Source organism: Pedobacter antarcticus, from assembly GCF_900112985.1.
Taxonomy (GTDB): domain Bacteria; phylum Bacteroidota; class Bacteroidia; order Sphingobacteriales; family Sphingobacteriaceae; genus Pedobacter; species Pedobacter antarcticus.
On the sequence record NZ_FONS01000017.1, the window covers coordinates 1 to 49,888 of the forward strand.

Consider the following 49,888-nt stretch of genomic DNA (forward strand, 5'->3'; position numbering starts at 1 on the left):
TCCAATTTCGTATGGTACTCCTTGAGCTGATATTGTATACGATAACGGCTTCCTTTATACTCATCCCCCCATGGATAGCTCGAACAATCGATCGTTTTTCTGCAGTACTGTGAAGCTTGCGTTTATGCAAAATTGAACTGTACTTGTCCAACCACATCCCAAGGGTTTCTCCGGTCATTTTATAAGTCTTTATCAGATCCCTCCGGGGCGTCCCTTCTTCGGCCAGCTTAACAACATGAGCGATCAATCGCTTGTCAAACTTCTGATTTTTACTCGTTCTTTCTGAGTAGAACAACTCTTCTTCTCTTTCCATACACTGTTTTATAGTGTATAGCTTTTTCAGGAATGGACAGTCACCAAATTTGCCCCCGTGAAAGTGGCCACACAGGCTAACCTAACGACCTGAGCAGGACACAGACCGGATTTGAAAAATTTCGAACAAAAAAAAGAGGACATCTTTGCAGATACCCTCTCTTGAAATATATATAGGATCAGAACTAGATAGTTCCTTCTAATTGCATATTTTGTTTGTAAATCGCATGTTTTACTAGTGTACGACGAGCTACAGATTTTTTTTCGTATGCCTGACGACTACGAAGTTCTCTTAATACTCCGGTTTTTTCGAATTTCTTCTTGAAACGTTTCAGCGCTTTATCTAATGATTCGCCGTCTTTAATGTTGATTATGATCATAACGTAAAATACCTCCTCTCGTTGTTTTTGGGATGGCAAAGATAGAATAATTATTACGATTATCCGAACGTTGCGTCTTTTATTTAAATAAAAATCTGTTTTTTAGGTTGTTGACGGACAAAACCTCATACATTCTTTTTAGGATAGACGCGAAAAAGCCGGTACAAATTTGCACCGGCGGATTGATATATTTGGTTAGAATATGGCAATTAATTATTATCCCTTCATAATCTCACGGGCAATGACTATTTTCTGGATTTCGGAAGTTCCCTCCCCTATAGTGCATAATTTACTGTCTCTGTAGAATTTCTCCACCGGGAAGTCTTTAGTGTAACCATAACCACCGAATATCTGCACAGCTTCTGTCGCTGAACGTACCGCAACTTCTGAAGCAAAATATTTGGCCATCGCGGATTCTTTTGTCATTTTGAGACCTTTATTCTTCAGGTCCGCGGCCTGCCGGATTAAGAGCTCCGCAGCCTCAATCTCCGTCGCCATGTCAGCCAGTTTAAAACTAATTGCCTGGAAACTGGAAATTGGCTGTCCGAACTGATGACGTTCCTGTGCATAAGCCAAAGCGGCCTCGTATGCTCCTTTTGCAATTCCAAGTGAAAGCGCCGCGATAGAAATCCGTCCGCCGTCCAGTACTTTCATCGCCTGCTTGAAACCTTCCCCTACTTGTCCCAGCAGATTTTCTGCCGGAACTCTGCAGTTATCAAAGATCATCTCAGTAGTCTCTGAAGCACGCATTCCTAATTTATTCTCTTTCTTTCCAGCGGCAAATCCTGGTGTACCGCGTTCAACAACGATAGCAGATATACCTTTTGAATCTCCTTTTTCTCCAGTTCTTACCATGACCACCGCAACATCTCCGGACTTGCCATGCGTAATCCAATTCTTTGCGCCATTTAAGATGTAATGATCACCATCAAGCGTTGCCGTAGTCATCATGCGAAGTGCATCTGATCCAGTATTGGCCTCAGTAAGCCCCCAGGCACCAATCCATTCTGCTGTGGCTAGTTTAGGCAACCATTTGGATTTTTGCTCTTCTGTTCCGAAGGCAAGAATATGCCCTGTACATAATGAATTGTGTGCAGCCAGCGAAAGGCCTATGGAACCGCAAACTTTAGACACTTCAACAATGACGTCAACATATTCCTGATAACCGAATCCTGATCCTCCGTAAGTTTCAGGAACGAGTACCCCCATCAAGCCAAGTTCACCTAATTTTTTAAACACTTCCAGAGGGAAATGCTGGGCCTCATCCCACTCCATTACATGGGGACGAATATGCTTTTCAGCAAAATCCCTGACCATATTTTTCACCATCTCCTGGTTTTCAGAAGAACTGAAATTGAACCCTGTATCTTGCGTTATTGTATCCTGCATAGTTGTATCTGATTGTGACAAGTATAATTAATAACGTACAGAACAGGCAATCGAATATTTGTTACGGAACAGAACGTTTTGGTATTTAGTTCATTTTAGGCGCGGACTACATTAAGCGGCCCAGATATCTGGAGATAAATATTTTAAATAAAAAATGATATTAATAGGAAGCTAATGAATAAACTGGCGCAGAAAAACCTTTCAGCCTTTCTCTTCCTTTCAAAAAGTCTAATGCTATAATAAAAGAATAACCTGCTATTTCACCGCCAAGTTTCTCAATAAGTTTAGACGCTGCGACAACAGTTCCTCCGGTTGCTAACAGATCGTCATGTATCAATACACGCTGTCCAGCAAAAATAGCATCCTCATGCAACTCAAGTGCGGCGCTTCCATACTCCAGATCATACTCCTGACGGACTGTCTTATAGGGAAGTTTACCCGATTTTCTCATCGGCACAAAAGGTATACCCATTAAATTAGCCAGCGACATCCCAAAAAGAAACCCCCTGCTTTCTATACCGGCAATCAAATCAATCTTCATTTCCTTAACCTGCTCCTGAAGGGCAGCAGTAATTTCACGACAGAGGCCAGCATCCTTAAGAATCGGCGTAATGTCTTTAAAAATAATACCAGGCTTAGGAAAATCTGTAACGTCGCGTACGGTCTGTTTAATTCGTAATTCAATCATATTCAAAAGAAATATATGGAGCGATCTTGTTTAGCGTAACTGCAGATAACACAATTACTTTGCTCAGACTGGCAAAATTAATATAATTTCCATGTTGTTTTCTGTACTCTGCCAAGACCTGTGCTTGTTTATATCCAATATAAGGATGTAACCTTAATTCTATGACAGAAACTTTATTAATAGCTATTTTTCTAATCAAACCTGTATCTATTGCGAGCTGCGGACTTAACTGGTTCAGCCGTAAGCTATCCATCCCAAAGACTTCCAGTAATTGTTCCAGCTGAACAAAACCACCAAGGCGCTCCCTGTACTTTAATATCCTGCCCGCAAATACAGGGCCGATACCTTTTACCTGTAATAACCCCAAACTATCTGCATCATTAAGGGAAATCACATTCAAATTTTCTTTTCTGTAAGGAAGCCCCGGCCGAGCAGGAAACTTAGGAAGCTCTTTTTCAGTTTCCCGGGATACAGCAATTTTAATATAAGGAAACAGGCGCTCATAAAGACCAGGACTAATTGTATACATCTTCTTCAGTTCTTCCTTCTCCCGGAATACGCCCCCCTTACTCCGATAGTTCAGAACGGACATAGCTTGCTTCTTACTTAAACCCAACCTCATCCATCCGGCTTCATCAAGCGTATTCGGATCAAAAACAAACAGACTTTTTTTTTCTGGTGAACCGGTTATTTTTACTTCTACCCGATCTTCCATTGATTTATAATACTCCACAAATAGTTTTTCATTTTCAGGACTCAACGGCGCTTCAGGCATGATCTTTTCATAGATATACGGTACGAACTGCAACAGCATCAGTATCAGTAGTAAAAGTAGGATTCCCTTCTTTTCCCTGGCATTGAAGCCAAAGTAGATTTTTAGCCATTTTCTCATGATTCCAATGTACTTCCGTTATTTAAGAATATAAATCTTATTTTTGGGGTCGATAGAATTGTACTTATAAAATCTGATATGAAGATCATTACGACCAAGGAGTTTGCCAAAGCAACCAAAATTGATAAACTCGGGGTTCCTGGACTGGCTGCTTTGCTGATGGAGGTCATGAAGTTAAACGATATCAACGAAGTCTTTTCACGCAACCAGCACTTCAACGGACTCGAATTTGTAGACAAAATTCTCGAGACAATTGGCGTTTCTATAGACTTTGATGAAGATGATCTGAAGCATATTCCTAAAACCGGGCCTTTTATTGCTATTGCCAACCATCCTTATGGCGGTGTAGAAGGGCTTGCATTAGTTAAGTTACTGTGTACAGTAAGGCCAGAGTCTAAAGTCATGGTGAATTTCATTCTGCAAAAAATCCCGAATCTGAATGAATTCTTTGTGGCAGTAAATCCATTTGAAAATGTACAGCATTCATCCAGTATAAGTGGCCTGAAAGCTACTTTCGATCTTTTGAAAAGTGGTACACCTATCGGTATTTTTCCGGCAGGGGAAGTTTCCACTTTTAACCTGGATAAACAAGAAATTACAGACCGTCTGTGGCATCCTGTTGTGGGTAAACTAATTGCCCGGGCTAAAGTACCCGTTGTACCTATATACTTCCATGGTAATAATGGTGTGCTCTTTAATATTCTCAGTTTTATCCATCCAACATTAAGAACAGCTAAACTTCCTTCTGAATTCCTGAATAAACAAGGACTGAAAATGAAGGTAAGAATTGGAAAGCCAATTCATATCGAGGACATATCTTATAGTAACAATACAAATAAATTGCTGGACTTTCTACGTGCACGCACCTATGCACTAGGTACTGCCATTGAACAGGAAAAGAAACTTTTCAATCCTATCAACCTTTTTAAGATTAAGAAAACTCCAGAGCCCGTAATTGAAGAAACAAGCCGGATAAGTATTACTGAAGAAATTAGTGGACTTGAAGCTTACCGCGTATGGTCAGAAAAAAACTATGAGGTATACATCTCTCCTACAGCCAATATTCCTAATGTATTAAGAGAAATCGGCCGCCTGCGGGAGATCACTTTCCGGGAAGTAGGTGAAGGGACCAATAAAAAAATAGACCTCGACAACTACGATATTTATTATCATCATTTATTCATCTGGGATAAAGATCTGCAGAATATTGTAGGTGCCTACCGTATTGGTAAGGGAGACGACATTCTAAATACAATGGGCAAGAGAGGCTTTTACCTCTCGGAACTGTTCAAAATCAAAGAACCTTTTTATCCAGTGCTACGACAAGGAATTGAACTTGGACGCTCCTGGATCAGAAAAGAATACCAGCAGAAGGCTTTACCGCTTTTCCTGCTCTGGAAAGGTATCTTAAAATACCTGCTTGATAACCCGCAATACCGTTATATGTTCGGCCCTGTTAGTATAAGCAATAACTTTTCGAGCTTCTCAAAATCATTGATCGTTGATTTCATCACGAAAAACCATTTTGATTATGAACTTGGACATTATGTAAAACCACGCAATAAATTCAAGGCAGATTTGTCCGCAATTGATAAAGGTTTGCTTATCGAAAGCAGCGAATCCCTTAAAGATCTCGATGTGTTGATTTCAGACATCGAAAATACGCATATAAAGATCCCTGTACTTTTACGTCAGTATATGAACCTGAACGCGAAAATCATTTGTTTCAATATCGATCCTAAGTTCTCTGATTGTCTTGATGGCTTTCTGGTTGTGGACATGCAGAACATTCCAGCTGAAATGCTGGAGAAGATTGGCAAAAACTTCTAATAACAAAAAAAGGTCTGCAAAAATGCAGACCTTTTTTTGTTATTATTATCCGTTCCGTTTCTATTTTACAACTCCCGGAGTAGTGTAAGGAAGCACCTGTGGATTAAAACTTGCCCATCCAGCTGTCCAGTCAGTAGTACCAAAAGCGCCTTTATAAGCCACCTTTTCAAAGAAATTATCAGTTAATTTAGCATTGCTAAAATCAGCTCCCGCTGCAGCTGCAGATCCAGCAACTACTGTAAAGTTCGGTACGCCTTGTTTACCTGAAGATGAAGAAACTAAATCGGCTGAGTACTTGTAAGGATCTGTGATTACGCTGGCAGCATATGCGTCCGGTGTAAATACATTTCTAGATAACAATGTAGGACTAATCAACGCCAAAGTAGTAGCATTAGATGCTTTAATTTGATTGCCTTTACCATTAGACCCTAATATTAGGTTATTTGCAAATACAGATTTACCACTCAAATAATTTGATGATGAATTCTGTGTTCCGCCAGCAGGTAAAGTATCGTCATAAAAAATACCTTCTGTGTAACCAGCAAAAACAGAGTTCATAATACTGATAGCTGAATTTCTGCGAATCTGTGCAGCATGCTGATAGTTTGCATTGATACTTCCGGCGCCTGCTTTGTCTACAGGACCTATAATAGTTACGTTAGAGAAAACTGAAGAAGTTTGCGGGCTGCTGTTATCGCCTGCACCCATATTATCTGATTCAAATCCGTTTGATCCGGATACATCTGCAGTAGAAGCCAAACGCTGTGCAAGCGCAAACTGAATTTTACCTGAATAGCCATTGTCAGTATCGAAATCGTCATCCCATGTTGCTACAGCTATTAAGTGTTTTGCATTTACTGAACCGCCAAACCATTCAAATGCATCATCTCCTGAACGGTAAACCTGTACGTAGTCTACAGTTGTACCAGAACCCACGCTACCGAAGGTAATACCATTGATTTCATTATCTGGACCTAATGGTATACCCGCAAATTCAACACGTACATATTTTAATGTACCGGAATTATCCGCGTCATCGGTTCCGCCATGCTTACCTTTATCTGTTGCATCTGAAATACCTTCGATAGGCACAGATGTACCCAGGTTATTTTTAGCTTTACCTAACAGGATTAAACCACCCCAGTCACCAGCACTTCTGGCTCCAGCAGCTATACTTGAGGTAAATACAATTGGTTTATCTACTGATCCGGCAGCCTCTATCTTAGCACCTCTGGTGATAATTAAAGCTCCTTTTGTTGATTTATCTCCTTTTATTATTGTACCTGGCTGAATAGTAAGTGTAACATTGTTAGTTACGAAAACATTTCCTTTTAACAAGTAGATTTTATCGGCAGACCAAGTCGTAGCCGATGTAATATCCCCTGTCACTTCCACTACTCCACTTCCTGGATTAACTGGATCTCCGCCTCCATCTGAATTCTCACTTTTGGAGCAGCTTGCGAAAAAGACAAGCAGGCTTAATGCAGATGCTAATAGTTGTTTTTTCATTCGATTATTTTGTTTTTATTGGTTTATGAAAATGGATGTCCCTTTATAGGTTATACAAATCTACCGTTGGAATTTATGTTCATTGTGAACCCTATTTTAAATTTCTATTAACTTTCTTATTGTTACTTAACCTGGATTTAACCTTAAAAGGTATAAGAAAAAGATACAGAAAGGTTTCTGCCGGCACGATAGCTACTCAAGGTGTCATCAGCAGGACCTCCATCATACTTCTTGTTTGCATTCTGATCATAGTATAAGGTATTGCGTTGATTCAGAATGTCGCCCGCATTTAATTTAACCTCTCCTTTGTTTTTCATCACTTTCATGCTTAACTGCAAATCAATGACATCTCTTGGAGCCTCCCATACGGCTGGATAAACAACGCCTGCAGCGATAGCCAGCCTTCTGCCTACCTTGTTGTACAGTGCATTGAAGTTCAATTTATCACCAAGGAAACTATGCTGCAGACCAGCATTAATTACATAAGGCGCTTGGCCTACCATGGGACGGTCTGTGTCTTTGAGATTCAAACCACTCCCACTTGGATTACTTACTTTAGACTTAACCAGGGAGACATTCGCATAAGCAGTAGTCGCTTTCAAAAAGTCATTCTCGGCGATAAAATCAAGAGATTTCCTTAATTCAAATTCGACACCAAATACAGTTGCTTTATCAGAGTTGAAATAAGTGATTGTTCTGGTTGAAGTTGCGTCGCTGTTTAACGTCTCTATTGCATTCTTGAATTTCTTGTAGAAAGCAGAGACTGACACAATCTGTCCTGCAGAAGGATATAATTCGAAACGAATGTCAGCATTGTCAATTGAGGTTCTTTTTAAATCTGGATTACCTTGTTGAAAAGCCAGCAATTCGTAATCATAATAAGAGGAAATGGACAGCTCGCGGAATTCAGGTCTGGCGAGTGTGCGGTAGTAAGAGGCGCGGAGATTTATCTTATCAGTAAGACTATAGGTGAAATTTGCCGAAGGTAATACATCTATGTAATTCTGTTTTACTTTAGAGAGCGATGCCTGCTTCGCCTGAAGATCGAGATTAAACTGCTCAACTCGGGCTCCCCAAACTAGCCTGGCTTTATCTCCTATTTTATTATCAAGCATTAGATAACCTGCATTGGTCAACGAGTTCCCAGTGTAAGAGTCCTGGAAATTAGGAATTTCATCAAGTTTATAAATATTTGCATCCAGTAAGTCTCTACCGAACAACTGATTTAACGGCCTTTCCCGGATATCGGTGTCATCATTTCTTAGCAATAAACCAAGAAACCTTACATCGAAGGTACGATCTCTGTATTGTGAAGTCAGACCAGCTTTAAATGTAGCCTTCTGACTAAACAGCTCAACCGGCAAACTGTAATTAACAGCTGCTGCATAGCTATTCTCATTCAACTTTGAGAATAAGCGCGTATTCTCCTTACCTAAAGTGGAGACGTTCGCCGAATAGCCTACATCAGGGTTATTTGCATCAGCGAATAAACGTGTATAACTTACCTTACGCTGGTCCGGCTGATCATTCAGAATATTACTATAACTTAAAGACCAGTTCAACTTCGCGTTCCGCTCACCAATCTGATGATTACCTTCCAGAGTCGACTTAAATAAAGATTTTTGCAATAAATCAAATGCATAGAATTTCACATCACTTTGTGTATTCTGGTTAGCCCCGGTTCTTGACAGAAACTGATCATCGTAAATCCGGTTGTATATATTTTTGAAAGTAATTTTGCTCTTTCCATAAGTATAAGCAAAGTTAGCGAGCGCACCGATATTCGTAGAGAATTTATAGACATCATCGCGATAGTTATAGTCGTAATAATCACGGATAACATCCTTATTGATAGTCTGGGAATTACGGTAAGTTAAAGAGAGGATCGCACCTAACCGTCCCGAATTTTTCAATTCTTTCACCCGACCCACTGTAAACTGATAGTTTTGGGTCGGCAAAGCAGATCTCGAATAAATATTCCAGTCGGTAGGTAAACTTCTCAAAGCCTTCACATTTTGTTCCGGAGTCAAGACATTAATAATTTGTGAGCTAGTTGGAAAATTAGCCGGCAATTGCTTTTTGCCATTGTCAAATCCGAAATAATCAGAAGCATTTCTTGTACCACTTCTGAAATTCTTAAAAGTTGAAGCACTGTTGTAACCCGCGCCTACGGAGAAGTTGAAAAAGTTTTGCTCCGGAATGTCTTTGGTTTGTATCTGAATTGCCCCCCCCGTGAAATCTGCAGGCAGATCTGGTGTAGCTGTTTTATTAATAATCAGGTTTTCAACTAGACTGGATGGAACAATATCAAATGAGAATGCTTTTCTGTTAGGTTCAGTACTTGGCAAAGTTCCGCCGTCCAGCATTGCTGAATTATAGCGGTCACTCAATCCACGGATCACAACAAATTTATTATCTTGTATAGTTGCGCCGCTCACACGTTTCAGAACATCGGAAGTGTTTTTATCCGGAGACCTTTTAATGAGTTCTGAACTTATACCATCAGAAATTACTGCACTATTTTTTTGTTGGGCATATAATGCGTTAATACTTTCTTTTTTGAAAGAACCTTTGATCACTACCTCACTAAGATTTTGGCTGCTTGCTTCCTCCAGTACGACATTCAGTACCGTGTTTCTGGCGGCATTGACCTCTACCTCCGATATTTCCTTACCGGTATAACCGATATACTGAAACACCAATGTGAGTTTTCCGCTGTTCAGTCCGGTCAACGCATATTTACCGTCAACATCTGTAGCAAGTCCTTTTGCTGTGCCTTTTATTTTAACGGTTACTCCTATTAATGTTTCTCCCGTTTTTTTATCACTTACGGTACCGGTAATCTTTCCATTCCCCTGTGCGAATAATGCTGCGTTAAAAAAAATGCAGAGAAGCGTCAGAATTATTTTTCTGAATTGTAGATGTAGTTTCAATTTTTGCCTGAATTAAAGTTTAGACAAAAGTATTACCACAGTATTACTAGCAGATCAACTGTACGTTACCATTCATTAAAGTATATGTTAATAAATTGTAAACCATCTTAATGACTAATAACTTAGCCCCGTTTTTTTACAGATGAAGTGTAGTAACCAAATCGGTCCTATTAACAAAAACTTTACATCCTGTAAAAATGAAGGTCTCCTACCTTCTATTTTATGGCCTATAAACTGCCCTACCCAGGAGAATAAAAAGATAACTGCACATACCAACCAGACTGCCGGCCCTCCGGCAGCCTCCCATTTTTCCAGTTGAACTATTCCAATGGCTAAAATAAAGACCAACAGAATCATCATATAGGATAACACGGGGGACAGACGATAATAATAGTATCCAGAGAAAGCAATCAGAAAAGATGCCCAGTTCACAAATCCATTATACCTCCCTAAAAATTCGAGGTGAGGAAAAGGGATAGACCAGACCAGACCAATTAGACTAAAGATAATCAGCGGCACACATACCCAATGAATAAGTTTATTAGATGGATGCTGATGACTTACCGCATATTCATCGAAAAGAACATCTACTTGTCTACGCTGTCTTGTGCTGGTTTTAATACGCTGTTCTTTCTTCATCATGCAAAAATAAAAAAAGCGACAGGATAACCTATCGCTTTATAATTTATATATACCTGTAAATACAAGCAGATTCTGTATTCTTATTTCGCAAATGCAACAGATCTGGTCTCCCGGATTACTGTTACTTTAATCTGACCTGGATAAGTCATTTCAGTCTGAATACGGTTTGAAATATCTGCGGCGAGTAATTCTGCCTGCTGATCTGTGACCCGCTCACTTTCAACTACTACACGCAGTTCTCTTCCTGCCTGTATAGCAAAAGTTTTTTCTACACCAGGATAAGAAAGGGCAAGTTCCTCCAATTCTTTTAATCGCTTAATATAACTTTCAACGACTTCCCTTCTCGCGCCGGGACGTGCACCTGAAATAGCGTCACATGCCTGAATAATCGGTGAAATCATAGAGGTCATTTCAATTTCATCATGGTGGGCACCGATTGCATTACAGATTTCAGGATGTTCTTTATATTTCTCAGCAAGCTGCATACCTAAAATTGCGTGAGGCAATTCTGGATTATCATCAGGCACTTTTCCTATATCGTGCAGTAATCCTGCACGTTTCGCCATTTTCGCATTTAGCCCTAACTCAGCAGCCATGGTAGCACAGAAATTGGCCACCTCACGTGAGTGATGCAGCAGATTTTGTCCATAAGATGAACGGTAACGCATACGTCCAACCATCCTGATAAGCTCAGGATGTAATCCGTGGATACCTAAATCAATAACAGTCCGTTCTCCGATTTCAACGATCTCATCTTCTATCTGCTTTTTAGTCTTTGCAACGACTTCCTCAATACGCGCTGGATGTATACGACCATCTGTAACCAGACGATGTAAAGCCAAACGGGCAATCTCTCTTCTTACCGGATCAAATCCCGAAAGGATAATTGCTTCGGGTGTATCATCTACAATAATTTCAATTCCTGTAGCAGCTTCCAGCGCACGGATATTTCTTCCCTCACGCCCAATAACACGCCCCTTAATCTCGTCGCTTTCAATGTGAAATATAGAAACCGTGTTTTCTATAGCCGCTTCAACAGCGGTACGTTGTATAGTTTGGATTACAACCTTCTTAGCTTCTTTAGTCGCAGTTAATTTGGCTTCATCTACGATATCCTTTACCTGAATCATCGCTTGAGTGCGCGCCTCCTGTTTCATGTTCTCCACCAATTGGTTTTTCGCTTCTTCTGCACTTAATCCGGCAATAGTTTCCAGTTGCTTGACGTGTTGATTTTTGAGGATCTCAACCTCTTCCTGCTTTTTAACTGCAAGATCAGTTTGTTTCTCCAGATTCTTTTTGTGATTGTCAAGCTCCTGTTCCTTACGGTTCATGTTTTCCAATCTCTGGTTTACAGACTGTTCTTTCTGTTTAATGGCATTTTCACGTTGATTAACCTGATTATTTTTGGTATTTACTTCCTGCTCATGCTCGGCTTTAAGCTGTAAAAATTTCTCCTTTGCTTCCAGTAATCTATCCTTCTTAAGAATTTCAGCATTACTCTCTGCTTCCTTCAAGATCTTCTTAACTTTCGTTTGTGCTGCAATCTCTTGAGACTTCAACAAATTACGAAGCAGATATCTGCCTATTAAAACACCAACCACCAGACCGGTGAGTACATATCCTATTATTCCTACTATTTCCATTTTAATTTATATATAAAAAACCTGCATGAACATTCAGCATCCTTTGAATATGGTGCTCATGCAAGCGTGGTTATTCTTAATTTTTTATCTCAAAAAAAAACCGGATCCAGTTTTAAGTTTCGTTACAGCCTCTGAATATAAAACACTTTATTTGCTGAATTGAGCTTTAAAGTATAAAATCTTCTTAATCGCGAAAATGAAACTTAAAACTTAACCACGGTTAAATTTAATTGCTATGAATATATGAATGTCTATTTAGTAAAAAAGTCATTCAGTAAACTATCTAATTCCTCGACCTTTTCAGCTACTGCAGAATCCTGGTCCTGAACTTTATTCTCTACCCTAAGTACTGCTGTTGCATAATGTAGAACTGCCATAGAAAGTAAATCCTGCTTATCTCTAACGGCATAATTCTCCTGATAATCTTTTATGCGTTCGTTAATAATTTTGGCTGCTCTCCGGACAATTTCTTCCTCTTCCATATTTACCTTTAGCGGGTAAATGCGGTCAGAAATAGTTATTTTAATCGAGATTTCTCCCATTTTTAGCTTTGTTTCAATTTCGTGTATCCTATTTATTTTTTCAGTAAGACTACACATTTATCGATTTCACGCACAAAATCGTTAATTTTTTGCTTTATATCAAGCGTCTTCTCACTGGTTCCCTCTATACTCTTGGCAAGCTTAAGCACCCTCATTTTCTCATCAAGATCAGAGATTTTAACCTTCGAAGAATTTAATGCAGCCTTAACAGCATCATTCTCTTGCTTCAATAGGTCATTCTCCTCCTGTAAAGCATGGCAAAGCTCTATCAGCTGGGCTGTTTTCTGTAATACGGAATTTAGTTTATCGGCAACCGAAGACATTAGATATAATTAGTGTGAGCTTTAAATTTATGCTAAAAGTAGCAAATATATTTACTTTCTGATCTCTGCTTTTGCTGATTGTTCCAAATTAGCAATAATCTTCTGCATAACTGAATCAATCTGTTTATCAGTTAACGTCTGCTGATCATCCTGCAAAGTGAAGTTCAGTGCGTATGATTTTTTTCCTTCCGGTAATTTATCACCCACGTAGACATCGAATACCTGCACCTGTTTCAACAGTTTCTTTTCCGTTTTAAAGGCTACGGCTTTTAATTGTTCAAATGTGACACTAGCATCTACCAACATAGAAAGATCTCTTCTCACTACCGGGAATTTGGGGATTTCTTTAAAGATCACCTTATTTTTCCTGACGATATCAAGCAAAAGAGACCAATCAAAATCGGCATAATATACTTCCTTGTCTACATCAGCCAGTTTTTTATCAGCAGCCGTCACAGCACCGAAAGTAACAATAGTCTGTTGTCCTCTAAAATATCTCAACCCGAATGCATAATGTGCATCACTGATTTCTTCAATTTGATAATTTGCGATCCCTAACCGGCCGATCACGGCCTCGACGGCGGATTTCAGATGATAGAAGGATAGGCCTTCATTTTTAGTGCTCCAGTTTTCTTCTCCCATTGCACCGGACATCACCAATAAAAGCCTTGGTCTTTCCACATAAGCATCATTGATTAAATGATATGTCTTGCCAAATTCATAGAATTTAACATCCGGGTTCCTCCGGTTCTGGTTATAAGCCACGCTCTCTAATGCGGGCGGTAAAAGGCGCTGGCGCATAACATTCAAATCCGAACTCAGCGGGTTTAGAATTTGTACAGCCTCCTCTTTTGGATCTGCATAAATACCCTTTGTTAGGGAATTACACCAGATTTCAAGGAAACCATTCGCCGTCAGTAAATCTGCAATCACATGCTGAGTTTGTTCCTTATCAGGCTTAGCTGTGAATGCCAGGGAAGCATTAATCTTAGTTGGAATTGCAATATTGTTATAACCATAGATCCTCAGCACTTCTTCAGTTACATCACATTCACGGGTTACATCTACTTTGTATGCAGGAATCTCGAGAGAAAGTCCCTCCTCATTTTCCTCTATAATTTTAATTCCCAGGGCAGAAATAATGGATTTGATTTCTTCGTCCGGTATAGCCGCTCCGATCAGTTTATTGATATTATGATAAGTTACTTCGACTTTGGCAGGATTAATAGGATCAGGATAAATATCAGAAATCTCGGAAGAAATATATCCACCACCCAATTCGCATATCAATAAAGCGGCTCTCTTTAACGCAAACACCGTCATTTCAGGATCAGTACCTCTTTCATATCTGAATGAAGCGTCAGTTTTTAGACCATGTCTTTTAGCAGTCTTACGAACAGATACTGCATTGAAATAAGCACTTTCAAGAAAAATATGAGTTGTTTTTTCAGATACACCAGAATTCTTTCCACCGTATACACCGGCAATAGTCAGGGGCCTCTCTGCGTCGCAGATCATCAGATCTTCCGCACCCAATTTGCGTTCAACACCATCCAATGTGATAAATGATGTTCCTTCAGCACATTTTTTTATACTTACCTGTTTCCCACTGATCTCGTCTGCATCAAATGCATGGAGAGGCTGGCCAAGTTCGTGTAAGATATAGTTTGTTATATCTACAATATTATTAATCGGACGAATGCCAATTACTTTCAGCTTATCCTGTAACCAGTCAGGTGAAGGCTGAACTCTAACGCCGCTAATCGTAACGCTGCTATATCTTGGACATGCAATAGTATCCTCTACATTAACGTTGATTTCCAATGATTTATCTGCAGCTTTAAATGCAGAAACATCTGGCATTTTCAAATTCTGTTTTAAATACGCAGCCAAATCTCTGGCTACACCGTAGTGAGATGCCGCGTCTGCACGGTTAGGTGTTAAACCTATTTCAAACTGAAAATCATCTTCCAATTTGAAAAATTCACTTGCCGGAGTTCCAGGAACTGCATCTTCTTCTAGCACCATAATACCAGCGTGGGAATCACCCAGCCCAATCTCATCTTCTGCGCAGATCATACCCTCCGATACTTCACCCCGGATTTTTGATTTATTAATTTTAAACGGCTCCCCTTCATTCGGATGAACGGTTGTACCTACAGTAGCTACAACAACTTTCTGTCCGGCTGCAACATTAGATGCACCACATACAATCTGAACAGCTTCAGCTGCACCTACATCTACCGTAGTAACACTCAATCTGTCTGCATTCGGGTGTTGTATGCGTGTCAGTACGTGTCCTATCACCAGACCTTCAAGCCCACCCCTTACCGGCTGAACTTTTTCCAGGCTTTCCACTTCAAGTCCTATATTGGTAAGTATCAATGAGAGTTCCTGTGGGGCGAGTTCCGTTGATAAGAATTGTTTAAGCCAATTGTATGATATCTTCATTTTTATATGCTGTCTAAAATGCAAAGATATAAAATAATGCTTTGCTGAAAATGAAATAGCCAGATAAACAAACTAGAACGCTCAGAAACATCCTTCATCTGCCAGACTATAATAATTGCCATTCACCAGAATTAAATGATCCAGCACCAGCAGGTCCAGTAACTTCCCGGCGTCTGCGAGTTTTCTAGTAATGAAAAGATCCTCTTTGCTTGGACGGAGATTTCCAGAGGGATGATTATGAGCAAGTATAATAAAAGTGCCCTGATTATCTATAGCCGTCTTGAAAATAATCTTGGGATCCGCAACAGTGCCTGCCCTCCCACCTTTACTGATCATATGTTTGCTTTTCACATAATTCGCCTGATTTAATAAGAGTATCCAGAACTCTTCATGATCTAAATCGGTGAATATAGGATGGAGATGCCTATAAGCATCATGCGAAGAATCTATTTTCTGCGGGCCGGCGGGAATAATCCCGGTACGTCTTCTACCTATTTCCAGTGCCGCTATGACGTGGAGTGCTTTGACTCTTCCTACTCCAGAGAAAGCAGTCAGATCCTTAACCGAGAGCTGACAAAGCCTGTCAAGATCATTTCCACAGGCAGAAAGAATCCGCTGGCTGAGCGAAACTGCATTTTCATTTCTATTCCCTGTACCGATCAGAATAGCCAGCAGTTCTGCATCAGAAAGATGTCTTCTGCCATAGAGTAACATTTTTTCCCGTGGTCTGTCTTCGGGAGCCCATGATTTAATGGTTATTTTGTCTTCTGCTTTAATCATAGACAAAAAAAAAACGGGACAAGCAATGCTTGTCCCGTTTCCTTATATCTTAAAGATATTACTATTTTAAGCGATTAACAAATTTAGTTAATTTAGATTTGTTGTTAGCTGCTTTGTTTTTATGAATTACATTTTTCTTTGCTAAACGATCTAACATAGAAATTACTTTAGGCAATAACTCCTGACCTGATTGTCTATCTACAGAAGCACGCAATCTTTTAATAAAAGTACGAGTAGTTTTTGCCTGGTACCTGTTGCGTAAGCGTTTAGTCGCGTTAGCTCTTATTCTTTTTAAAGATGATTTATGATTTGCCATTTTTTAGTATAATAATATTTTATATGTAAAGGGTGGTGACTACGCCTGAATCCCCATTATCCTTATTTTATTCTCTTTTTTTCGGACTGCAAATATAGAACTTAACTTTCTAAATGCAAAACGATATTATAAATAATTTTAATATTCAAATTGGAATACTGAATAAAATCGATTATTAAAGTTTCTGTTTTAGAGTCGGATACAAATATAAGGAAATAAATGCAATGGAGACTGGTCGTATACCATATTGCTATATCTGCTCTGGCGAAGCATTCTACACAGACCAGATAATATTTAGGATAAAAATCCCGGGAACAGCACCTAAAATGCTATTTTTGAAAAAATGTATTTACTCAGGCGTTGTTCGAGAAACTTCTCATCACCGTATCGAGACAAATTTATTCAGATGAAAAAACGCATAGCCATATTTGCCTCCGGATCCGGATCCAATGCCCAGAAAATTATGGAACTGTTCAAAAACAATTCTGATGCAGAAATTGCAATTGTGCTGACCAACAATCCAGATGCCTACGTTTTGCAGAGGGCAGACAATTTTGAAATACCTACGCACATTTTTGACAAAAGGGAATTCAGAGAAACCAGTACTATAGTAGACTTACTGCAGAACCTTGATATTGACCTGATCGTTCTGGCGGGATTTCTATGGTTGATACCAAAACAACTTATCGCTGCTTATCCAGGAAGAATAATCAACATACATCCCGCCCTTCTTCCAAAATTCGGCGGAAAAGGTATGTACGGAGATCATGTACACAAAGCAGTAATGGAAGCTGGAGAATCAGAAGGCGGGATCACCATACATTATGTAGATGAAAATTATGACGAAGGAGAGTTTATCTATCAGGCGAAATATAAAATTGACAAAAATGACAATCTGGAAATGATAAAATTTAAAGGTCAACAACTTGAACATCAACATTATCCCCGTATTGTGGAAAGTATTTTAAAAAAGATAAATAAATAACACTTTTTTTATGAATATGATCTGAGGATTATCGCTTAAAAAGCCTATTTTTGCGGCTCAAAATCAACACCCAATGAGTCAACAAATTAAGATCAAAAACGCTTTAATCTCAGTATATTACAAAGATGGTCTGGAACCACTTGTCCGCCTGCTAGCTTCACAGGGAGTACAATTATTTTCAACCGGTGGTACAGAACAGTTCATCAAAGACCTGAATCTGCCAGTTACAGCAGTTGAAGATCTGACCGGTTATCCCTCAATTTTGGGTGGCAGAGTCAAGACCTTACATCCTAAGGTATTTGGTGGCATTTTAAACCGAAGAAATCTGGATGCAGACAAGGCTCAGATCAATGAATTTGAAATCCCGGAAATTGACCTGGTAATTGTAGACCTTTATCCTTTTGAGGAAACACTTAAATCAGGTGGGACAACAGAGGAAATCATAGAAAAAATTGACATTGGTGGTATCTCCCTGATCAGGGCAGCTGCCAAAAACTTTAACGATGTTGTTATTCTGGCGTCGAAAGACGATTATTCAAAACTGCACGAGCAGCTGGAAAACCAAAATGGAGAAACAACTTTAGAGCAGCGCAAAAGTTATGCAAAAAAAGCGTTCCATACTTCCTCTCATTACGACACTGCGATCTTCAACTATTTCAATACTGAAGACCCGCTAACTGTTTTCAAACAAAGTTTAAACACAGCAAAAACTTTACGTTACGGAGAAAACCCACATCAGAAAGGTGTTTTCTATGGCGATCTGGATGCGATGTTTAGCAAACTTAACGGTAAAGAGCTATCCTATAATAACCTGGTAGATGTTGATGCAGCTGTTAGCCTAATTGACGAATTCCAGGAGCCTACTTTTGCGATCTTAAAACATACCAATGCATGCGGTGTAGCATCAAGACAAACTATAGCACAGGCATGGAATGACGCACTGGCATGTGACCCCGTATCTGCATTTGGCGGCGTACTGATTGCAAACCGGGAAATCGACCTGGAAACAGCAACAGAAATTAACAAATTATTTTTCGAAGTACTCATTGCACCATCTTACCAGCCGGAAGCTGTAGAGCTGTTTAAAGCTAAAAAAAACAGAGTAATTCTTCAGCGTAACCCTGTTGAGCTAAGTACGAAGCAATTTAAAACTTTATTGAACGGTGTAATTGAACAAGATAAAGACCTCATTATAGAAAACACAGATCAAATGGTTACTGTAACTGAAAAAACACCAACGCCAGCTGAGCTGTCCGATCTATTTTTCGCTAACAAAATCGTTAAACACACGAAATCAAACACTATTGTATTTGTTAAAGACAACACTTTACTTGCAAGTGGTGTAGGCCAAACTTCAAGAGTTGATGCATTGAAACAAGCTATTGTAAAAGCAGATGCTTTCGGGTTTAGCCTAATTGGTTCAGTTATGGCTTCGGATGCATTTTTCCCTTTCCCAGATTGTGTAGAAATTGCAGCAGGAGCAGGTATAACTGCTGTTTTACAGCCAGGAGGATCAATTAAAGATGCTGACTCTGTAAATATGGCAAATGAAAAACGTATTGCTATGGTAACCACTGGAATTAGACATTTCAAGCATTAATTTTTTCTCCTTGAATACAATAAAAAGATGTAGTTTTACATTATATAGTATACAGAATTTTTAATCTATAACTTATCACCTATAAATGGGTTTATTTAACTGGTTCACACAAGAGGTTGCCATAGATTTAGGCACCGCAAACACCCTGATTATACACAATGATAAAGTGGTTGTTGATGAGCCTTCGATAGTAGCTTTTGACAGACAGACAAATAAGATCATCGCTATCGGCCGTCAGGCTATGCAAATGGAAGGTAAGACACACGATAATATACGTACAGTCAGACCTTTAAAAGACGGTGTAATAGCTGACTTCAACGCTGCTGAAGCCATGATCAAAGGAATGATCCGCATGCTTAACGGCGGTAAAGGCTGGATGTTCCCTTCCCTGAGAATGGTAATATGTATTCCATCCGGTATCACTGAAGTAGAAAAACGTGCAGTTCGTGACTCAGCTGAAATTGCAGGCGCGAAAGAAGTTTACCTGATTCACGAGCCGATGGCTGCTGCTGTAGGGATTGGCATTGACGTAGAAGAACCTATGGGTAACATGATTATAGATATCGGTGGTGGTACTACTGAAATTGCTGTAATCGCACTTTCCGGTATAGTTTGCGATCAGAGTATTCGCGTAGCCGGAGACAACTTTGACTCAGATATCGTCAACTATATTCGTCGTCAGCACAACATTATGATTGGTGATCGTACTGCGGAAAAAATCAAAATAGAAGTTGGTGCCGCTTTACCTGAATTATCAGACCCACCTGCAGATTTCGCTGTACAAGGAAGAGATCTGATGACAGGTGTACCGAAGCAAATTACTGTTTCTTACACTGAAATCGCACATTGTCTGGACAAATCAATTTCTAAAATTGAAGAAGCAATTTTGAAAGCTCTTGAGATTACACCTCCTGAACTTTCCGCTGACATCTATCAGACAGGAATTTATCTGACTGGTGGCGGTGCTTTACTGCGTGGTTTGGATAAACGTGTAGCAGCAAAAACAAAATTACCGGTACATGTCGCGGAAGACCCACTAAGAGCAGTTGTACGCGGTACAGGTATAGCACTTAAAAACATCGGGGGATATAAATTCCTGATGCAATAAATAAAGAATAGCATAAAATGTGAGTATAGCTAGAGGCTGTACTCACATTTTTCATAAGGAAATTAACATGCGTAACCTTTGGATCTTCATAAACAGATATAACGCATTTTTCCTGTTCATAATCTTTTTTACAGCGGGTATCATACTAACTGTAAGAAACAATGCTTATCAGCGCAGCGTAACCTTCAATTCTACCAATGCAGTTGTTGGCCAGGCTTACGAGAAACTGAACGTATTTAAGCGATATATGAACCTGGGTACTGTCAACGACAGCCTCGCCCTGGAAAATGCCAGGCTCAACACCAAAATACTAGCGATCCAAAGCTTGGATACCGCAAAAAACACCCTGGTTAAGGACACAGCAAATCATGTGCAGTATACCTATCTCGCCGCCAGAGTTATTAAAAACTCCATTACTTTAAGAAATAATGTAATCACAATTAATAAGGGATCTGCTGATGGAATTCAGAGTGGCATGGCCGTGATTTCTGCTGGCAGAGGGGTTGTAGGGATCATCAGAGACGTTTCAGATCATCTTGCCACTATTGAATCCCTCTTGAATAAAGATGCCAAGATCAGTGTAAGTATTAAATCTACCAACGCACTGGGTTCGCTTGTTTGGGGAGACCGTAATTCAAATTATCGTAAAGCCTACATTAAGGATATTCCAAATCATTTTAAAGTTAAATTAAAAGATACTGTCGTAACTTCCGGTTTTGGTTCATTTCCAGCTGGAATTGAAGTTGGTACGATTAGTAACAGGGGAATTTCTACCGGAGATAATTTCCTGACTATACAGATTGACCTCTTTAATGATTTCAGTACCTTGCAGTATGTGTATGTGATCAAGGATAAATTAGCACAGGAACAGAAAACACTAGAATCAAAGTTACCAAATGAACAGTAAAATCATACTAATTAATATTTTAAGGTGGTTTATTCTGCTTTCTGTGCAGATCCTGTTACTTCGTAACCTGAGTTTTTATGATCTGGCTACTCCTTTTACATACATTCTTTTCTTACTGCTGCTCCCATTCGGTATTCCCAATCTTGTTTTATATCTAATTGCGTTCGGCACTGGCTTAACATTGGATACATTCTTTGATACACTTGGTGTTCATACAGCAGCATGTGTTGCTCTGGCTTTTGTACGCATTTCGTTTATCTCAATTACGGTAAGCCGTGACAATTTTGACGAGCCGGAACCTACACTTGGGAATATGGGGTTTAAATGGTTTTCTCTTTACGCCCTGCTGTGCACATTCTCACATCATTTAGTTTTGTTTCTTTTAGAAGCATTCCGATTCACAGAACTGTCCTACACCCTAGCGCGGTGTTTATTAAGCGGCACCTTTACATTGTTTACTGTATTCATGATAGAATTTATATTCTATAATAGAAAAATGCGCTAATGGATAATCTGTTCAATAGAAAATATATCGTTCAGGGACTCTTTATAGTGGTTGCATTAATTCTTGTCGGCCAGCTTTTCTATATTCAGGTCGCTAGTGATCGGTATTTCTTATCAGCAAACAGCAACGTCTTAAGAAAAAAATATACGTTTCCGGCTAGAGGCGTGATCTTGGACAGGAATAATAAGGTTATCGTTCAGAATGAACCAGTATATGATCTGATGGTTACCCCAAACCTTGTCAAAGAATTTGATACACTTGCTTTCTGCAATATTATCGGCATAGATATGAAAGGATTTCATAAGCGTTTCGATAAAGCCAGAAATCAGAGCAGGTATCAGCGTACCGTCTTTGAAAAACAGCTCTCCGTACAGACATATGCTGCACTTCAGGAGAGACTTTCCCGTTTCCCCGGATTTGAAACACAAAACAGGACAGTCAGACATTACCCCGATAGTATTGCAGGACAGTTTTTTGGTTATGTAAAAGAAGTATCGGCGAAAGATATAGAAGACAGTGAAGGATACTATCGTCCAGGGGATTATATAGGTAAATCTGGTGTGGAGCGGGAATATAATGACGTTCTCAGGGGTGAAAGAGGTGTAGAGAACACGATATATAACGCCAAAAACGTACCTCAGGGAAGTTATCTGGATGGTAAATTTGATACGCTAGCTGTGTCTGGCGAGACTTTAATCTCATCACTGAATATTGACATTCAGAAGTTGGGTGAGCAGCTTATGCATAATAAAGTTGGTAGTATCGTTGCTATCGAACCTTCTACCGGAGAAGTCCTGGCATTTGTTAGCAGTCCGACTTACGACCCTAATTTGATGGTTGGCCGTCAACAGGGAAATAATTATATGGATATCTTTCGTCAGCCGAATCGACCTTTTACAGTAAGACCACTTTCAGGTTATTATTCACCAGGATCATCCTTCAAACCGCTGGATGCATTACTTGGTCTGCAGGAAGGCGTTATAGATCCAAATACTACGTTTAACTGCCCCGGTTATTACTGGGCCGGAAATCACCAGGTTAAATGCGAACATGTTGATGGAAATATATCTTTGCGAAAAGGTCTAGCCAGATCTTGCAACACCTATGCGTGTTATGTCTTTCAAAAGTTGATGACACAGAAGAAATTCAAGAATAAGATTGAAGCCTATGATTCCTGGGAGGCTAAAGTAAGAAAGTTTGGTTTAGGCTCGAAACTAGATCTTGATATGCCTTTTGAGAGAAAAGGCAGGCTGTTTACTTCCGAAGAATATACTAAAAGATTTGGAAAGTACTGGGGCTATACCACTATCATTTCACTGGCAATCGGCCAGGGTGAGATGAGTGCAACACCACTACAGATGGCAAATATTATGGCTATTATTGCCAATCGTGGTTATTATATGAAACCTCACTTGATTAAAGGCATCGGAGAGAAGAAGAACGTAAGAAAAGAATACCTGACTAAAAACTATGTGGACGTCGACACCAGACATTTTGAACCTGTAATTGATGGGATGCAGGATGCTGTTAATGCTGCATACGGTACAGCAAGAGCTTCGGCTATTCCTGATATACTCTTTTGTGGAAAAACCGGAACCGTACAGAACCCGCATGGAAAAAATCACTCCGTCTTTATCGGATTTGCACCAAGGGATAATCCTAAAATTGCAATAGCTGTAATTGTGGAAAATGCAGGATTTGGTAGTTCATATGCGGCACCTATAGCCAGTTATATGACTGAAAAATATCTGACAGGTAAACTTTCCGGTAACCGCGGAGAAAGAGCAGAATGGATGAAGAAGCAAGTTATTTTACCTGACATGCCAAAACCAAAGGTTAAATTACCGCCATATCAGGCAGACAGCGTAAAGCCAGTACCAGTTCAGCAACCAGTAAACCAATCTACATCAATTAACTAATGAGTACACAACAAGGCGGCCGTTTTTTCTTCAATGTAGACTGGATCACAATTCTAATCTATATAGCCTTATGCGCAGTTGGATTTGTAAATATTTACGCGTCTATTTATAACCCGGATAATTCAACCCTGTTTAATTTCAGCAGTAATTACGGTAAACAACTCATTTTTATTATTACGGCGCTGATAGTAGGCTTCTCCATATTGCTGATGGATGCAAAGTTTTTCAGTGTCTTTTCACCAATAGTTTATGGGATAACCATGCTGTTGCTTGTAGCCGTACTTTTAGTTGGCCGAAAAGTCGCCGGAAATCAAGCCTGGATTCCCTTGGGTTCTTTCAGGCTCCAGCCTTCAGAGCTAGCCAAATTTGGTACAGCCTTATTACTGGCCAGATACGTCAGTAGCTTCAATCCTAAGTTTAGGGACTTCAAATCTATAATGTTTGCTGCATTAATCGTTTTATTTCCCTTAATGCTGATTATGCTGCAACCAGACACAGGATCTGCACTGGTATTCCTATCCTTTATGTTCCCTTTATACCGGGAAGGACTTTCGGGGTATTTTTTATTGATTTTTCTGGGGATGATCGTCTTGTTTATTGCAGACTTCCTGTTACCCATTACACTCATTATCCCGGTGATATTGGTTATTGGTGGAATATTCGTCTATCAGAACAGAAGAAAACAGAAAGTCATGTTTTCTATCATATTGACAACTATAATAGCTATCGCCTATTTATTCTTGGTCAGGGTAGCTTATGAAAAAGTATTGGAACCGCATCAACGGACAAGGATTGAGATCATGCTTGGCCAGAAAACAGATCCGAAAGGAGCAGGTTATAATGTGATCCAGTCAAAAATTGCTATCGGCTCGGGTCAGATCACCGGACGGGGATTTCTAGAAGGTACACAAACCAAATATGGTTATGTCCCTGAACAGAGTACAGACTTTATTTTCTCAACAATCGGTGAAGAATGGGGCTTTGTGGGCTGTACCGTCGTAGTTGCGCTCTACCTTTTTCTACTGCTCAGGTTAATTAATCTGGCAGAACGTCAGCGATCAACTTTTTCCCGGGTGTACGGCTACTGTGTCGCTAGTATTATATTCTTCCATTTCTTTATTAACATAGGTATGACTATCGGAATAATACCGGTTATAGGAATCCCTCTTCCCTTTATCAGTTATGGAGGGTCTTCCTTATGGAGCTTTACCGTGTTACTATTTATCTTCCTGAAGCTGGATTCAAATCGTATGGGCTTTATTTAATGATTAAAGCGTTGCTGCAATAATTCATAAAACTGATCTGCAGTTTCCTGTTTACCTTCCCAATTATGCTTCACTGCATAATTGTTCTGAAGAAACTGGTGGGCACTTTCCAGGTCAGGCATTTTATTAAGCAGATCAATAGCTTCTGAATATGCCAGATTGTATCCGTTGAAAAGATCCTTAATATAGCGCATCTTATCATTCAAACTTATCGCTTGCTTCAAGTCGTGAATAACCGCTTTCTTTTGTTCACTCGTCGTATTTCTGGTATTCTGGCTGGATAGTAAATCATTCAAAGTTAGTTTAGGCGCGGTATTGTCGACATTTTCAGTTTGTTTACGCTCGAGTTCGCGACTGTCTGCCTTAACTGACTCTGGCTGCTGAAAGGATAAAGGAGTACTCAACTTCTCTCTTTCCGGAACAGATGGAGGAATGGACAGGTCGGGCTCTGTATGTTGCGCAACAGAATCCGGCAATGGAGAAGCAGGAGTTGCTGTTGAGGTATCGTGGTCAGTCTGGAAAACCTCTATCGGTCGTTCCTGAACCGGGTAATCCGTTTTCACTTCAGTTTCGACAGGCAAATGAACTATGGGCTCGACAATAACAGTTTCCGCGGGAGTAACTGCTTCTAATGGCACTTCCTGTACCTCCGCTAATGTAAAAGCCGTTTCGGAATCAGCTGATACGAGAAAAGGCTCCGGTCCTATTTCATCATCTTCATCAGTTACAGGCTCAACCATTAAGCTATCTTTTTCACGAAGCTTTTGCTTTTGCGCAATTATATGCTCCTCTTCTGCGCTTAGTGCCCTGTCAAATATTTCCCCTACAGCTTTTTCTTCGAAATCAAACAGATCTGCTGATGGCTTGTCATTAAGAATGAACTCAAACTTCGACGGCTCATTGTCAGGTTTGAATATTTCCTTTTCCAGTACAGGTATAACCGGTTTGATCTCCACTGTGGAAACCTCATCCTGATTAATATTTTCCTGCGGCTTGTCCTTATTTACAGGTGAATTCTTAGCCTTACTCATCTTCTGAAATACCTGGACATGCTCCGCTAAAAAATTAGCATTAGCCTGGAAAAGATCCAGTTCAAAGCCATTCCAGTCACGCGGGTGCTCTTCGAGATATTGGTATTGATCTGTCAACTCATTGAGTATCTGTCCGATTTTTTTGAAAATATCCTCCTGGTTCATCATAGTATAATAACGTTCAAATTGATCTTTTATGTTGATAACTAAACATTCAAAAGTAGCACAAAATTTCGATATTCGTCCGACAGTTATCCCCCAGTTTTCAGCATGTTATTTAGTGAACAAAACTATTCCAGAGGCCAGTTTGGCGGCAGCATAGAAGTGATATGCGGCTCTATGTTTTCAGGTAAAACCGAAGAGCTGATCCGGAGACTGAAGCGCGCAGAGATCGCTAAATTAAATGTTGAAATATTTAAACCCGCTACCGATATACGTTATGATGAGACAGCAGTGGTCTCTCACAATTATAACTCCATCCAATCTACACCGGTAAGTCATTCATCTGCCATCCTGTTATTACGTTCTGACACACAAGTTGTCGGTATTGATGAAGCGCAGTTTTTTGACGATGAACTTCCTGAAGTTTGTAATAAGCTCGCCAATAAGGGCGTGAGGGTTATTGTTGCAGGACTGGATATGGATTTCAGCGGTCAGCCGTTTGGACCGGTGCCGGCATTAATGGCCATAGCCGAACTGGTAACCAAAGTAAATGCAGTTTGTGTACGGTGTGGAAGTCCGGCGATGTATTCTTTCCGGCACGTAGCCAGTGAAGCAAAGATTTTATTAGGCGAAAAAGAAAGCTATGAGCCGCGTTGCAGGCCATGTTATCATGCTAAAGACTAAGATCAAATTCCATCTTATCCACAAAACCCATACTTATTCACATTAAAATGTGGATAAGTATGGGTTTTATTTCCACGCTAATGAGACGCACAAGAAAAGCGATATACCAAAACAGCCTGTCTTCATTACGAAAACAGGCTGTTTGTTAGAGTGGTGTGGGCCGGGATCGAACCGGCGACACAAGGATTTTCAATCCTTTGCTCTACCGACTGAGCTACCGCACCATCTTATTAAACATGATTTAAAGCATGCTCCACCTCGGTAGGTGGGCTGCAAATGTAGTTTCTTTTTTTGAAATACAAAATCAATTTTCTATAAAATTATCCAAAAAAGGAGTGTCAATCTCCATCCCCCTGATTTTCAGCATACACTTTTTTCAACCGGAAGCGAAAAATTTAAACAACACCATAAAAATGGCTGTAAATACTACATTTGTCCTAACCGGCCAATGAAAGCATATGCTACTTTAACTGATCTGCAATTAACCGACCTTCTTAAAAAAGATGATGAAGCGGCTTATAAAGAAATTTATGCGCGTTATGCACCCCTATTAGCAGACTTTACTGCGTCAAGATTATTTAGCCTGGATGATGCGAGAGATATCATCCACGATGTATTTCTCCTGCTCTGGGAGAAAAGAAAGACACTGGTTATCAACCTGAGCCTGAAAGCATACCTTTTTGCAATTGTTCGCCATCGCATTATTGACCGTATTCGCAAAAATGTGACTAGAGAAGAATATGCCGTTATGCTGCAGGCGCTGGCAACGGCTTATGAACCTGGAGTAGAACAACAAATCGCAGCAAAAGAGCTTCAGCAGACAATCAATCGCGCACTGGAAAGCCTCTCGCCAAGGATCCAGGAGATATACCGGCTAAGCAGAGAACAAAACAGAAGCGTATCTGAGATTGCAAATCTGCTGGGATTATCTGAACAAACAGTCAAGAATCAACTGACCGCAGCACTCAAACATTTAAGAAAGTCGCTGGCTGTCGTATCCACACCAGCCTTCCTTTTCTGGCTACTTTCATAGACAAATAAAAAATATCATTTTCCGATGGTACTACCTCTCCTTTCATCCGACTACAGTTCAAATGCAGGATTAAATGAACCGTCAACAAATAGAATCTTTACTGGATAGATATCTCAAGGGTGAAACTACTACCGCAGAGAATACCGTTGTGGAGACATGGCTTGAGGAAAACCTACATTCGAATTCGCCGTGGAGCGGTCTGGACGAACAGGAAAAGTCAAGCTGGCTTTCCGGCATCTATCAGGATTTGGAGCAGAGTAGAGAGAAAGCACCAGAAAAGATTATTCCTGTAAAAAAGAAAAAAGCACCTTACCTGCAATTCATTGCGACAGCCGCAGCCCTGATCGCAGTACTTTTCGCGATTTATCTGCAATCTTCCGACGAATATCATACTAACCAATCCCTAAAACTTACAGCGTTAACTGTTCCTGCAGAACAAACCAGGCAGATTATGCTTCCAGACGGAAGCAAAGTCTGGGTAAATGCCGGATCAGAACTTAAATTTCCTGAGACCTTCGGCGGTGAGACCAGGGAAGTATATCTCTCGGGTGAAGCCTATTTCGATATTGCTCATCATCCCGATCGTCCCTTCCTCATTCACGTAGGAAAAATAACAACGAAAGTGCTCGGTACAGCTTTCAATATTAAAGAAGATAAGGATCAGCACCTGGTCACTGTAACTGTCACACGCGGTAAAGTAGGCGTTGCGGCCGGCACCAGACAACTGGGGATCATAACCCCCGATCATGAGCTCAGCTTCAATTTACTTAATGAAAAGGTGATCAGGCGTAAAGTCGATGCACTTACCTCTATTGCCTGGCAGCACAGGGAACTTCAATTTGAAGATGTCACCTTTGAGCAGGCTGTATCACAACTGGAAAAACGCTTCAATGTGAAGATAACTTTTAAAAATAACCAGCTGAAGAACTGTAGGTTCTCCGGCACCGAACCTTCCGGCGCCGGTCTGGAACAATTATTAAAAGTAATATGCGCCATTAACCATGCAACCTACCAGACCAGCGAAGATGGAAGCATTCAAATAGACGGAAAAGGATGTAATTAAATTTTTTGAACCTAAGACGATACTCCAGGAATAGCGTCTTAAAATAACCTGTAAGCCGGCGGGAATCGGCTCACAGGTATCCCGGTAAACCGGGGTTTAATCGATTGGAAATCAATAAAACATTTAAAAGTATGAATATTTCTGCGAAAAAGCGGGATCAGGGAGGTCTATGCTCCAGATTAAAGACTAACAGCGTTACTACACCAACAATAGCCATTCAATTTATGCGAATCAGCTTTATCTATATATTACTAACAGCTGCAACACTGAATATGTTAATGGCTTTTGATTTGAAGGCGCAGGACATGAATACGGAAACTATAAGGCTGGAGCTTCACCAGGAAAATCTTTTAACAGCCATCAGAAAAATAGAAAAGCAAAGTAGTCTCAGGTTTTTTTTCAGAAGCAGCGACATTGAAGCAGTCAAACCATTAAATTTCAGCTCAGGACCCCGTACGATCCGACAAACCTTAACCGAAATACTAAAAGGATCCGGCCTGACTTTCCGGCAGGTTGATCAAACAATTCTGATTGAAAAAAAAAGCCAGCAGCAGAAAAACCAGATCGAAGGAAAAATAACAGGAACTGATGGCCTGCCTATCCCCTATGCTACTATTGCCCTTAGAAAAACCAATGAATCCGATATACTAAAGACGGTCAGTACCGACAGCCTTGGTAATTACAAATTCGATTTGCCAGAAAACGGCGATTACCTGCTGGACATTTCGGCTATTGGTATGCAGAAAAAAACCGTTAGCATTACCATTATAAATCAGGAGACCACCATACTGGAAGACATCATGCTAAGCGATCAGGCCGGTAATTTAAAGGAAGTTACAGTGATCGGCAAAAAAGCATTTATAGAACAAAAGATAGATAAAACTGTGATTAATGTTGGTAGTCTGATTTCCAATAATGGAGCTAATGCACTGGAAGTACTGGAGAAATCGCCGGGCGTAGTGGTTGACGGAAATGGTACGATCAGTTTTAAGGGGAAACCAGGCGTTACTATATTCCTGGATGGAAAACCAACCTACCTATCCGGAGCGAATCTTGCTAACTATTTGAAATCTATACCTGCCTCATTGCTGGAACAGATAGAATTGATGGATAACCCTCCAGCGAAATTTGATGCAGCGGGTGATGCCGGCATTATTAATATCACTACTAAAAAAACGAAAACTGCCGGATTCAACGGCTCTGTCGCCGCAAATTACAGCCAGGCACATTACGGTCAGACCAGTGAAAGTGTAAACCTAAATTACCGGGTCAACAAAATAAATCTGTTTTCCAGTGCCTCCTACGCACTTAAGCAAGACTTCCGACAGTTTGGAGAAACCCGGGAATATTTTGACAAACAGGGTCTGTTACGGAATGTATTTGAGGTAAATGCACATATGAAACCAGTCAGTAATAGTGGCAATCTGAAAATTGGAATGGATTACTACCACTCCCCTAAAACGACCTGGGGCATTATTTTTACCGGATCATTATCACCAAGAAAGGAAACCTTTACAGGAGAAACCTGGCTACTAAACCAAAACAGAGGGCTGGACTCCATCATCTATGCAAAAAATACAGGCAAGGCTCATTTTAACAATGGCGGTGTGAACCTAAACTACAGCCATCAGTTTGACAGCCTGGGAAGATCAATTACATTTGACCTGGACGGGCTAACTTATAGCTCCACCAATAAACAACGCTTTTTCAATCAGAGTTTCGATGCGGTAGGCAATCCAGGTCATACACAAATCATTACCGACAATCTTCCAACCAGCATCCAGATCTATTCGGCAAAAACAGATTATACCCGTCCTTTAAAGGGAAAAGCGAGAATAGATGCAGGCTTAAAGACCAGTTATATTGAAACAGATAATCAGGCTAACTATTTTAACGAGATCAATGGAGAATCCATCACCGACCCCAACTTCACGAATCACTTTCTCTATAAAGAGAACATTAATGCGGGATACCTGAATTTTAATACCTCCTTCAGAAGATTCGCTTTACAAACAGGTTTAAGGGTCGAGAATACCAATTCCAAAGGCCATCAAATAGGAAATGAGATACGGGCAGACTCCTCTTTCACAAAAAGTTATACCAATCTCTTTCCCACAGCTTACCTTTCTTATAAATTAGATTCCGCAGGTAGGCATTTACTGATCCTTTCATTTGGGCGCAGAATTCGCAGGCCATTTTATCAGGATCTGAATCCTTTTGTGACCATTATTGATAAGTACTCTTATTTTTCAGGAAATCCATTCTTGAAACCACAGTTTTCAAACGCATTAAAAGCATCTTACAGTTATAAAAGCTTACTGACAGCTTCGCTCCACTATATGAAGACCAAAGACCTTCAAAATGAGGTAATCAGGCAGGATGGTGATATTTTTATAGATGGAGTCGGAAACATAGGTACTGCGAAATACATCGGTGCCTCCCTTACCCTATCCCTCTCACCATATCCCTGGTGGATGACCAATACTTATATGCAGGTTTTTAACACCTCATTTAAGGGGCGTTTATTCGACACCTTTCTGGATGAATCCAGAACTATGGGAGAAATTAATATGACGAATATTTTCACCTTACCAAAAGGCTGGGGAATGGAACTCAGTGGCTTCTATGTTTCAAAGCGCAGTGTAGCTCAATTCATAAATAACGGTACCGGGCAGTTAAATGCAGGTATACAGAAAAAAGTCTTGGAGAATAAGGGTACCATCTCTTTCAATGTCCGTGATATCCTGAAAACATATAATAACAATGGGATTACTACTAATATCCCAAATGCGACTGAAGCATTCAGAAACAGATACAACTCACAGTCCTTTACTTTAGCCTTCAATTATAGCTTTGGCAGTTCAGGTAATAAAAAGTCGAAGCGTGAAACGGGAAGCGCAGACATAGAAAAAGCCCGTATTAAACAGTAAGCATCGGCTTTATTCCAGCAACCGAAAAAAAGTTTGCTGGAATAAAGCCGATGCTTACTGTATGAATTTCCTGCTTGATCCTATTAAAACACAACGTTTTTGATAAAGCAAACCAATATCTTTATAAAAGAGATGAACACCAGCCATTTAATATATTGCAAAAAACAACTGTCAAGGTTATTATTAACCGGCCTATTGTTCTTTTCACTTTTCAGCATTTCCGCGCCGGCTGGTTTTTCGTCCATACAGGTACAAAAGACTGCCACTGAAGCCTCCTGCCCGCAAACCACGATCCATCCGGTACACGTGTCTTTTATACAGTAAAGCGGAATTTTACTAGTTTACCCAATTGGAAGATTCAAATCAGAACTGCAGGATTCGCAGCAGTATACAAACACACCCAATTATACACAATTCGGTTTAATAGGCTTCTCGATCAATTTAAGCTATTGAAATCTTGAATCGCAATCGCCTACGATGCCGCTAATCCCAGTGCTTACCAGAAAGAACCTGCAGATATGTAAATTAATTCACCAGCCCGTCCCTTTTAGGCACGGCTCTATGAGTTAATCAAGGCCGCCTGTGTGTAGCCATTCCTTAATTTTCAAGCAGAATAAATGCAAAGTTTAAAGAAAGCTTTCAGACTGCTGTGTCTGTCTGCACTTATTATATTGGCCTCTTTTGAAGTAGGCCTAAGTGGCGGAATCGCTATACCCGTATCCAGAAAAAGAGAAGACAATACAATCACAACAGAACTGGTAGAAGCAAATAATGAAGACTCAGATTCCCAAAAAGAACAAAAAACCAGGTAACCAAAAAAGCTCCATATTTGTCTGAAGCTTTCTGTTAGAGTGGTGTGGCAGGGATAAGTTTTTCAAGAAATTTCCTATCTGATTTCTGTAGAATAAAGGATTTGGATTTATAAATGATTTAGCGATATGATGTGAGTATCTCAATATGTTAAAATTATGCTGAGATAACTGCATCATTAGATTATTTCAAAAAACGTTCTGAACATTCCATACCCATGGTCTCGGAGAATATTACGCAATTCTGAAGAATTGAAATTCCCAAAGATTCTTACACTAGATATATGCTAGCAATAAATATAAATATGTGATCTCAGTAATCTGCGTCCGGCAATTATGTAAATTATCTAGATCATTCCGGAGAATTGAAATTACATCGGTAGTCTTTGCACGAATCCACGTTAAAAACTGCTGGCCCATAACAATATACAGGACGAACACTGGATTAGATCTTGCCATGGAGGAGGATGGGATATTGCGCTGAGAAAGCAGAATCAGACAGTATTATTGGTATAAATCTATATGATATATAAGACGAATAAGGATGTAAGGATAAAGCATAACAACAGTACGAAAGTTGCGATCCTAGCACGATTAGACAATGGTTGAACACCATTGCTAGCTGGGAAAAACGATATAATCAGTATGGAAAAATATAGCCATGAAAAGAAAAGTGTGACGGCACCAGAGATCTTCCGCCAAAGGTCGAGGTCGAGTAACCAGGGGTAAACCAGAATACTGATGAGCACCAAACCTGAAAAGCAAAGTGTAATATATTTGAGAACTTCTTTATTTTGTCTGACCTGGAAGTTATAACGGATGTTCATGTTCTGTACGGTCGAAAAGGGGATGATAAAAATATCACCAGGTATATGTTTCATCCCATTCTGGGATTGTGAGAACCTGCTTGCACCTGTAAGATAAATGGTATCCAATTCATTTTTGGTATTCAAGGTATATTGCGTTAGCAGTCCTGAAAAAAGATTTGATTTCCCATCATTATCCTTGAGCATTAGGTCCACTTCTGTAGATAAAAACTTTCCCCTGCCTGTCATCTTAAATTCCGGTGTACGCAGAATCTCCCCTTTAAAATAATAATGCCATTGGTTGAGAAACCTGAAGGCTGGAAACTTTAAGTCAAGACTAAGCATCCTGATAACTTTGAACAAAAAGAAACCAAGAGCGGCAGCAAGTACAACCGAATAAACTGCATAAAATAATACATTAAGTAGTTGATCTGGTGTAACATTGGGAAGCTTATTATCCACTATATTTCTATATAAAGTCTGGAGCATTATTCTCCAATCCTGATAACTTACGTTGATAATGCGACTAAAGGTCAATGCACTGATAATCTGCACCAAAATTCCCCAGAAGAGACTTGTTATGATCCGATCCGCAAAAATACCAGTATTAAATTGACCTGAAAATGCACCCTGAAAAAAGAACCGCTTAAAAATGATTCCCGGAACAATCAGAATAACGATATACCCAAAACTGAACAAAGTAACACTTGTATCCACTTAACTAGGTGGTTAATTCTAGTTCCTGATCATTACTTAATTTAACCTTTTCAGTACCGTGTTTGCCAGCATTCTCTAGTTTCCGAAGTTTTTCCAGTGCTTCTAGATAGTTCTTTTTATCATCTGGATTAGCCATAATTTCCTTGACGCGATTGCTCATTACATCGGTATCTGAACTGAAAAATGTCTCGAGGAGATTTTTCATACTGATAGATAATTCTTTAATGATGGTCATGACAATAAGATAAGTGTTTACCAATATAAATAATTTTATGCAGATGTGTAACCAGGAGCTAAAAAAAATACTAAGCCTTGACATATCAACAACTTCTGATTTCGCTAATTGTTTTCGGTGATATTATTGGTATCAAAGAATCTTACTTAATTCAACGGCAGAGCTGATTGCATCAGCTTCGATACTATCCAATCTAAACATGCATATGTCAACTGTAAAGAGGCTTAATCAGATTTAAATCTGCCGGTTTTGTCTCGTTCTTCATCTCGCCAATATAAAATAGAAAAACACCGAATCGAAAAACTTCTAAGCTAACAACATCATTGAATTGATTTCAAGTCCCGAAGCAAGTGTAGATCTCATAATGAATCGTCTGAACTGACCCATAACTAAACTAAATGCCAGGCAGTTTTCTTTGGTTAACCTCTATAGGGTTTTTTTATTATGATTTTTCCTTATTAAAGAGCAGGACGTGATTTCTTGGTCCATTACATTTATGACAAGAATACTTTTTAGCCATGTTGAGATTTTTAATATTAACGCCGGCGAAGGTCTCAAACCATGATTATCTGCAGGAGATCGCAAAGTTTTAATATGCACGAATTAATTATAAATTCATACAGAATATATAATTCTCAGCGGCGCTTAACCGAGGACGCTGTCGATAAAAGTAACGGTATTGGATTGCTTCAATGCTGAAAGGCGATTATTGGTCATATCGTCCAGTTGCATGTGCAAATCTAAATATCCTTGTTTACCATAATGAAAAATGATCAAATCCTTCCTCTTATTGCTAAAGGTAGCATTACTAAAAAAATCTTTGAAGTACATAAAATCTGTTATTCCTAAGGAATGACCAAAAAAAGCTAGTGATTCGGCACCTTGGAACATCTTTTTAAAGTCTCGTGGGCTAAAATTTTTGTTGAAAGACTTTTTCAGGAAAACATGCTGCCTTTTTATTTTTGCTGAGTCTTCCACGCCAAAGATAATATTACGGGCTGCAGTTGAACCATGAATTTTAATCAAAATATCATCAATTTGTTGATCAGACTTACCGAAATGCTGCAGAAGCAACCTACTGGTTGGGGTATAATTGAAGTCAATTACTAAAAACTCTTTGTTCTGATAAGCTTCAAAAAGGTCATAAGCTCTTGCTGTAGGCCACTGATCCTTCGGATAGTGAATTTGTTCCAAATAATTCATTAGCGCAGCACAAACATCATCATACTCTTTTTCTAGATTCCCCAGTTGGTTATGTGAGCATGCTGTGAGTTCGTTTTCAATATCAATCCAATTGTTTAGATCGTTTTGTTCATGGAGATAGTTAGCCAGTTCACTACCAAAATTCTTTAATTTCAGGAACTGCTCACTTTTAACAAAGTCACAATATCCTGTTTTTAGACCGAAATTTAAATCGAATCCATTTCCTAATATGAGAATGTTGGTAGGTTGCTTTTCCATCAAATAAAATTTAAGAGGAAAGGTACCTATTGTTGCACTTTTTTCAAACTCATAAAGGTATGTGAGCTTTACATATTTAGTTATTATCTGATTGGATAGGCCGGGAATATAATAACCATCGAAATTCAAGAATACAGTGAAAATCTGATTTACAACACCTTAAAAAGGTAAGGTCTTCTAAAACGTGAATTCTCAGGAGAACAAAATAATAAAGCCCTAACTATTAACTAGTTAGGGCTTTTAGAGTGGTGTGGGCCGGGATCGAACCGGCGACACAAGGATTTTCAATCCTTTGCTCTACCGACTGAGCTACCGCACCATCTTTATTAATATGTGAATCACATATTCCCCTCGGTTGGGATTGCAAAGGTAGATTCTTTTTCTGGAAAACAAAACTTTTTTGAAAATAATTTAAAAAGGGGTAATAATCAGCTTAAAAGAGCTCTAAAATTAAAATAATATGCAAGCATAGTAATTTGTTTATAGTATAATTTTTACCTTAGCAATACTGTAAAAAGATTCACCAGCACATGATTTCACAAATTCTATTTATAGCCATCACCATTGCGGCCGTCATACTGTTTAGTATAAATGTAAAAAAAGTGATCCGCAATATCAGATTAGGGAGAGATGCAGATCGATCCGACCAGCCGTCTAAAAGACTGATAACCATGCTAAAAGTTGCTTTTGGACAGAGCAAAATGGTGGTTAGACCAATTCCTGCTGCTTTACACTTTGTTGTTTACGCCGGTTTTGTAATTATCAATATTGAGGTCCTGGAGATCATGATAGACGGAATATTCGGCACCCACCGTATTTTCGGCGGGCTCGGCACCTTATACAATTTCCTTATCGGATCGTTTGAAATTCTGGCATTAGGTGTATGGTTAGCATGCGTTATCTTCCTGATTCGCAGAAACATCCTAAAGCTTAAAAGATTTATGGCCTCTGAGCTGGAAGGATGGCCAAAATCAGACGCCAATTATATTCTTTTCACGGAGGTTCTGCTAATGACAGCTTTCCTGCTGATGAATGCAGCAGATGCCAAATTACAGACATTAGGTGTTTCCCACTATACCACAGCAGGGTCATTCCCGGTAAGTCAGTTTTTGATTCCATTGCTGCCAGATCAGCCATCGGCACTAATTGCACTGGAAAGAGGCTGCTGGTGGTTCCATATTATCGGAATTCTAGCATTTTTAAATTACCTGCCCTATTCCAAACACTTCCATATTCTATTTGCATTTCCAAATACCTATTATTCCAATCTGGAGCCCAAAGGTGAGTTTACTAATATGCAAAGTGTCACTAATGAGGTAAAGGCTATGCTTGACCCCTCTTTTGTTCCTGCAGAAGCAGCAGCAGGAAGGTTCGGCGCAAAGGATGTGAATGACCTGACTTGGATTAACCTCATGAATGCCTATACCTGTACCGAATGCGGACGCTGTACATCTGTGTGCCCGGCAAACATTACCGGCAAACTTCTTTCACCACGAAAGATCATGATGGATACCAGGGACCGGATGGAAGAAGTGGGCAAAAGCCTTGATCAGAAAGGACCAGGCCTGGAAGACGGAAAATCTTTAATAGACGATTATATCACCAGGGAAGAAATCTGGGCATGTACAAGCTGTAACGCCTGTGTAGAAGCTTGCCCAATTAACATAGACCCACTGGCTATTATTACAGAACTCAGAAGGTACGCAGTAATGGAAGAATCACAGGCACCTTCCAGCATTAATACTATGCTTGGAAATATTGAAAACAACGGCGCCCCATGGAAATATTCACCAGCTGACCGATTTAACTGGGCAAAAGAAAATTAAGACAGATTTTAAACGAGCTGAACAATGAGCGAGAAACTTAATATAGAAGTACCTACCATGGCAGAATTAGTTGCCAGAGGTGAACAGCCGGAAATTTTATTCTGGGTGGGCTGCGCAGGCAGTTATGACGAAAGAGCGCAAAAAACCACCAGAGATATCTGTAAAATATTACACCACGTCGGCATTAAATATGCTGTTTTAGGAACTGAAGAAAGCTGTACAGGCGATCCGGCCAAACGTGCAGGAAATGAATTCCTCTTCCAGATGCAGGCTATGACCAATATTGAAATATTGAATGGTTACGATATTAAAAAAATAGTTACCGGATGCCCGCATTGCTTTAATACCATCAAGAACGAATATCCCGGTCTTGGCGGAAATTATGAAGTAATTCACCACACCCAGTTGATTCAGGATCTTATTACTGAAGGTAAACTGAAAGCAGAAGGTGGCGAAAGCTTCAAAGGTAAAAAAATCACCTATCATGACCCTTGCTATCTTGGTCGTGCCAATGGCGTCTATGAAGCTCCCAGAAAAGCGCTGGAAGTACTGGACGCACAATTGGTAGAAATGAAAAGATGCAAATCCAATGGCCTGTGCTGCGGAGCAGGCGGTGCGCAAATGTTTAAAGAACCGGAAAAAGGTAACAAAGACATCAATATCGAAAGAATTGAAGAAGCTCTGGAGACCAATCCCGGAATCATTGCTGCAGGATGCCCTTTTTGTATGACAATGCTCAGCGATGGCGTTAAAATGAAAGACAAAAGCGACCAAGTTCAGGTATTGGATATTGCAGAAATAACGGTACGCGCAAATGGATTATAGCCCGCTACATATTGCCTCCCTAAATTCCGGAAGTAATGGAAACTGCTATTATATTGGTAATGCAGAGGAAGCGGTGTTAATTGATGCAGGAATCTCCTGCCGGGAAACGGAGAAGAGAATGCTGCGTATGAACCTTTCCATAGACAAGGTTAAGGCAGTATTCGTCTCTCACGAACATACGGACCATATTCGTGGACTGCAGGTATTGGCAAAAAAATATAGAATTCCGGTTTATATTACGCCGGGGACCTACCAGAATAGTAAGCTTGCTATTCCGGAAGAGCTTTTGCTGCATTTCAATGGCTGCCAGCAGATTACAATTGGCAAGCTTCAGGTTCATACCTTTCCTAAAATACATGATGCTGCAGATCCGCATAGCTTTATGGTCTGCCAGGGAGAACTTAAAATAGGCATATTTACAGACTTGGGAGATGTGTGTGAGAATCTAAGCCATTATTTCTCCCAATGTCATGCAGCATTTCTGGAGACCAACTATGATACGGATATGCTGAGTAACGGAAGTTACCCGTATTATTTGAAACGAAGAATCAGCGGCGGCAAGGGACACTTGAGTAACCTGCAGGCTTTGGAGCTATTCAAAACTCGTCGTTCTTCTCGACTGAGCCATCTATTATTAGCTCATTTATCCAGGGATAATAATCATCCTGATGTTGTGGAAAAACTGTTTCAAACCGATGCCGGATTAACTAAAATAGTAGTGGCTTCCAGAAATGAGGAATCTGCAGTATATACTATAAACGGAAACTTTAGCGAAGTTTCGCCTGCAGCTGCCGGAACTTTTCCTGTAGCAGCTCAAGATCTTCAGGTTCCATGTTTTTAAGTGGAATAGCCAGACTTGTGGCCATACTATCTATATCGCCTCCCCTTTTTTCTCTGTAAGTTTGCACGATCACATCGTCGTTTAATGTATGCAGATATAAAATCCCGTTTGTGCTGCTTCCCACATAGTCAGCCGCCTTATATTTGAGGAAATGGAATGAAAAGTATTCCTGCTTACCATTTTGATAATATTTCTTATACCGGCAGAAGCCCGTTCCACTCACCTGAAGCTCATATTTTTTGAGTGCCGGCGCATCCGGAAGAATAGCGTAGTGTGTGTTCAGCATCTCCTGCACGAAACCGGCTTCCTCATCTGCAGGGCCATTTGCAGAAAAAGAAAGAAAAACCGGACAAAGAACAATGAAAATGATTATTTTAGATTTACGCGTAAACTTTTTCATCAGCCTGGCTATTATATAATAATCTTATAAGGTACCATAAATTAAGGCTTGAAGAGTTTAAATCTGCAAAATTCATGTGCAGGTAATTTTTGTACAAGCGCTTAGTTCAAGTTAATTAAAATCTTAAATTTGTTATATGAGTTTTTCTCCACAATCAAAAGTATGGATCTATCAGTCTGACCGTGAATTCAGCGATCAGGAAGTCCAGCAATTACAAAAGCAGCTGGACGAATTTACCGAACAATGGAAAGCACATGGCCACCAGTTACAGGCAAAAGCAGAAATACGTTATAACTATTTCATTATTTTTATTGTAGACGAAACAGCTGCGGGAGCTACCGGTTGTTCTATTGATGCATCAGTTCGTGTGATCAAAGGATTGGAGGAGCAATACAGTGTTGATCTCTTTAACCGTTTCAATATGGCCTATAAAGTTGATGACAAAGTCAACGTGGTCAATAAAGAAGATTTCGAAACACTGATCAGTATCAAAAACATAACCCCTGAATCTACAGTATTCAATAATATGGTCCAGACTTTGGATGAATACGAAAATAAATGGGAAGTGCCATTCAAGGATAGCTGGCATCAGAAAGTATTTGCCGACCTGCTGTAGTAACAGGCCGGCAAATATGCCTGTCTAAGGTTTAACGGTAAATGTTAACATCTATCTGACCATCAGCCGTAACCGTTCCGCGGTACATACCGGCTGTATTGAAAGGCATAGTTACATTGCCCTTATTATCGAGTGCAACCAAGCCACCGTCACCACCTAGTTTTTCCATCTTGGCCAATGCTTTCGCTGCTGCTTCCTGCAGGGATAACTTTTGATATTCCATCATTGCTGAAATATCGTAGGCCACTACTGAGCGAATAAAAAACTCTCCCCAGCCTGTGCAGGAAATACCAGCAGTTGCATTGTTAGCATAAGTGCCCGCCCCGATGAGCGGAGCATCGCCAACACGACCATATTTCTTATTAGTCATTCCTCCTGTAGAAGTTGCTGCTGCCAGATTACCGGCCTGATCAAGTGCCACTGCACCAACAGTACCGAACTTATTATCTTTATTTACTGTACCCTTTAATTCAGAACTCTTATTTCCATGGTCCAGCACTGCTTTAACGGAATCTTCAGCTAAAGCTTTTTGTAACCCATTCCAGCGCTCCGGAGTATAAAAATAAGACGGATCGACAATTTGCAACCCGATCTCTTTTGCGAAACCTTCTGCACCCCTGCCAATCATCATCACATGTTCAGAGCGCTCCATTACAGCCCGGGCAGCTAGAATTGGGTTGCGTATCGTGGTCACACCAGCAATTGAACCTGCTTTAAGAGTCTTACCGTCCATGATAGCCGCGTCCATCTCATTTTTCCCGTCATGCGTAAATACAGCCCCTTTTCCTGCATTAAACAAAGGACTGTCTTCCATTACCAGAACGGCTGCCTGCACTGCATCAAGACTTGGTTTCCCAGCCTTAATCTGATCATAACCCGCTTGCAATGCTTCACGGAGCTTACCAAGGTAGGCTTGTTCTTTTTCCGGTGTCATATTCTTTTTCAGGATAGTACCAGCACCGCCGTGAATCACCATGACGTATTTTTGTTTTTGCTGGGCTGCTGCTGTGAATGCTAAGAAACTGCAGATAAACAACAAACCGAGACACATAATTTTGTTCATTATTTTTTGTTTTTTGGTTTAGATTCTTGCTGTGTACCCAGCTTTAGCGGCCCCATCTGTTTAATGCTTCGCATAATCTGATATTGCCGGTGCCGGATATAGGTTGTTGGTTTGGCAGGAGTCCAACGTAATGGATTCGGTAAGCAGGCTATAATTAACGCAGCTTCAGACCTGTTCAGGTTAGTACAGGTTTTACCAAAATAGTTTTGCGCCGCCGCTTCGGCACCGTAAATGCCATCGCCCATTTCAATAACGTTCAGATATACTTCCAGAATACGCTCTTTACTCCAGAACAACTCAATCAGTACCGTGAAGTAGGCCTCAAATCCCTTCCTTATCCATGACCTGCCAGGCCAAAGAAACACATTTTTGGCAGTCTGCTGGGAGATTGTACTTCCTCCTTTAATCTTACCGCTTCCGCCCTTATTAGACTTGTATGCTTTATCTATAGCTTTGAGATCGAAACCATGATGAGTCGGAAATTTCTGATCTTCGGATGCAACCGCAGCCCTTTTCAGTTGCGCAGATATCTCGTCATAATCAATCCAATCCTTCTCAATTTTAAATGTTTTACCATCTGCTTTTCGTTCAAAATTCCGCTTAACCATTAACAGAGTAATCGGGGGATTAATAAATTTATAAGCCAGCACCCAACCGATAGATGCCAGTAAAAACCAAATTAAAATTTTCAGCCCGAGCCATTTTACACGATTTAATATAGAACCCGGAGCTACCGCACGTTTTTTTGCCATTCAAATAATTATATAATACAAGTTTGTCTGTACTTTGCCAGTTTTTAGATTTTGGGAAACAAAGCGCAGCTGAACCTGTTCTGCTGTAAAAATACAAGATCATGGAAAACAATCGTGTAAAAAAGATATATGATTATGGACAAAGTATCTGGCTGGACTTTATTGACCGTCAGCTCATCAGTTCAGGTCAGTTGAAGAAGCTAATTCAGGAAGATGGTATTCGAGGAATAACCTCTAATCCTGCCATTTTTGAGAAAGCTATCAGCAGTAGCAATGACTATGATGCAGACATTCATAAATATGCTGAAGAAGAACTTAGCGATGAAGATATCTTCTATCAGCTTGCTATAGCTGACATCAGAAGTGCCGCAGACCTATTTTTACCTGTCTATGAAGAGAAACAGCAAGGTGCCGACGGGTATGTAAGTCTGGAAGTATCACCACTCCTTGCAATGGATACAGAAGGTACTATAGAACAAGCCCAGGAATTATGGCATGCTGTAGACCGTAAAAACGTAATGATTAAAATTCCTGCAACCAAAGCTGGGTTACCGGCTATACAAACCAGTATTGCAGCGGGGATTAATATTAATGTTACTTTATTGTTTAGTCTTGAAAGATATGAAGCCGTAGCAGAAGCATATCTGAGTGGATTGGAAGAACGAGTAGACCAAGGTAAACCGATAAATGGCATTTCATCTGTAGCTAGTTTCTTTCTAAGCCGGATAGACGTATTGGTTGATCCGATCCTGCATGAAAAGAACCTGCAGAATCTGGAAGGTAAAGTTGCTATTTCGTCTGCGAAAAAAGCATATGAAATTTACAAACAGAAATTCAACGGGGAACGCTGGGAGAAACTGGCAGCTAAAGGTGCAAGACCGCAACGCTTACTCTGGGCAAGTACGGGAAATAAGAACCCGGCATATAGTGATGTCAAGTACGTAGAAGCACTGATTGGGCCTGATACCGTAAATACCATTCCTATGGAAACCCTTGAAGCATTCCGTGACCATGGAGACCCTGCAGTAAGACTCGAACAGGACCTGGAAGGTGCGAGCTCAGTGATTTCACAACTCCATCATGAGGGCATAGACCTGGGCAAGCTGATGCAGCAACTGGAAGATGAAGGGATCGAGAAATTCAACACGCCTTATCGCAAACTTTTGGCAGCAATCGCCAGCGAAAAAAACAACTAGGGTTAATGTCCGACGCATCCAAAGCTTTTGGATCTGCACAGATGATAGAATAAGCAAAGCTTTTGCTAAATTCGTGAAAAATTAAAAAATTATCTGATGAAATTCACAGCATCAAGACTATCCGAGGGAAACAAGATGTTCCCAACAGAAATCCATTTGGAGGAAAACTCAATAGAGATTAAAGCTCCGGGACTTTTCAGTGGAGATTCAAAATATCTCAATTATGAAGATATAACTTCGATTGAAGTGGATTCACCTATGGTTGGTTTCTCGAAGTTACGGTTGTTTATGAACGGTAATAAAATAGAAGTCCATGGCTTTTCAAAAAGCGATATTAAGGAAATCCGCAAGATTATAGATGAACATCGCTCCAGGAAAAGGGGAGTATAATTCTAAAAATCAGACATAAAAAAAGCGTTCCGAATGGAACGCTTTTTTTATGTCGAATGAGATGATTACTCAGCTACAACTTCGAAAGGAACTTTAACTTTCACTTCTTTGTGTAAGTTTAAGTTAGCGATATATTCACCAACAAATTTAGGTTCAGTTTCGAAAGTGATACGGCGACGGTCAACTTCAAAACCTTGTTGTTTTAAGGCTTCAGCAATCATGATGGTATTAACTGCACCAAAGATTTTACCGGTTTCACCAGCTTTAGCACCGATAGACAATTTAACTTCAGTTAAACGTTCTGCGATACCTTCAGCATCTTTCTTAATTTTATCTTGTTTAAACGCTGCTTGCTTCAGGTTTTCTGCTAATACTTTTTTAGCAGATGGAGTAGCTAAAGCACCAAATCCTTGTGGGATCAGGTAGTTACGGCCGTAACCTGGCTTTACGTTTACAATATCATCTTTCTCTCCAAGAGACTTGATGTCCTGTTTTAATATAATTTCCATGTCTCAGCTCCTATTTTAATTGGTCAGCAACGAAAGGTAACAAACCAATGTGGCGAGAACGTTTTACCGCCTGAGCCACTTTACGTTGAAATTTCAATGAAGTACCGGTTAAACGGCGTGGTAAAATTTTACCTTGATCATTGATGAATTTTAACAGAAAGTTTGCGTCTTTGTAATCGATATATTTAATTCCGTTCTTTTTGAAACGGCAATATTTTTTTCTGTTATCGTCCACTTTTGGAGCGGTAACATATTGTATCTGATCTTTAGCCATTATGCTGCAGCCTCCTCTTTCTTAGGTTTTTTGTTAAAAGCACCACTGCGTTTCTTCTCATTATAAGCAACCGCATGACGGTCTAATCTAATGGTCAGGAAACGAAGAACACGCTCATCGCGTTTTAGTTCTAATTCCAATTTGTTAATTAATTCACCTGAAGATTTGTACTCTGTAAGGTGGAAGAATCCGCTTGCTTTTTTTTCAATCGGATACGCTAATTTTCTCAAACCCCAATTGTCCTCTTGAACAATTTCGGCTCCGCTATCAGTGATGATTTTGCTGAATTTGGCTAATGCTTCTTTCGCAACTTCTTCTGACAACAACGGGGTAAGAACGATAACAGTTTCGTACTGATTCATTGTTATAATTATTTAATGTTAATTACCGTATAAAACGGGCTGCAAATGTAACGATAATAATCTTCAGATCAAAATCTAAGCCCGAATTGAATTGATCTTTATTTATGCATAGGCTTTTGACCCATAGCATATTGGATGCCGCCGAGCAGGTGCTTTAAGAAGAGCGGATCTGTATAAGACTCATCAACATGCCCCAGCCCGGTATAAAAGGCTCTTCCCCCATCATAATCGTGATACCACGCAATCGGGTGGAACGCACCATTTGACCCTCCTTTATAAGATTTCTCATCGAGTTCAATTAAGACCTTGATATCCGGATTAATATTTTTAAAGTTATACCACTCGTCCTTTCTCGACCAGGTAGCAGGAAGATGTGCAGTTGCTGCACTCTTACGGTCTTTGACAACTAAACTCGCAACCTGTTGCTCCGGATGTTTTACAAAATAAGCGCCGACCAATTTACCATACCATGGCCATTCATATTCCGTATCTGTTGCGGCATGCACACCTACATATCCGCCACCGGCTTTAATGTATTGCTCGAAAGCCTGTTGCTGTACGTCATTCAGTACATCTCCTGTTGTATTCAAAAACACAACAGCTGCATATTTTTTTAAATTTTCAGAGGTGAATAACGCTGAATTTCTCGTGGTATCAACATCAAAACCATGCTCGGTACCCATCTTCTGCAAGGCTGGTAAACCTACCGCTATGGACTCATGGTGAAAACCTGCTGTTTTGGCAAAAACAAGAATTTTTCGGCTTTGTGCATTTACAGTACCGGTGAAAGAAAACAGCGTCAGCAGGCAGATCAATACAACGGGAATAATATTTCGCTTCATTACGTATTTGGTTAGGTTAAATCTAAGCTAAGAAAAATTCTGCAAATCATTTATTTCCCAATTATCCATGCTGCTCCCTAAAAAATTTATAATTTCGCATCTAAATGGAAAATTTTATTGTCTCGGCCCGTAAGTATCGTCCGGCAACGTTCGAAACCGTTGTAGGTCAGCACCACATTACCGGAACTCTAAAAAATGCGATTAAAAACAATCAGCTTGCCCAGGCATTCTTGTTCTGCGGACCAAGAGGTGTAGGTAAAACTACCTGTGCCCGGATTCTCGCAAAAACCATTAACTGTACTCAGCAGACTGCAGATATGGAAGCCTGCGGAAAATGTGAATCCTGTGTATCCTTTCAGACGGGACATTCTTTCAATTTCCATGAGCTGGATGCAGCTTCCAACAACTCGGTAGATGACATTCGAAGCCTGATTGAACAAGTAAGAATACCTCCCCAAGCCGGAAAATATAAGATCTATATTATAGATGAGGTGCATATGTTGTCGGCAAATGCCTTCAATGCTTTCCTTAAAACGCTGGAGGAACCTCCTGCATATGCCATATTCATTCTGGCGACTACAGAAAAACATAAAATATTACCTACCATACTTTCACGTTGCCAGATTTTCGACTTTAACAGAATCCAGGTAGACGATATCGCGCTTCATCTTCAAAAAATTGCAGAACGCGAACAAATCAGCGTAGAAACAGACGGCTTACATATCATTGCACAAAAGGCAGATGGTGGATTGCGTGACGCGCTGTCCATGTTTGATCAGATCGTTAGCTATACTAACAAAAACCTGACTTATAAAGCAGTAATTGAAAATCTGAATATTCTGGATTACGATTATTATTTCCGCCTTACAGGATTTCTGACCAGTGCAGACGTCAGTCAGTCGCTGCTGCTTTTCGATGAAATCTTAAATAATGGGTTTGACGGCAATAACTTTATTAACGGGCTCGCCAGTCACTTAAGAAACCTGCTGGTTGCCAAAGATCCGCAAACAACAAGTTTACTGGAAGTAAGTGAGAATATCCGTAAAAAATATCTGGAGCAGAGTCAGCAGACATCCGTTTCTTTTATACTTACAGCACTCAACCTGGCAAACCAATGTGACCTGATCTACAAAAACAGCAAGAATCAGCGCCTGCAGGTAGAGCTCTCGCTGATAAAAATGTGTCACATCCCGTCAGTCATACAACTCGCGCAGCAACCGCTGCCGGCTGCAAATCAGCAAACTGACGAAGCTCAGCTTAAAAAAAAAACTAATTTAATTCCTGTACCAGACCCGCTTCCGGCACCCTCAGGCTATAGCCAGGCTACAACACAACCTGTCACACCACAACCTGCTACCCCACAACCTGCTACACCAAAACCCAGGCCCGATCTAAATACAAGCCAGAAGATTGTGTTGAAACCCAATCCGATGGGCGCAGGGAACGGAGCCACACTCATCCCTTCTCTAAATGCCTTAAACGCAATCGCGGAGGGATTGGATAATGATAAACCGAAATTTGTAGTAGGTGAAGCAGCAGAGCCCTTTACTCATGAAGGACTGATGGAATTATGGAAAATCTATATTCAGAAGGCAAAAACAGAAAATAAGATTAATTTCTATACCATTCTGAACACAAATGAACCAGAATTGAGTGGATCAAATGAAATTACAGTGCATATTACTAACCTTGCACAGGAAAGTATTCTTCAGCAGGAGCTGGTAGAATTTTTAAACTTTCTGCGCACCAGGTTAAATAATTATGCCATTAACATTAAGACTAAAAAAGTCGAAGGTAAGCTTGAAAACAGACTTTATACCAGTATTGATAAATATCATTACCTTTTGGAGAAAAATCCAAAGCTAGAAGATCTCCGTAAAAAATTCAATCTGGACCTGCTCCCGTAAACCCCTGTTTACTTCAGTGGTTCTGCGTCATTAATCGGGTACCCCTCTTCATCAAGATCATCACGGTCATCCTCAGGTGTACGAGCAAGAAATTCATCTTCCGGATTTAACTCAACGATTTCACCCTTATCCACATGCATACCAAGGGTTTCTAGATCAGACTCCTGCTGATCCTGTTTAGACGCATATTCATCGCCTATATAAGGGTTCGCCTCATCATAGTCTGAATTATCATCTCCCCCATTTTCTGCCGTAGTTTCGTAAGGGAGCGGATGATCATAGTCCTTGTCCTTACCTTTGACATCAAGTTCAAAACTATTTTTATCCTTATTGAAGGACAATTCGTTAAAATCTTGTGTTTCACCAAGATCCGAAGGATGAATTTTATCGTTTGAACCTTGCCCTTTTTCGGTACTGTTTTTATTTGCTTCCATATCAGGTAATTAATGTCAGTACAACGTTACAAAATCTGTATTTGTTTTTGTAATTTACGCATTGAATGGGCAATAGGCACAAAATCCTTATCTTTAGCCCAATTCATAAGTTTAAATAGAAAACCATAATATGTCTGTACAAAAAATTAAAGTAGACCAGCCAGTAGTAGAGTTAGATGGTGATGAAATGACCCGCATCATCTGGAAATTCATTAAGGATAAACTGATTTTACCTTATCTTGATCTTGATATCAAATATTATGATCTTGGTGTAGAATATCGTGATGAAACCAACGATCAGGTTACCATTGATGCTGCTGAAGCCATTAAAAAATATGGTGTAGGTATTAAATGCGCAACTATTACTCCTGATGAAGAACGTGTTACAGAATTCAATCTGAAACAAATGTGGAAATCACCAAACGGTACTATCCGTAATATTCTGGATGGAACAGTTTTCCGTGAACCGATTGTAATGAGTAATGTACCACGTCTGGTTCCAAACTGGACTGCTCCTATCTGTATTGGCCGTCACGCATTCGGTGATCAATACCGTGCAACTGATTTAGTAACTAAAGGTAAAGGTAAATTAACCCTGACTTTCACACCGGAAGATGGTGGTGAAGTACAGTCTTTCGATGTTTATAACTTCCAGGGAGATGGTGTTGCTTTAGCAATGTACAATACTGACGAAAGTATCCGTGGTTTTGCACATGCTTGCTTTAACCAGGCGCTGATTAAAAAATGGCCTTTATACCTTTCTACAAAAAATACGATCCTTAAAAAATACGATGGTCGTTTCAAAGATATCTTCCAGGAAATTTATGAAAATGAATTCCTTACCAGATTCAAGGAAGCAGGAATCACTTATGAGCACCGTCTGATTGATGACATGGTTGCATCTGCGTTAAAATGGAATGGTAACTTCGTTTGGGCTTGTAAAAACTATGATGGTGACGTTCAGTCTGACACAGTTGCACAAGGATTTGGTTCATTAGGATTAATGACATCTGTACTGGTTACACCAGACGGAAAAACAATGGAAGCTGAAGCTGCACATGGTACTGTAACACGTCACTACCGTGAGCACCAGGCCGGAAGACCAACTTCAACTAACCCTATCGCTTCAATCTTTGCATGGACAAGAGGTCTTGAATTCCGCGGTGTTCTTGACAACAACCAGGAACTGATTAAATTCTGCCATGCTTTAGAGCAGGTATGTATCGAAACTGTCGAAAGTGGTAAAATGACCAAAGATTTAGCAGTTTGCATCCATGGTAACAAAGTTCAGCATGGTAAAGATTACTTGTATACGGAAGAATTCTTATCTGCAATTGATGAGAACCTTAAAGCTAAATTAGCTTAATTCTTTCCTAGCTTTAAAAAGCGTGCAACCTTAACGGCTGCACGCTTTTTTTTTGAATCAGATCTTGTACTGGCTAAGATAACCGACTAAATTACTCCTTGTCCATTCCTAAAAGTAGTTGATAAAGTTTAGGATAATTCTTAAATTAAATTAAGAATGGAAGCACCAAGAAAAGGATCAAAAGGTGGTCGGGTAGCCATCTATGATGAAAGTTTAAAAATCGCAGTAGCTCGGGATTACCAGGGCGGTATTTTGAGCATTAGCCAGGTAGCGAAAAAGCACCGAATAGGCAAAGTAACTGCCTATCACTTTGTACGTTGGTACAAGAAATTTGAGGTCCATCCAGATTCCGGCGCTGAGCGAGAATTTCAGGATCAGGGTCAAGATATGAACAGTTTAACTAAGCAGCTGTTAGCTTCCGATCAGAAGCTGGCG

47 protein-coding genes, 2 tRNA genes and 1 pseudogene are annotated in these 49,888 nt (G+C 40.0%); 22 read left to right on the forward strand and 28 right to left on the reverse strand.

The window, feature by feature from the left end:
- From BM192_RS19850 to BM192_RS19870, 5 genes are all read right to left on the reverse strand, one after another.
- Window positions 1-313, reverse strand: a 313-nt coding sequence (locus BM192_RS19850; protein ID WP_139218414.1) for a helix-turn-helix domain-containing protein, incomplete at its 3' end; no start/stop codon positions are given.
- A 184-nt stretch (window positions 314-497) separates the two neighbouring features.
- Window positions 498-692, reverse strand: coding sequence for a 30S ribosomal protein S21 (gene rpsU / locus BM192_RS19855; protein ID WP_008243148.1), 195 nt, complete (start codon window positions 690-692; stop codon window positions 498-500).
- Between the two features lie 216 nt (window positions 693-908).
- Complete coding sequence (locus BM192_RS19860; protein ID WP_037443277.1) at window positions 909-2,081, reverse strand: acyl-CoA dehydrogenase family protein; 1,173 nt, start codon at window positions 2,079-2,081, stop codon at window positions 909-911.
- A gap of 160 nt (window positions 2,082-2,241) precedes the next feature.
- On the reverse strand, window positions 2,242-2,769 hold the full coding sequence (locus BM192_RS19865) for an adenine phosphoribosyltransferase (protein ID WP_037443279.1): 528 nt from the start codon (window positions 2,767-2,769) through the stop codon (window positions 2,242-2,244).
- Window positions 2,762-3,661: a ComEA family DNA-binding protein gene (locus tag BM192_RS19870; RefSeq protein WP_037443281.1), complete on the reverse strand. Its 900-nt coding sequence runs from the start codon at window positions 3,659-3,661 to the stop codon at window positions 2,762-2,764. Before BM192_RS19870 ends, BM192_RS19865 begins: the two co-directional genes overlap by 8 nt.
- A 78-nt stretch (window positions 3,662-3,739) precedes the next feature.
- Here BM192_RS19870 and BM192_RS19875 point away from each other — a divergent pair, with 78 nt between their 5' ends.
- Window positions 3,740-5,491, forward strand: a complete 1,752-nt coding sequence (locus BM192_RS19875) for a lysophospholipid acyltransferase family protein (RefSeq protein ID WP_037443283.1) — start codon at window positions 3,740-3,742, stop codon at window positions 5,489-5,491.
- Window positions 5,492-5,551: 60 nt separating this feature from the next.
- On the opposite strand, the gene BM192_RS19880 is transcribed toward BM192_RS19875, so the two are convergent.
- The 9 genes from BM192_RS19880 to rpsT form a co-directional block, all read right to left on the reverse strand.
- Complete coding sequence (locus BM192_RS19880; RefSeq protein WP_074589169.1) at window positions 5,552-7,000, reverse strand: hypothetical protein; 1,449 nt, start codon at window positions 6,998-7,000, stop codon at window positions 5,552-5,554.
- Between the two features lie 143 nt (window positions 7,001-7,143).
- Window positions 7,144-9,933 (reverse strand): TonB-dependent receptor, encoded by a 2,790-nt coding sequence (locus BM192_RS19885; RefSeq protein ID WP_051759855.1) that lies wholly within the window; start codon window positions 9,931-9,933, stop codon window positions 7,144-7,146.
- Between the two features lie 114 nt (window positions 9,934-10,047).
- Window positions 10,048-10,575, reverse strand: coding sequence for an Mpo1 family 2-hydroxy fatty acid dioxygenase (locus BM192_RS19890; RefSeq protein WP_037440502.1), 528 nt, complete (start codon window positions 10,573-10,575; stop codon window positions 10,048-10,050).
- Between the two features lie 80 nt (window positions 10,576-10,655).
- Entirely contained in the window at window positions 10,656-12,218 is a 1,563-nt protein-coding gene (gene rny / locus BM192_RS19895) for a ribonuclease Y (RefSeq protein ID WP_074589165.1), read from the reverse strand.
- Between the two features lie 251 nt (window positions 12,219-12,469).
- The gene (locus BM192_RS19900) at window positions 12,470-12,760 is read right to left on the reverse strand and encodes a cell division protein ZapA (protein ID WP_037440512.1); all 291 of its coding nucleotides are present in this window, start codon (window positions 12,758-12,760) and stop codon (window positions 12,470-12,472) included.
- 32 nt (window positions 12,761-12,792) lie between these two features.
- Entirely contained in the window at window positions 12,793-13,083 is a 291-nt protein-coding gene (locus BM192_RS19905; RefSeq protein WP_037440500.1) for a hypothetical protein, read from the reverse strand.
- Between the two features lie 51 nt (window positions 13,084-13,134).
- Window positions 13,135-15,534 carry a phenylalanine--tRNA ligase subunit beta gene (gene pheT, locus BM192_RS19910; protein ID WP_074589163.1) on the reverse strand — a complete coding sequence of 800 codons (2,400 nt, stop codon included), beginning with the start codon at window positions 15,532-15,534 and terminating at the stop codon, window positions 13,135-13,137.
- Between the two features lie 81 nt (window positions 15,535-15,615).
- Window positions 15,616-16,314: a RadC family protein gene (radC, locus tag BM192_RS19915; RefSeq protein WP_037440498.1), complete on the reverse strand. Its 699-nt coding sequence runs from the start codon at window positions 16,312-16,314 to the stop codon at window positions 15,616-15,618.
- Between the two features lie 61 nt (window positions 16,315-16,375).
- A complete protein-coding gene (gene rpsT, locus BM192_RS19920) occupies window positions 16,376-16,630 on the reverse strand; it encodes a 30S ribosomal protein S20 (RefSeq protein WP_037440496.1) in 255 nt (84 codons plus the stop codon).
- A 406-nt stretch (window positions 16,631-17,036) separates the two neighbouring features.
- Here rpsT and purN point away from each other — a divergent pair, with 406 nt between their 5' ends.
- The 7 genes from purN (at window position 17,037) to rodA (ending at window position 24,919) form a co-directional block, all read left to right on the forward strand.
- Window positions 17,037-17,615, forward strand: a complete 579-nt coding sequence (gene purN / locus BM192_RS19925; RefSeq protein WP_037440494.1) for a phosphoribosylglycinamide formyltransferase — start codon at window positions 17,037-17,039, stop codon at window positions 17,613-17,615.
- A 73-nt stretch (window positions 17,616-17,688) separates the two neighbouring features.
- Window positions 17,689-19,215 (forward strand): bifunctional phosphoribosylaminoimidazolecarboxamide formyltransferase/IMP cyclohydrolase, encoded by a 1,527-nt coding sequence (gene purH, locus BM192_RS19930; protein WP_037440492.1) that lies wholly within the window; start codon window positions 17,689-17,691, stop codon window positions 19,213-19,215.
- A gap of 85 nt (window positions 19,216-19,300) precedes the next feature.
- Entirely contained in the window at window positions 19,301-20,323 is a 1,023-nt protein-coding gene (locus tag BM192_RS19935; protein ID WP_037440490.1) for a rod shape-determining protein, read from the forward strand.
- Window positions 20,324-20,390: 67 nt separating this feature from the next.
- Window positions 20,391-21,230 carry a rod shape-determining protein MreC gene (gene mreC, locus BM192_RS19940; RefSeq protein ID WP_037440488.1) on the forward strand — a complete coding sequence of 280 codons (840 nt, stop codon included), beginning with the start codon at window positions 20,391-20,393 and terminating at the stop codon, window positions 21,228-21,230.
- Window positions 21,220-21,735, forward strand: a complete 516-nt coding sequence (locus BM192_RS19945) for a hypothetical protein (protein ID WP_037440486.1) — start codon at window positions 21,220-21,222, stop codon at window positions 21,733-21,735. The genes mreC and BM192_RS19945 overlap by 11 nt, the downstream gene beginning before the upstream one ends.
- Window positions 21,735-23,654: a penicillin-binding protein 2 gene (gene mrdA / locus BM192_RS19950; protein WP_074589159.1), complete on the forward strand. Its 1,920-nt coding sequence runs from the start codon at window positions 21,735-21,737 to the stop codon at window positions 23,652-23,654. The genes BM192_RS19945 and mrdA overlap by 1 nt, the downstream gene beginning before the upstream one ends.
- Entirely contained in the window at window positions 23,654-24,919 is a 1,266-nt protein-coding gene (rodA, locus tag BM192_RS19955; protein ID WP_037440484.1) for a rod shape-determining protein RodA, read from the forward strand. Before mrdA ends, rodA begins: the two co-directional genes overlap by 1 nt.
- Here the strand turns inward: rodA and BM192_RS19960 are convergent.
- Window positions 24,916-26,118 carry a hypothetical protein gene (locus tag BM192_RS19960; RefSeq protein WP_139218472.1) on the reverse strand — a complete coding sequence of 401 codons (1,203 nt, stop codon included), beginning with the start codon at window positions 26,116-26,118 and terminating at the stop codon, window positions 24,916-24,918. The genes rodA and BM192_RS19960 overlap by 4 nt on opposite strands.
- A 102-nt stretch (window positions 26,119-26,220) precedes the next feature.
- Here BM192_RS19960 and BM192_RS19965 point away from each other — a divergent pair, with 102 nt between their 5' ends.
- The gene (locus BM192_RS19965; RefSeq protein ID WP_037440482.1) at window positions 26,221-26,796 is read left to right on the forward strand and encodes a thymidine kinase; all 576 of its coding nucleotides are present in this window, start codon (window positions 26,221-26,223) and stop codon (window positions 26,794-26,796) included.
- A 151-nt stretch (window positions 26,797-26,947) separates the two neighbouring features.
- On the opposite strand, the gene BM192_RS19970 is transcribed toward BM192_RS19965, so the two are convergent.
- Window positions 26,948-27,020 (reverse strand) — tRNA-Phe (locus tag BM192_RS19970).
- Window positions 27,021-27,244: 224 nt separating this feature from the next.
- On the opposite strand from BM192_RS19970, the gene BM192_RS19980 reads away from it, so the two are divergent.
- The 4 genes from BM192_RS19980 (at window position 27,245) to BM192_RS19995 (ending at window position 32,634) form a co-directional block, all read left to right on the forward strand.
- Window positions 27,245-27,829, forward strand: coding sequence for an RNA polymerase sigma-70 factor (locus BM192_RS19980; RefSeq protein ID WP_037440479.1), 585 nt, complete (start codon window positions 27,245-27,247; stop codon window positions 27,827-27,829).
- A 73-nt stretch (window positions 27,830-27,902) separates the two neighbouring features.
- Window positions 27,903-28,892 carry a FecR family protein gene (locus BM192_RS19985; RefSeq protein ID WP_051759851.1) on the forward strand — a complete coding sequence of 330 codons (990 nt, stop codon included), beginning with the start codon at window positions 27,903-27,905 and terminating at the stop codon, window positions 28,890-28,892.
- A 131-nt stretch (window positions 28,893-29,023) separates the two neighbouring features.
- On the forward strand, window positions 29,024-31,822 hold the full coding sequence (locus BM192_RS19990) for an outer membrane beta-barrel protein (RefSeq protein ID WP_037440477.1): 2,799 nt from the start codon (window positions 29,024-29,026) through the stop codon (window positions 31,820-31,822).
- A gap of 617 nt (window positions 31,823-32,439) precedes the next feature.
- The gene (locus BM192_RS19995; protein WP_037440475.1) at window positions 32,440-32,634 is read left to right on the forward strand and encodes a hypothetical protein; all 195 of its coding nucleotides are present in this window, start codon (window positions 32,440-32,442) and stop codon (window positions 32,632-32,634) included.
- Window positions 32,635-33,149: 515 nt separating this feature from the next.
- Here the strand turns inward: BM192_RS19995 and BM192_RS20000 are convergent.
- The 4 genes from BM192_RS20000 to BM192_RS20015 form a co-directional block, all read right to left on the reverse strand.
- Window positions 33,150-34,154, reverse strand: a complete 1,005-nt coding sequence (locus BM192_RS20000) for a hypothetical protein (RefSeq protein WP_037440473.1) — start codon at window positions 34,152-34,154, stop codon at window positions 33,150-33,152.
- A gap of 4 nt (window positions 34,155-34,158) precedes the next feature.
- Window positions 34,159-34,359 carry a hypothetical protein gene (locus tag BM192_RS20005; protein WP_170844866.1) on the reverse strand — a complete coding sequence of 67 codons (201 nt, stop codon included), beginning with the start codon at window positions 34,357-34,359 and terminating at the stop codon, window positions 34,159-34,161.
- A 675-nt stretch (window positions 34,360-35,034) separates the two neighbouring features.
- Entirely contained in the window at window positions 35,035-35,850 is an 816-nt protein-coding gene (locus BM192_RS20010; RefSeq protein ID WP_139218473.1) for an AbiH family protein, read from the reverse strand.
- 246 nt (window positions 35,851-36,096) lie between these two features.
- Window positions 36,097-36,169, reverse strand: a tRNA-Phe gene (locus BM192_RS20015).
- 211 nt (window positions 36,170-36,380) lie between these two features.
- Here BM192_RS20015 and BM192_RS20020 point away from each other — a divergent pair.
- The 3 genes from BM192_RS20020 to BM192_RS20030 are packed head-to-tail and all read left to right on the forward strand — an operon-like array spanning window position 36,381 to window position 39,342.
- Complete coding sequence (locus BM192_RS20020; RefSeq protein ID WP_037440467.1) at window positions 36,381-37,676, forward strand: 4Fe-4S dicluster domain-containing protein; 1,296 nt, start codon at window positions 36,381-36,383, stop codon at window positions 37,674-37,676.
- Window positions 37,677-37,700: 24 nt separating this feature from the next.
- The gene (locus BM192_RS20025) at window positions 37,701-38,501 is read left to right on the forward strand and encodes a (Fe-S)-binding protein (protein ID WP_037440466.1); all 801 of its coding nucleotides are present in this window, start codon (window positions 37,701-37,703) and stop codon (window positions 38,499-38,501) included.
- Entirely contained in the window at window positions 38,491-39,342 is an 852-nt protein-coding gene (locus BM192_RS20030; RefSeq protein ID WP_051759849.1) for an MBL fold metallo-hydrolase, read from the forward strand. Before BM192_RS20025 ends, BM192_RS20030 begins: the two co-directional genes overlap by 11 nt.
- On the opposite strand, the gene BM192_RS20810 is transcribed toward BM192_RS20030, so the two are convergent.
- Complete coding sequence (locus BM192_RS20810; protein WP_037440464.1) at window positions 39,269-39,742, reverse strand: hypothetical protein; 474 nt, start codon at window positions 39,740-39,742, stop codon at window positions 39,269-39,271. The two genes, BM192_RS20030 and BM192_RS20810, sit on opposite strands and share 74 nt — an antisense overlap.
- Before the next feature lie 136 nt (window positions 39,743-39,878).
- Between BM192_RS20810 and BM192_RS20040 the strand changes: the two genes are divergently transcribed.
- Window positions 39,879-40,358 carry a hypothetical protein gene (locus BM192_RS20040; RefSeq protein ID WP_037440463.1) on the forward strand — a complete coding sequence of 160 codons (480 nt, stop codon included), beginning with the start codon at window positions 39,879-39,881 and terminating at the stop codon, window positions 40,356-40,358.
- A 31-nt stretch (window positions 40,359-40,389) separates the two neighbouring features.
- Here the strand turns inward: BM192_RS20040 and BM192_RS20045 are convergent, their stop codons facing one another.
- Together BM192_RS20045 and mtgA are read right to left on the reverse strand one after the other, a co-directional pair.
- Window positions 40,390-41,421, reverse strand: a complete 1,032-nt coding sequence (locus tag BM192_RS20045; RefSeq protein WP_139218474.1) for an isoaspartyl peptidase/L-asparaginase family protein — start codon at window positions 41,419-41,421, stop codon at window positions 40,390-40,392.
- Window positions 41,421-42,173: a monofunctional biosynthetic peptidoglycan transglycosylase gene (gene mtgA / locus BM192_RS20050; protein WP_051760059.1), complete on the reverse strand. Its 753-nt coding sequence runs from the start codon at window positions 42,171-42,173 to the stop codon at window positions 41,421-41,423. The genes BM192_RS20045 and mtgA overlap by 1 nt, the downstream gene beginning before the upstream one ends.
- A 101-nt stretch (window positions 42,174-42,274) precedes the next feature.
- On the opposite strand from mtgA, the gene tal reads away from it, so the two are divergent.
- Together tal and BM192_RS20060 are read left to right on the forward strand one after the other, a co-directional pair.
- The gene (gene tal, locus BM192_RS20055) at window positions 42,275-43,369 is read left to right on the forward strand and encodes a transaldolase (RefSeq protein ID WP_037442654.1); all 1,095 of its coding nucleotides are present in this window, start codon (window positions 42,275-42,277) and stop codon (window positions 43,367-43,369) included.
- A gap of 96 nt (window positions 43,370-43,465) precedes the next feature.
- The gene (locus BM192_RS20060) at window positions 43,466-43,759 is read left to right on the forward strand and encodes a hypothetical protein (protein WP_037442652.1); all 294 of its coding nucleotides are present in this window, start codon (window positions 43,466-43,468) and stop codon (window positions 43,757-43,759) included.
- Between the two features lie 65 nt (window positions 43,760-43,824).
- Here BM192_RS20060 and rplI read toward each other — a convergent pair whose 3' ends face one another.
- From rplI to BM192_RS20080, 4 genes are all read right to left on the reverse strand, one after another.
- Window positions 43,825-44,268 (reverse strand): 50S ribosomal protein L9, encoded by a 444-nt coding sequence (gene rplI, locus BM192_RS20065; RefSeq protein ID WP_037444029.1) that lies wholly within the window; start codon window positions 44,266-44,268, stop codon window positions 43,825-43,827.
- Between the two features lie 10 nt (window positions 44,269-44,278).
- Entirely contained in the window at window positions 44,279-44,542 is a 264-nt protein-coding gene (rpsR, locus tag BM192_RS20070; protein ID WP_008244392.1) for a 30S ribosomal protein S18, read from the reverse strand.
- A complete protein-coding gene (gene rpsF, locus BM192_RS20075; RefSeq protein WP_037444035.1) occupies window positions 44,542-44,904 on the reverse strand; it encodes a 30S ribosomal protein S6 in 363 nt (120 codons plus the stop codon). Before rpsF ends, rpsR begins: the two co-directional genes overlap by 1 nt.
- A gap of 98 nt (window positions 44,905-45,002) precedes the next feature.
- Complete coding sequence (locus BM192_RS20080) at window positions 45,003-45,746, reverse strand: ThuA domain-containing protein (RefSeq protein ID WP_074964117.1); 744 nt, start codon at window positions 45,744-45,746, stop codon at window positions 45,003-45,005.
- A 104-nt stretch (window positions 45,747-45,850) separates the two neighbouring features.
- On the opposite strand from BM192_RS20080, the gene BM192_RS20085 reads away from it, so the two are divergent.
- A complete protein-coding gene (locus BM192_RS20085) occupies window positions 45,851-47,653 on the forward strand; it encodes a DNA polymerase III subunit gamma/tau (protein ID WP_074964118.1) in 1,803 nt (600 codons plus the stop codon).
- Window positions 47,654-47,661: 8 nt separating this feature from the next.
- Here BM192_RS20085 and BM192_RS20090 read toward each other — a convergent pair whose 3' ends face one another.
- Window positions 47,662-48,087: a hypothetical protein gene (locus tag BM192_RS20090; protein WP_037444037.1), complete on the reverse strand. Its 426-nt coding sequence runs from the start codon at window positions 48,085-48,087 to the stop codon at window positions 47,662-47,664.
- A 130-nt stretch (window positions 48,088-48,217) separates the two neighbouring features.
- Here BM192_RS20090 and BM192_RS20095 point away from each other — a divergent pair, with 130 nt between their 5' ends.
- Window positions 48,218-49,453 carry an isocitrate dehydrogenase (NADP(+)) gene (locus BM192_RS20095; protein ID WP_037444039.1) on the forward strand — a complete coding sequence of 412 codons (1,236 nt, stop codon included), beginning with the start codon at window positions 48,218-48,220 and terminating at the stop codon, window positions 49,451-49,453.
- Between the two features lie 156 nt (window positions 49,454-49,609).
- Window positions 49,610-49,888: pseudogene (locus BM192_RS20100) on the forward strand (hypothetical protein); the annotation flags it as partial.

Bases quoted from the DNA above. Each gene is read 5' to 3' on its own strand.
- rny (WP_074589165.1), bottom strand. From the start codon at position 12,218: ATGGAAATAGTAGGAATAATAGGATATGTACTCACCGGTCTGGTGGTT.
- BM192_RS20040 (WP_037440463.1), top strand. From the start codon at position 39,879: ATGAGTTTTTCTCCACAATCAAAAGTATGGATCTATCAGTCTGACCGT.
- rpsU (WP_008243148.1), bottom strand. From the start codon at position 692: ATGATCATAATCAACATTAAAGACGGCGAATCATTAGATAAAGCGCTG.
- BM192_RS20090 (WP_037444037.1), bottom strand. From the start codon at position 48,087: ATGGAAGCAAATAAAAACAGTACCGAAAAAGGGCAAGGTTCAAACGAT.
- BM192_RS19945 (WP_037440486.1), top strand. From the start codon at position 21,220: ATGAACAGTAAAATCATACTAATTAATATTTTAAGGTGGTTTATTCTG.
- BM192_RS20020 (WP_037440467.1), top strand. From the start codon at position 36,381: ATGATTTCACAAATTCTATTTATAGCCATCACCATTGCGGCCGTCATA.
- BM192_RS20060 (WP_037442652.1), top strand. From the start codon at position 43,466: ATGAAATTCACAGCATCAAGACTATCCGAGGGAAACAAGATGTTCCCA.
- BM192_RS19935 (WP_037440490.1), top strand. From the start codon at position 19,301: ATGGGTTTATTTAACTGGTTCACACAAGAGGTTGCCATAGATTTAGGC.
- rpsR (WP_008244392.1), bottom strand. From the start codon at position 44,542: ATGGCTAAAGATCAGATACAATATGTTACCGCTCCAAAAGTGGACGAT.
- BM192_RS19870 (WP_037443281.1), bottom strand. From the start codon at position 3,661: ATGAGAAAATGGCTAAAAATCTACTTTGGCTTCAATGCCAGGGAAAAG.
- BM192_RS20045 (WP_139218474.1), bottom strand. From the start codon at position 41,421: ATGAACAAAATTATGTGTCTCGGTTTGTTGTTTATCTGCAGTTTCTTA.
- purN (WP_037440494.1), top strand. From the start codon at position 17,037: ATGAAAAAACGCATAGCCATATTTGCCTCCGGATCCGGATCCAATGCC.
- BM192_RS19905 (WP_037440500.1), bottom strand. From the start codon at position 13,083: ATGTCTTCGGTTGCCGATAAACTAAATTCCGTATTACAGAAAACAGCC.
- BM192_RS20030 (WP_051759849.1), top strand. From the start codon at position 38,491: ATGGATTATAGCCCGCTACATATTGCCTCCCTAAATTCCGGAAGTAAT.
- mtgA (WP_051760059.1), bottom strand. From the start codon at position 42,173: ATGGCAAAAAAACGTGCGGTAGCTCCGGGTTCTATATTAAATCGTGTA.
- BM192_RS19960 (WP_139218472.1), bottom strand. From the start codon at position 26,118: ATGATGAACCAGGAGGATATTTTCAAAAAAATCGGACAGATACTCAAT.
- BM192_RS20095 (WP_037444039.1), top strand. From the start codon at position 48,218: ATGTCTGTACAAAAAATTAAAGTAGACCAGCCAGTAGTAGAGTTAGAT.
- BM192_RS19900 (WP_037440512.1), bottom strand. From the start codon at position 12,760: ATGGGAGAAATCTCGATTAAAATAACTATTTCTGACCGCATTTACCCG.
- BM192_RS20085 (WP_074964118.1), top strand. From the start codon at position 45,851: ATGGAAAATTTTATTGTCTCGGCCCGTAAGTATCGTCCGGCAACGTTC.
- BM192_RS19880 (WP_074589169.1), bottom strand. From the start codon at position 7,000: ATGAAAAAACAACTATTAGCATCTGCATTAAGCCTGCTTGTCTTTTTC.
- BM192_RS19980 (WP_037440479.1), top strand. From the start codon at position 27,245: ATGAAAGCATATGCTACTTTAACTGATCTGCAATTAACCGACCTTCTT.
- BM192_RS20810 (WP_037440464.1), bottom strand. From the start codon at position 39,742: ATGAAAAAGTTTACGCGTAAATCTAAAATAATCATTTTCATTGTTCTT.
- BM192_RS19860 (WP_037443277.1), bottom strand. From the start codon at position 2,081: ATGCAGGATACAATAACGCAAGATACAGGGTTCAATTTCAGTTCTTCT.
- BM192_RS20080 (WP_074964117.1), bottom strand. From the start codon at position 45,746: ATGAAGCGAAATATTATTCCCGTTGTATTGATCTGCCTGCTGACGCTG.
- BM192_RS19875 (WP_037443283.1), top strand. From the start codon at position 3,740: ATGAAGATCATTACGACCAAGGAGTTTGCCAAAGCAACCAAAATTGAT.
- rplI (WP_037444029.1), bottom strand. From the start codon at position 44,268: ATGGAAATTATATTAAAACAGGACATCAAGTCTCTTGGAGAGAAAGAT.
- radC (WP_037440498.1), bottom strand. From the start codon at position 16,314: ATGATTAAAGCAGAAGACAAAATAACCATTAAATCATGGGCTCCCGAA.
- pheT (WP_074589163.1), bottom strand. From the start codon at position 15,534: ATGAAGATATCATACAATTGGCTTAAACAATTCTTATCAACGGAACTC.
- rpsF (WP_037444035.1), bottom strand. From the start codon at position 44,904: ATGAATCAGTACGAAACTGTTATCGTTCTTACCCCGTTGTTGTCAGAA.
- BM192_RS19995 (WP_037440475.1), top strand. From the start codon at position 32,440: ATGCAAAGTTTAAAGAAAGCTTTCAGACTGCTGTGTCTGTCTGCACTT.
- BM192_RS19990 (WP_037440477.1), top strand. From the start codon at position 29,024: ATGAATATTTCTGCGAAAAAGCGGGATCAGGGAGGTCTATGCTCCAGA.
- BM192_RS19965 (WP_037440482.1), top strand. From the start codon at position 26,221: ATGTTATTTAGTGAACAAAACTATTCCAGAGGCCAGTTTGGCGGCAGC.
- purH (WP_037440492.1), top strand. From the start codon at position 17,689: ATGAGTCAACAAATTAAGATCAAAAACGCTTTAATCTCAGTATATTAC.
- BM192_RS20025 (WP_037440466.1), top strand. From the start codon at position 37,701: ATGAGCGAGAAACTTAATATAGAAGTACCTACCATGGCAGAATTAGTT.
- BM192_RS20010 (WP_139218473.1), bottom strand. From the start codon at position 35,850: ATGGAAAAGCAACCTACCAACATTCTCATATTAGGAAATGGATTCGAT.
- mrdA (WP_074589159.1), top strand. From the start codon at position 21,735: ATGGATAATCTGTTCAATAGAAAATATATCGTTCAGGGACTCTTTATA.
- rpsT (WP_037440496.1), bottom strand. From the start codon at position 16,630: ATGGCAAATCATAAATCATCTTTAAAAAGAATAAGAGCTAACGCGACT.
- BM192_RS19985 (WP_051759851.1), top strand. From the start codon at position 27,903: ATGAACCGTCAACAAATAGAATCTTTACTGGATAGATATCTCAAGGGT.
- rodA (WP_037440484.1), top strand. From the start codon at position 23,654: ATGAGTACACAACAAGGCGGCCGTTTTTTCTTCAATGTAGACTGGATC.
- BM192_RS19865 (WP_037443279.1), bottom strand. From the start codon at position 2,769: ATGATTGAATTACGAATTAAACAGACCGTACGCGACGTTACAGATTTT.
- BM192_RS19890 (WP_037440502.1), bottom strand. From the start codon at position 10,575: ATGATGAAGAAAGAACAGCGTATTAAAACCAGCACAAGACAGCGTAGA.
- BM192_RS20005 (WP_170844866.1), bottom strand. From the start codon at position 34,359: ATGAAAAATCTCCTCGAGACATTTTTCAGTTCAGATACCGATGTAATG.
- tal (WP_037442654.1), top strand. From the start codon at position 42,275: ATGGAAAACAATCGTGTAAAAAAGATATATGATTATGGACAAAGTATC.
- mreC (WP_037440488.1), top strand. From the start codon at position 20,391: ATGCGTAACCTTTGGATCTTCATAAACAGATATAACGCATTTTTCCTG.